Source organism: Flexivirga sp. (genome assembly GCF_051955415.1).
In the GTDB taxonomy this organism is placed as follows: Bacteria; Actinomycetota; Actinomycetes; order Actinomycetales; family Dermatophilaceae; genus Flexivirga.
The window spans coordinates 1-55,198 of the sequence record NZ_JBQCGS010000042.1; the positions used below are offsets into that span (position 1 = coordinate 1).

Annotated in this window: 58 protein-coding genes and 2 pseudogenes (1 of these 60 cut by a window edge); 11 read left to right on the plus strand and 49 right to left on the minus strand. The window is 69.1% G+C overall.

Annotated features, from left to right (window positions below; translation table 11 throughout):
- Positions 1-1,306: TIM-barrel domain-containing protein (locus ACTHL4_RS06595; protein WP_440281947.1), on the plus strand; the 1,306-nt coding region annotated here is incomplete at its 5' end.
- Positions 1,307-1,403: 97 nt separating this feature from the next.
- Here the strand turns inward: ACTHL4_RS06595 and ACTHL4_RS06600 are convergent.
- The 6 genes from ACTHL4_RS06600 to ACTHL4_RS06625 form a co-directional block, all read right to left on the minus strand.
- Complete coding sequence (locus ACTHL4_RS06600) at positions 1,404-2,723, minus strand: exo-beta-N-acetylmuramidase NamZ family protein (protein WP_440281948.1); 1,320 nt, start codon at positions 2,721-2,723, stop codon at positions 1,404-1,406.
- 118 nt (positions 2,724-2,841) lie between these two features.
- Positions 2,842-3,135: a putative quinol monooxygenase gene (locus ACTHL4_RS06605; protein WP_440281949.1), complete on the minus strand. Its 294-nt coding sequence runs from the start codon at positions 3,133-3,135 to the stop codon at positions 2,842-2,844.
- 125 nt (positions 3,136-3,260) lie between these two features.
- Positions 3,261-3,749 carry an SRPBCC family protein gene (locus tag ACTHL4_RS06610; RefSeq protein ID WP_440281950.1) on the minus strand — a complete coding sequence of 163 codons (489 nt, stop codon included), beginning with the start codon at positions 3,747-3,749 and terminating at the stop codon, positions 3,261-3,263.
- 145 nt (positions 3,750-3,894) lie between these two features.
- Positions 3,895-4,314: a cupin domain-containing protein gene (locus ACTHL4_RS06615; protein WP_440281951.1), complete on the minus strand. Its 420-nt coding sequence runs from the start codon at positions 4,312-4,314 to the stop codon at positions 3,895-3,897.
- A gap of 10 nt (positions 4,315-4,324) precedes the next feature.
- Positions 4,325-5,155, minus strand: a complete 831-nt coding sequence (locus ACTHL4_RS06620) for a phosphoenolpyruvate hydrolase family protein (protein WP_440281952.1) — start codon at positions 5,153-5,155, stop codon at positions 4,325-4,327.
- 31 nt (positions 5,156-5,186) lie between these two features.
- Complete coding sequence (locus tag ACTHL4_RS06625) at positions 5,187-6,410, minus strand: Tm-1-like ATP-binding domain-containing protein (RefSeq protein ID WP_440281953.1); 1,224 nt, start codon at positions 6,408-6,410, stop codon at positions 5,187-5,189.
- 94 nt (positions 6,411-6,504) lie between these two features.
- On the opposite strand from ACTHL4_RS06625, the gene ACTHL4_RS06630 reads away from it, so the two are divergent.
- Complete coding sequence (locus tag ACTHL4_RS06630; protein WP_440281954.1) at positions 6,505-7,125, plus strand: class I SAM-dependent methyltransferase; 621 nt, start codon at positions 6,505-6,507, stop codon at positions 7,123-7,125.
- A 5-nt stretch (positions 7,126-7,130) separates the two neighbouring features.
- Here the strand turns inward: ACTHL4_RS06630 and ACTHL4_RS06635 are convergent, their stop codons facing one another.
- From ACTHL4_RS06635 to ACTHL4_RS06650, 4 genes and pseudogenes are all read right to left on the minus strand, one after another.
- Positions 7,131-7,919: a maleylpyruvate isomerase family mycothiol-dependent enzyme gene (locus ACTHL4_RS06635; RefSeq protein WP_440281955.1), complete on the minus strand. Its 789-nt coding sequence runs from the start codon at positions 7,917-7,919 to the stop codon at positions 7,131-7,133.
- 111 nt (positions 7,920-8,030) lie between these two features.
- Positions 8,031-8,745: pseudogene (locus tag ACTHL4_RS06640) on the minus strand (IS3 family transposase); the annotation flags it as partial.
- 176 nt (positions 8,746-8,921) lie between these two features.
- Positions 8,922-9,722, minus strand: a complete 801-nt coding sequence (locus ACTHL4_RS06645) for a phosphotransferase enzyme family protein (RefSeq protein ID WP_440281956.1) — start codon at positions 9,720-9,722, stop codon at positions 8,922-8,924.
- A 75-nt stretch (positions 9,723-9,797) separates the two neighbouring features.
- Positions 9,798-10,121 carry a hypothetical protein gene (locus ACTHL4_RS06650; RefSeq protein WP_440281957.1) on the minus strand — a complete coding sequence of 108 codons (324 nt, stop codon included), beginning with the start codon at positions 10,119-10,121 and terminating at the stop codon, positions 9,798-9,800.
- A gap of 104 nt (positions 10,122-10,225) precedes the next feature.
- Here ACTHL4_RS06650 and ACTHL4_RS06655 point away from each other — a divergent pair, with 104 nt between their 5' ends.
- The gene (locus ACTHL4_RS06655; protein WP_440281958.1) at positions 10,226-10,516 is read left to right on the plus strand and encodes a hypothetical protein; all 291 of its coding nucleotides are present in this window, start codon (positions 10,226-10,228) and stop codon (positions 10,514-10,516) included.
- Between the two features lie 54 nt (positions 10,517-10,570).
- Positions 10,571-10,834 (plus strand): hypothetical protein, encoded by a 264-nt coding sequence (locus ACTHL4_RS06660; RefSeq protein ID WP_440281959.1) that lies wholly within the window; start codon positions 10,571-10,573, stop codon positions 10,832-10,834.
- Between the two features lie 121 nt (positions 10,835-10,955).
- Here ACTHL4_RS06660 and ACTHL4_RS06665 read toward each other — a convergent pair whose 3' ends face one another.
- The 6 genes from ACTHL4_RS06665 to ACTHL4_RS06690 form a co-directional block, all read right to left on the minus strand.
- Positions 10,956-12,161, minus strand: coding sequence for an AAA family ATPase (locus tag ACTHL4_RS06665; protein WP_440281960.1), 1,206 nt, complete (start codon positions 12,159-12,161; stop codon positions 10,956-10,958).
- Positions 12,162-12,253: 92 nt separating this feature from the next.
- A complete protein-coding gene (locus ACTHL4_RS06670; protein ID WP_440281961.1) occupies positions 12,254-12,802 on the minus strand; it encodes a HutD/Ves family protein in 549 nt (182 codons plus the stop codon).
- Positions 12,803-12,978: 176 nt separating this feature from the next.
- On the minus strand, positions 12,979-13,392 hold the full coding sequence (locus ACTHL4_RS06675; RefSeq protein WP_440281962.1) for a (R)-mandelonitrile lyase: 414 nt from the start codon (positions 13,390-13,392) through the stop codon (positions 12,979-12,981).
- Between the two features lie 11 nt (positions 13,393-13,403).
- Positions 13,404-14,426 (minus strand): zinc-dependent alcohol dehydrogenase family protein, encoded by a 1,023-nt coding sequence (locus ACTHL4_RS06680; RefSeq protein WP_440281963.1) that lies wholly within the window; start codon positions 14,424-14,426, stop codon positions 13,404-13,406.
- Between the two features lie 80 nt (positions 14,427-14,506).
- Positions 14,507-15,169 (minus strand): CPBP family intramembrane glutamic endopeptidase, encoded by a 663-nt coding sequence (locus tag ACTHL4_RS06685; protein ID WP_440281964.1) that lies wholly within the window; start codon positions 15,167-15,169, stop codon positions 14,507-14,509.
- Positions 15,157-16,158: an SDR family NAD(P)-dependent oxidoreductase gene (locus tag ACTHL4_RS06690; RefSeq protein ID WP_440281965.1), complete on the minus strand. Its 1,002-nt coding sequence runs from the start codon at positions 16,156-16,158 to the stop codon at positions 15,157-15,159. The genes ACTHL4_RS06685 and ACTHL4_RS06690 overlap by 13 nt, the downstream gene beginning before the upstream one ends.
- A 45-nt stretch (positions 16,159-16,203) precedes the next feature.
- Here ACTHL4_RS06690 and ACTHL4_RS06695 point away from each other — a divergent pair, with 45 nt between their 5' ends.
- A complete protein-coding gene (locus tag ACTHL4_RS06695; protein WP_440281966.1) occupies positions 16,204-17,427 on the plus strand; it encodes an MFS transporter in 1,224 nt (407 codons plus the stop codon).
- A gap of 15 nt (positions 17,428-17,442) precedes the next feature.
- Here the strand turns inward: ACTHL4_RS06695 and pdxY are convergent, their stop codons facing one another.
- The 8 genes from pdxY to ACTHL4_RS06735 form a co-directional block, all read right to left on the minus strand.
- Positions 17,443-18,291 carry a pyridoxal kinase PdxY gene (gene pdxY, locus ACTHL4_RS06700; RefSeq protein WP_440281967.1) on the minus strand — a complete coding sequence of 283 codons (849 nt, stop codon included), beginning with the start codon at positions 18,289-18,291 and terminating at the stop codon, positions 17,443-17,445.
- Between the two features lie 27 nt (positions 18,292-18,318).
- The gene (locus ACTHL4_RS06705; RefSeq protein WP_440281968.1) at positions 18,319-18,648 is read right to left on the minus strand and encodes a rhodanese-like domain-containing protein; all 330 of its coding nucleotides are present in this window, start codon (positions 18,646-18,648) and stop codon (positions 18,319-18,321) included.
- A gap of 443 nt (positions 18,649-19,091) precedes the next feature.
- A complete protein-coding gene (locus tag ACTHL4_RS06710) occupies positions 19,092-20,009 on the minus strand; it encodes an Fpg/Nei family DNA glycosylase (protein ID WP_440281969.1) in 918 nt (305 codons plus the stop codon).
- On the minus strand, positions 20,002-21,060 hold the full coding sequence (locus tag ACTHL4_RS06715) for an App1 family protein (protein ID WP_440281970.1): 1,059 nt from the start codon (positions 21,058-21,060) through the stop codon (positions 20,002-20,004). The genes ACTHL4_RS06710 and ACTHL4_RS06715 overlap by 8 nt, the downstream gene beginning before the upstream one ends.
- Positions 21,061-21,087: 27 nt before the next feature.
- Complete coding sequence (locus tag ACTHL4_RS06720; protein ID WP_440281971.1) at positions 21,088-21,528, minus strand: MarR family winged helix-turn-helix transcriptional regulator; 441 nt, start codon at positions 21,526-21,528, stop codon at positions 21,088-21,090.
- A gap of 47 nt (positions 21,529-21,575) precedes the next feature.
- Positions 21,576-23,060, minus strand: coding sequence for a long-chain-fatty-acid--CoA ligase (locus tag ACTHL4_RS06725; protein ID WP_440281972.1), 1,485 nt, complete (start codon positions 23,058-23,060; stop codon positions 21,576-21,578).
- Between the two features lie 33 nt (positions 23,061-23,093).
- A complete protein-coding gene (gene murQ / locus ACTHL4_RS06730; protein WP_440281973.1) occupies positions 23,094-23,990 on the minus strand; it encodes an N-acetylmuramic acid 6-phosphate etherase in 897 nt (298 codons plus the stop codon).
- A gap of 4 nt (positions 23,991-23,994) precedes the next feature.
- Entirely contained in the window at positions 23,995-24,927 is a 933-nt protein-coding gene (locus ACTHL4_RS06735; RefSeq protein ID WP_440281974.1) for a MurR/RpiR family transcriptional regulator, read from the minus strand.
- A gap of 285 nt (positions 24,928-25,212) precedes the next feature.
- Here ACTHL4_RS06735 and ACTHL4_RS06740 point away from each other — a divergent pair, with 285 nt between their 5' ends.
- From ACTHL4_RS06740 to ACTHL4_RS06750, 3 genes are all read left to right on the plus strand, one after another.
- A complete protein-coding gene (locus ACTHL4_RS06740) occupies positions 25,213-26,385 on the plus strand; it encodes an anhydro-N-acetylmuramic acid kinase (protein ID WP_440281975.1) in 1,173 nt (390 codons plus the stop codon).
- A gap of 4 nt (positions 26,386-26,389) precedes the next feature.
- A complete protein-coding gene (locus ACTHL4_RS06745) occupies positions 26,390-26,986 on the plus strand; it encodes a nitroreductase family protein (protein WP_440281976.1) in 597 nt (198 codons plus the stop codon).
- Between the two features lie 80 nt (positions 26,987-27,066).
- Positions 27,067-27,678 (plus strand): flavodoxin family protein, encoded by a 612-nt coding sequence (locus ACTHL4_RS06750; protein ID WP_440281977.1) that lies wholly within the window; start codon positions 27,067-27,069, stop codon positions 27,676-27,678.
- Between the two features lie 8 nt (positions 27,679-27,686).
- Here ACTHL4_RS06750 and ACTHL4_RS06755 read toward each other — a convergent pair whose 3' ends face one another.
- The 4 genes from ACTHL4_RS06755 to ACTHL4_RS06770 form a co-directional block, all read right to left on the minus strand.
- The gene (locus tag ACTHL4_RS06755) at positions 27,687-29,015 is read right to left on the minus strand and encodes a hypothetical protein (RefSeq protein ID WP_440281978.1); all 1,329 of its coding nucleotides are present in this window, start codon (positions 29,013-29,015) and stop codon (positions 27,687-27,689) included.
- Complete coding sequence (locus tag ACTHL4_RS06760) at positions 29,015-29,674, minus strand: ABC transporter ATP-binding protein (RefSeq protein WP_440281979.1); 660 nt, start codon at positions 29,672-29,674, stop codon at positions 29,015-29,017. The genes ACTHL4_RS06755 and ACTHL4_RS06760 overlap by 1 nt, the downstream gene beginning before the upstream one ends.
- On the minus strand, positions 29,671-30,483 hold the full coding sequence (locus ACTHL4_RS06765; RefSeq protein WP_440281980.1) for a CPBP family intramembrane glutamic endopeptidase: 813 nt from the start codon (positions 30,481-30,483) through the stop codon (positions 29,671-29,673). Before ACTHL4_RS06765 ends, ACTHL4_RS06760 begins: the two co-directional genes overlap by 4 nt.
- 77 nt (positions 30,484-30,560) lie before the next feature.
- Complete coding sequence (locus ACTHL4_RS06770) at positions 30,561-32,024, minus strand: sunset domain-containing protein (RefSeq protein WP_440281981.1); 1,464 nt, start codon at positions 32,022-32,024, stop codon at positions 30,561-30,563.
- Positions 32,025-32,123: 99 nt separating this feature from the next.
- On the opposite strand from ACTHL4_RS06770, the gene ACTHL4_RS06775 reads away from it, so the two are divergent.
- Positions 32,124-33,716: an amidohydrolase gene (locus tag ACTHL4_RS06775; protein WP_440281982.1), complete on the plus strand. Its 1,593-nt coding sequence runs from the start codon at positions 32,124-32,126 to the stop codon at positions 33,714-33,716.
- A gap of 18 nt (positions 33,717-33,734) precedes the next feature.
- Here the strand turns inward: ACTHL4_RS06775 and ACTHL4_RS06780 are convergent, their stop codons facing one another.
- From ACTHL4_RS06780 to ACTHL4_RS06850, 15 genes and pseudogenes are all read right to left on the minus strand, one after another.
- Entirely contained in the window at positions 33,735-35,057 is a 1,323-nt protein-coding gene (locus ACTHL4_RS06780) for a DUF222 domain-containing protein (protein WP_440281983.1), read from the minus strand.
- Between the two features lie 167 nt (positions 35,058-35,224).
- Complete coding sequence (locus tag ACTHL4_RS06785) at positions 35,225-35,350, minus strand: hypothetical protein (protein WP_440281984.1); 126 nt, start codon at positions 35,348-35,350, stop codon at positions 35,225-35,227.
- A gap of 14 nt (positions 35,351-35,364) precedes the next feature.
- Positions 35,365-35,439, minus strand: a pseudogene (locus ACTHL4_RS06790) (hypothetical protein); the annotation flags it as partial.
- A 28-nt stretch (positions 35,440-35,467) separates the two neighbouring features.
- A complete protein-coding gene (locus ACTHL4_RS06795; RefSeq protein WP_440281985.1) occupies positions 35,468-36,889 on the minus strand; it encodes an amidase in 1,422 nt (473 codons plus the stop codon).
- Between the two features lie 199 nt (positions 36,890-37,088).
- Positions 37,089-38,858, minus strand: a complete 1,770-nt coding sequence (locus ACTHL4_RS06800; RefSeq protein WP_440281986.1) for an ABC transporter substrate-binding protein — start codon at positions 38,856-38,858, stop codon at positions 37,089-37,091.
- A gap of 254 nt (positions 38,859-39,112) precedes the next feature.
- Positions 39,113-39,997: a phosphoribosyltransferase family protein gene (locus ACTHL4_RS06805; protein WP_440281987.1), complete on the minus strand. Its 885-nt coding sequence runs from the start codon at positions 39,995-39,997 to the stop codon at positions 39,113-39,115.
- Positions 39,990-40,859, minus strand: a complete 870-nt coding sequence (locus tag ACTHL4_RS06810) for a phosphoribosyltransferase family protein (RefSeq protein ID WP_440281988.1) — start codon at positions 40,857-40,859, stop codon at positions 39,990-39,992. The genes ACTHL4_RS06805 and ACTHL4_RS06810 overlap by 8 nt, the downstream gene beginning before the upstream one ends.
- A complete protein-coding gene (locus ACTHL4_RS06815; protein WP_440281989.1) occupies positions 40,856-41,521 on the minus strand; it encodes an HAD family hydrolase in 666 nt (221 codons plus the stop codon). The genes ACTHL4_RS06810 and ACTHL4_RS06815 overlap by 4 nt, the downstream gene beginning before the upstream one ends.
- 19 nt (positions 41,522-41,540) lie before the next feature.
- On the minus strand, positions 41,541-42,131 hold the full coding sequence (locus ACTHL4_RS06820) for a TerD family protein (protein WP_440281990.1): 591 nt from the start codon (positions 42,129-42,131) through the stop codon (positions 41,541-41,543).
- Positions 42,128-43,264 carry a DUF475 domain-containing protein gene (locus ACTHL4_RS06825; RefSeq protein ID WP_440281991.1) on the minus strand — a complete coding sequence of 379 codons (1,137 nt, stop codon included), beginning with the start codon at positions 43,262-43,264 and terminating at the stop codon, positions 42,128-42,130. The genes ACTHL4_RS06820 and ACTHL4_RS06825 overlap by 4 nt, the downstream gene beginning before the upstream one ends.
- 220 nt (positions 43,265-43,484) lie before the next feature.
- Complete coding sequence (locus tag ACTHL4_RS06830) at positions 43,485-44,072, minus strand: TerD family protein (protein WP_440281992.1); 588 nt, start codon at positions 44,070-44,072, stop codon at positions 43,485-43,487.
- A 43-nt stretch (positions 44,073-44,115) separates the two neighbouring features.
- Positions 44,116-44,970 (minus strand): hypothetical protein, encoded by an 855-nt coding sequence (locus tag ACTHL4_RS06835; protein WP_440281993.1) that lies wholly within the window; start codon positions 44,968-44,970, stop codon positions 44,116-44,118.
- Entirely contained in the window at positions 44,967-45,521 is a 555-nt protein-coding gene (locus tag ACTHL4_RS06840; RefSeq protein ID WP_440281994.1) for a TerD family protein, read from the minus strand. Before ACTHL4_RS06840 ends, ACTHL4_RS06835 begins: the two co-directional genes overlap by 4 nt.
- Positions 45,522-45,632: 111 nt before the next feature.
- Entirely contained in the window at positions 45,633-46,157 is a 525-nt protein-coding gene (locus ACTHL4_RS06845) for a hypothetical protein (protein ID WP_440281995.1), read from the minus strand.
- A 10-nt stretch (positions 46,158-46,167) separates the two neighbouring features.
- Positions 46,168-47,544: a toxic anion resistance protein gene (locus tag ACTHL4_RS06850; protein ID WP_440281996.1), complete on the minus strand. Its 1,377-nt coding sequence runs from the start codon at positions 47,542-47,544 to the stop codon at positions 46,168-46,170.
- Positions 47,545-47,725: 181 nt separating this feature from the next.
- Between ACTHL4_RS06850 and ACTHL4_RS06855 the strand changes: the two genes are divergently transcribed.
- Complete coding sequence (locus ACTHL4_RS06855; protein WP_440281997.1) at positions 47,726-48,304, plus strand: NADPH-dependent FMN reductase; 579 nt, start codon at positions 47,726-47,728, stop codon at positions 48,302-48,304.
- 188 nt (positions 48,305-48,492) lie between these two features.
- Here the strand turns inward: ACTHL4_RS06855 and ACTHL4_RS06860 are convergent, their stop codons facing one another.
- From ACTHL4_RS06860 to ACTHL4_RS06880, 5 genes are all read right to left on the minus strand, one after another.
- Positions 48,493-49,587: a DmpA family aminopeptidase gene (locus tag ACTHL4_RS06860; RefSeq protein ID WP_440281998.1), complete on the minus strand. Its 1,095-nt coding sequence runs from the start codon at positions 49,585-49,587 to the stop codon at positions 48,493-48,495.
- Between the two features lie 159 nt (positions 49,588-49,746).
- Positions 49,747-50,553 (minus strand): TrmH family RNA methyltransferase, encoded by an 807-nt coding sequence (locus tag ACTHL4_RS06865; RefSeq protein WP_440281999.1) that lies wholly within the window; start codon positions 50,551-50,553, stop codon positions 49,747-49,749.
- 40 nt (positions 50,554-50,593) lie between these two features.
- Positions 50,594-52,420, minus strand: coding sequence for an ABC transporter ATP-binding protein/permease (locus ACTHL4_RS06870; RefSeq protein ID WP_440282000.1), 1,827 nt, complete (start codon positions 52,418-52,420; stop codon positions 50,594-50,596).
- Positions 52,420-53,292 carry an extracellular solute-binding protein gene (locus ACTHL4_RS06875; RefSeq protein WP_440282001.1) on the minus strand — a complete coding sequence of 291 codons (873 nt, stop codon included), beginning with the start codon at positions 53,290-53,292 and terminating at the stop codon, positions 52,420-52,422. Before ACTHL4_RS06875 ends, ACTHL4_RS06870 begins: the two co-directional genes overlap by 1 nt.
- Positions 53,293-53,329: 37 nt before the next feature.
- On the minus strand, positions 53,330-53,884 hold the full coding sequence (locus tag ACTHL4_RS06880; RefSeq protein ID WP_440282002.1) for a PadR family transcriptional regulator: 555 nt from the start codon (positions 53,882-53,884) through the stop codon (positions 53,330-53,332).
- Between the two features lie 134 nt (positions 53,885-54,018).
- Here ACTHL4_RS06880 and ACTHL4_RS06885 point away from each other — a divergent pair, with 134 nt between their 5' ends.
- Positions 54,019-54,642 carry a TetR/AcrR family transcriptional regulator gene (locus ACTHL4_RS06885; protein ID WP_440282003.1) on the plus strand — a complete coding sequence of 208 codons (624 nt, stop codon included), beginning with the start codon at positions 54,019-54,021 and terminating at the stop codon, positions 54,640-54,642.
- Between the two features lies 1 nt (position 54,643).
- On the opposite strand, the gene ACTHL4_RS06890 is transcribed toward ACTHL4_RS06885, so the two are convergent.
- Positions 54,644-55,198, minus strand: the end of a protein-coding gene (locus tag ACTHL4_RS06890; protein WP_440282004.1) for an NAD(P)/FAD-dependent oxidoreductase. The gene runs 651 nt beyond the window's last position; 555 of the gene's 1,206 nt are visible here — the last part of the coding sequence; the start codon falls outside the window, past its right edge; its stop codon occupies positions 54,644-54,646.

A 55,198-nucleotide genomic window follows, 5' to 3' on the forward strand; every position in this document is an offset into this window, starting at 1 on the left:
CGACCCCGATCAGTTGAAGGCATACCTGGGGCTGCACCGGTCGATGGAGCAGGCGGGCAACGACCTCTGGTGGCTGGACTGGTGTTGTGACCAGTCCATGTCGAGCCTCAAGGGCGTCACCGGCGACGCATGGATCAACCAGAAGTACGCCGACGACACCGCACCACGCATCGGTGGTCGTGGCTTCGCCTTCTCACGCGCCTACGGGTCGCTGCAGGCCGGCGGCTACAGCAACCCGGTCGCCGTGCCGACCGGGCCGTGGGCCGACAAGCGCACGACGTTACACTTCACCGGGGACACCATCTCGGACTGGGAGACGCTGAAGTTCGAGATCGGTTACACCGGAGGCGAGTCCGTTGCGACCGGCCTGTCGAACATCAGCCACGACATCGGTGGTCACACCGGCGGTCTGCAGCAGCCGGGGTCGGAGCCGGGCTCGACGAAACTCCCGGACGACCTCTACGCCCGCTGGGTGCAGCTGGGCACGTTCCAGCCGATCGACCGGCTGCACTCGAACCACAGCGACCGGCTGCCCTGGCAGTACGGCGCGGCAGCGGACGCGTCCGCGTCGAAATTCCTGAACCTGCGCGAGAACCTGGTGCCGTACACCTACACGCTCGCCCAGCAGGCCACCGCGACAGGAACGCCGATCGTCCGGCCGCTCTACCTGGACTATCCGCAACAACAGGAGGCCTACGCCAACGCCGACAGCGAATACCTCTACGGGCCGGATGTGCTCGTCGCCCCGGTCAGCACTCCCGGGACGACCGCCACCACCCGGGTCTGGTTCCCCGCGGGCGCCGACTGGACGGACTACTTCACCGGCAAGACGTACCCAGGAGGCAGCTTCCAGGACATCACCACCGGACTGGACACCATGCCGGTCTTCCTCAAGTCCGGCGGGATCATGACGACGCGTACCGACAACGTCACCAACGACGTACAGAACCCGCTGGACGACGTGACCGCGACGATCGCGCAGGGATCCGACGGACAGTTCACGCTGTACGAGGACAACGGCACCACCACCCAGGCGTCCCAGCACGCGACCACCCGGATCAGCTACCGCCTGACCGGCAAGACACACCGCGTCACCATCGACCCGGCGCGCGGACGGTATGCCGGTCGTGTCGGACAGCGGACGTGGACGGTGTCGCTGCTCAACGCCCAGGCGCCGAAGGCGGTGTCGATCAACGGCCATCGAGTCGGATCGACTGCTTGGAGCTGGGACGAATCGACCGGGACGCTGACGGTGCACGCCCCGAAGCAGTCCACTGATCGCCCGCTCCGGATCACCTACACGTAGCACGCCGCAGCGAGATGCCCTGGGTGCCGATGGCGCCCAGGGCATCTCGTATGACGGCTGACCACCTCGGCCGCGTCGTCCCGGCGCCGCCGGTGGGTCAGCGACGGTAGAGCAGGTACTGCCGGCGCGTCCGGTCGAATGCCTTCAGCTCGGGCTGCCAGGCCGCCACGATCTGTGCGGCGCTGTCGCCGGCGGTGAACATCTTCAGGAATCGGTCGGAGCCGGTGAGCAGGTTGATCCACCGGCCGGCGTCACCGCGCCAGTCGAAGTCGTCATACAGGTCGCGCAAGGTGGTCATCATCGTGGTCGCGGTGCGGATCGCGTCGACGCGGTGGGGCTCGATGATGTGCACCTGTACCCCGCCGCACACCGTGCCGGCGTTCTTGGAGAAGGTCGGGTTGAAGTAGGCCTCGCGGAACTCCACGCCGGGCAGCCGCTCCTTCGAAAGGCGTTGCGCCCACTTGTAGTCGACGTATGGCGCGCCGATCAGCTCGAACGGCCGGGTGGTGCCGCGGCCCTCGGAGAGGTTCGTCGCCTCGAACATGCACAGTCCCGGATAGAGCAGGGCGGTGTCGGTGGTCGGCATGTTCGGTGACGGCATGATCCAGGGTGCGCCGGTGTCGGCATACAGCTCGTCGGGCGACCAGCCCTCGACCTCGACGACGTGGAAGTCGGTGACCTTGGCGCCGGCGACGGTGGGCATGAACTCGCCGTTGAAGAACCGCGCGAGTTCGCCGACGGTCATGCCGTGCTGCTGGGCGATCTTGTCCAGGCCGACGCCGGAGGTGAAGCCGTCGTGGAGGACCGGGCCCTTGGCCTCTCCGCCGACCGGGTTCGGCCGGTCCAGCACGACGAATCGCTTGCCGAGCTTCGCGGCGGCGGCCATCGCGTTGTACATCGTCCAGATGTAGGTGTAGAACCGGGCGCCGACGTCCTGGATGTCGAAGACGATCGTGTCGACCTTCGCAGTGTCGTAATAGCCGGCGAACTTGTCGATGCTTGCGCCGTAGGCGTCATACACGGTGACGCCGGTGCGTTCGTCGACGTAGGTGTCCTCGGACTCACCGGCCTGGGCGGTGCCGCGGAAGCCGTGCTCCGGTCCGAAGACGCCGCCGATCTCGACCTTGCCCGACTCGACCATGACGTCGACGATGCTGCGCAGTCCGTCTCGGATCACGCCGGTCGGGTTGGTGATGACGCCGATCCGCTGACCGGAGAAGACCTTCCAGCCGTCGGCGGCCGCGACATCGGCGCCGCAACGGAACCGGTGACCGTGCCGTCCGTGGTGTGCGGCCGTGGTTGCGTTCGCCCGCTCGGTGCCGCCGATCGACAGGGCGCCGGCGCCGGTGATCGCCGCCGCGCCGAGGAAGCCGCGGCGGCCCATCCGCTTCTTGGTGAAATCGTTGGTGTTGTCCATCGTCCGAGCCTGCCGCACCGGGAGGCGCCGTGGGCGTGCAGAGGACAATTGTTTTCACACACCGACTGAACGGTGGTAACGAACCACCCTTCGGATGCGGGCGGAGCGGTGGATGAGCTCAGGCGAGCGGGGTCAGTGGATGGATGGCGGGCGGTGCGGCGAGGTGCTCGCCGGCCGCACTGAGTGCCGTCTTGACGTGCTCGGTCTCCAAGTGCGCGTCCAGGTCGGCCGATGCTCGCCACTTCTCGGTGGTGATGAAGACCGTGGGGTCCACCGCAGAGACGGCCAGTTGGTAGTCGACACAACCGGGTTCTGCACGGGTCGGTTCGACGAGCGCGGTGAGTGCGGCCTGCACGGCCGTCTCCGATCCGGGTTTGGCGGTGATGATCGCGGTCACGGCGATGTCTGTCATGGCGCTCCTTCGGTGATCGGCGGCCGAGATCTTCGTCCGGTCGGTGTCCACCGTATGCCGGTCATGACCAGCCGCGCCGGTGAATGCGGACCCGGCACCGCGGTGTTGCGGTGCCATGGCGGCGGTCAGCGACGCGGTAGCAGGCCGAGCCGGACGGTGCGATCGAGGATGCCGAGGGTCGCGCGCAGCCCGACCTCGGGGATCACCGGGAAAACCGAGGATTCGATCCGCCCCGGATCGACCTGCGACCAGTCGTAGAAGCTCGTCACCCGCGTCGCGTCGCCATCCGGCTCGAGCGTGTATCCGTAGATGTGCCGCAGCGGTGGCTGGATGGTGCCGTCGATGGTCCAGGCGATGCGCCGGTCCGGCTCGTAGTCGGTGATCACGACCGTGACGTCATACCGGCCCATCCCGGGTATGTCGTTCAGCGGCTCGCGGTCCATGTGCACCAGGAAGCGGTCGCCGACGGCACTGACCGGATCGCCCTCGACGTCCTGCAGCATGCCGGAGGCGTCGATCGCCAGGTGACCGCGCGGGTCGCGCAGCACGGCGAAGATGTCGCCGGCCAGCGCTGGGATCGTGCGGGTGATGGTGAAGCGCTTGGGTTCGCTCATGGTGCTCAGCGTCGCATGCCGGCGTATGGCGCGGTATGCCGTCCTGGCGGCGGGACCGCGTGTGCGGAATTTCGGTGAGCGCAGGCGCCGCATCGGTTGCTCAGCACGTAGTGCCGCCAGCCCCCGGACAGAGTGCGTCGGGCCGTCAGTCAGCGCGCTCCCACACCGGCGCTGCGCCCGGTTCGAGCACTTTGTAGTCCGGTGCTCCTTGCAGCGCCGCCTCGGCGCCGCCGGGGCTGTAGATCGCGATCAGCCGCAGCTGCCGCCAGCCGGTGTTGAAGGTGGAGTGCTCGGTGCCGCGCGGGATGTAGATGCTGTCGCCGGCTGTGACCGCGAATTCGCCTGAGTCGCCGACGGTTTGCACGCCTTCGCCCTCGATGACGTGCAGCACCTCATCGGATTCGGGGTGCGTGTGTATGTCGTGGCCCTTGGTCGGGTTGATCACGACCTCGCCGACCGTGATCGGCGCGCCGGGGAACCGGTCGGCGGTCACGCCCCACTTGATCGAGCCCCAGGAGAACGTCTCGGTGCTCTGGTCCTGCTGGCTGCTGTGCGTTGTCGTCATACGCCTGCTCCTACTTGTCGCCGAAGGTGACTGCCTTGAACTTCTCGGTCTGTGCTCGTATGGCGACCTCGGTGGGCAGCCGCTCGATGGAGCTGGCGCCGAAGAAGCCGACAACGCCGTCGGTGCGTTCGAGCACGTATTGGGCATCCTCGGGTTCGGCGATGGGACCGCCGTGGCAGAGCACCAGCACGTCGGGGTTCACCTCGACGGCGGCGTCGCGCATGGCCTGGACGCGGTCGACGCATTCGTCGAGGGACAACGCGGTGCTGGCACCGATGGATCCCTTGGTGGTCAGGCCCATGTGCGGCACGAGCACGTCGGCGCCTGCCTCGGTCATCGCGCGCGCCTGGGCTGGATCGAAAACGTATGGCGTCGTGAGTAGTTCGCGCTCGTGGGCCGCGCGGATCATGTCTACCTCGAGGTCGTAGCCCATCCCGGTCTCCTCGAGGTTGTCGCGGAAAGTGCCGTCGATGAGGCCGACCGTCGGGAAGTTCTGCACCCCGGCGAAACCCGCAGCCTTCACCTCGTCGAGGAAGCGGCCCATCACCCGGAACGGGTCCGTGCCGTTGACACCGGCGAGCACCGGTGTGTCCTGCACGACCGGCAGCACCTCGTTCGCCATCTCCATGACAATGGCGTTCGCGTCGCCATACGCCAACAGGCCTGCGAGAGAACCACGTCCGGCCATCCGGTAGCGACCCGAGTTGTAGATGATGATCAGATCGATGCCGCCGGCCTCGGCCGATTTCGCGGAGAGTCCGGTGCCGGCGCCACCGCCGATGATCGGCCTGCCGGATACTGCGGTCTCGCGCAGTCGAGTCAGCGCCGTATTGCGATCCATGTCCAGCTCCTTGGTGCTGCGAGATGCGTGGTCAGTGCGCGTCGGTGATGAGAGCGTGCAGTCGGCGGGCGGCTTCGCGGCCGAACCCTTCGTCGTTGAGGTGCTGGTCGATCTCGGCCACCTCGACGGCGTCGCCTGCTGCGGTGCGAACAGCGTCGAAAAGCGCTGTATCCGCTGCGGAGTCGCGGAATGGCCCGCCCTCGATGTCGATCCCGCTCAGCCCGCGCAGCGGCAGCAACAGCGTGGTCGGTCCCTTGGCAGCCGCGAGCTTGGCGCCGATACGCCGGCCCAGCTCGGCGTTCTCCTCCGGCGTGGTGCGCATCAGCGTCACCGTCGGGTTGTGCACGACGAAGGTGCGGTCGTCGAAGCGCTCCGGGACGAGTTCGCGGGGCCCGAAGTTGACCATGTCGAGTGCACCCAGGGAGACGACCTGCGGGATGCCGGCGGCGCCGGCCGCTTCCAGCCGATGGGGTCCGGCGCTGAGCACGCCGCCGACCAGGTCGTCGGCGAGTTCCGTTGTCGTCAGGTCGAGTACGCCGGCCAGTCGGCCGTCCGTGGCGAGCTTCTCCATCGCCCGGCCGCCGGCGCCGGTGGCGTGGAAGACCAGCGGCTCGTAGCCCAGCTCCACCAGCTCGGCACGAGCCTCGTCGACCGCGGGCGTGGTCAGGCCGAACATCGACAACCCGATCAGCGGCTTGTGGCCACCGCTGTCCGGCGCGTGCCGCCGCTTCTCCTCAGCTGCGGCCATGGCGGCGATGGCTGCCGCCGCGTTGCCGAAGACCTGGGCGGAGACCGAGTTGATCCCGGCGACATCGACGACCGAATACATCATGGTCACATCGGATTCGCCCACGTATGGCGCGACGTCGCCGGCCGCCATGGTGGAGACCAGCAGCTTCGGCACCCCGATCGGGAGGGCGCGCATCGCGCGGGAGGCGACGGATGATCCACCGGACCCGCCGAGCGCGAGCACGCCGTCGACCTTGCCCTCGCCGAAGAGCCGCAGCAGCACACTCGCCGCGCCGTCGGCCATCGCGTCCATCGCCGCACCACGGTCACCACTGTCCCGGAGTTGAGCCAGGTCGTGTCCGGCAGCCTGCGCCACTTCGCCCGGTGTGATGTCGGACTCCGCGTCGGAGAAGGTCCCGACGTCCAGCAGCAGCGCCTGCGCGCCATACCCGCGGACCTGCTCGGCCAGCCACGCGTATTCCGCACCCTTGGTGTCCATCGTGCCGATCAGAGCCACAGTCGCCATGCCACGTTCTCCTTGGAGTTCCGACGTCGTGGCAAGCTCATCATGTTCGGCGACGAACCGGAAGGCCTGCGCACAGACGCCTAAGCTCGAAGCCGTGGACGAACACACACGATTCGACGACGAAGCAGCGACGTGGGATGACGACCCCGGGCACGAGAAGCGTCAGGTGGCCGTCGCACGTGCCATCGAGCGATCCGTGGAGCACGGCTCCGAGATGCGCGCGCTGGACATCGGCGGCGGCACCGGTCGGCTGAGCATCCTGCTCGCGCCCCGTGTCGGCTCGGTGCTGGTGACCGACCCCTCGGCAGGGATGGTGCAGGTCGCCCGGCAACGGATCGAGGCCGCCGGCCTGGGTGACCGGCTCCGCGCCATACGGGCGGATCTCACCAGCGACCGGCTCGACGGGCGGTATGACGTGGCGTGGAGCTCGATGGCGCTGCACCACGTGCACGACGTCGATGCGTTGTTGCGGTCCGTGGCCGGCCTGCTCGTCGCAGGCGGTCGGCTGGCCGTCGCCGATTTGGACGCCGACCCGGATGGCGCGTTCCATGCGGGCAAACCCGATTTCGACGGCCACCACGGCTTCGACCGCGAGGACCTCGCCACGCGGTTGACCCGCGCCGGGTTCACCGACATCGGCTTCGTGGACGCGACGACGATCACCAAGGACGACCGGGAATTCGGCTTGTTCCTGTGCACCGCGACGAAGGCGTAGCGCGCTCAGAACCCGGGAAAGACGTCACGTAGCGCGTCGAGCGTGACGTTGCCGGTGACCATCACGTCGGCCGGTGTGTATGCCGGACCAAGTCGCCCGAAGACCAACCGCAGGGCGGCTTCCGGCGCTCCGGTGAACGTGGCGGTCGCCTCTTCCGCGCCGGGTTCGAGGCGCACGTTGTCGTCGATGCGGACGGCATAACCGGTGTCGCCGATGGTGAGGGCGACGCGCCGATCGATGCGGTCGGCCTTGCCGGCGAACCCGACCAGGACGGCGAGGTCGCCGGAGAGCTGTTCCAGCAGGGCGGAGGTGCTGGCGTCGGAGAGCCGGGCGTTGCCGTCGGTCGCGACCCGGACGTCCCAGCTGTGGTGGGCGACCTCGTTGAGCCGTAGGCCTGCGAAGGTCGCGACGCTCGCCGGTGCCGGCAGGAATCCGATCGGCAGGGTGAGCGACGCGTGCTGCTCGGGTGTCAGGGCCTCCAGCGCTTCGACGAGGCGGCGGTCGTGGTCGATGAATGCGTCACGTTGTTCGGCGGGCGTCGACGCGTCCCAGCGGTCCCACACCGATCGGTTGAAGTCGTTCCCGGGCGCGTCGCCCTCACCGAGCTCGGCCCGCAGGATTGCAAGTGAGATCTCGGCACCGCTGCCGAGGTGTGAAAGCACCTGCGCGACGGACCATTCGCTCGCGCCCGATGGTCCGGACAGTTGGTCGTCGGTGAGGTCCTCCGCGATGCCGACGAGGGTGTCGTGCTCCTCGCGGAGGGCGTTGATGGTGCGGCTGGCAAGAGTGGTCATGGGTGTGCCAACCGCGACTGTCCGCCCGATGTTCCGCGCGCCGCCTGCGCTGAAGAGCGCCGGGTATGGCGCTGGTCCTCTTGTTGAACCGCCCCAGGTTCTGTGCCGCTGTCATACGGGTTGTAGCTCAGCTTTCTGAGCCGCGTAGTACGCCGCCTCGTAATCAGCGGGTGGCACGTAGTCGAGGCTACTGTGCAGTCGCCGGTTGTTGTACCAGTCGACCCAGTCCGAAGTCGCATACTCCACGTCCTCGATCGTCTTGTACGGGCCGGGGTGGAAGACCGTGGTGCGGACGCATTCGTCTTGTACAAGCCGTTGATCGTTTCCATGAGCGCGTTGTCGTAGGCGTCTCCGACGGACCCGATCGAGGGACTGATCCCTTCCAGGCCGAGGTGTCCGTGAGCCGGATCGAGGTGTATTGCGATCCGGCGTCGGAGTGATGAATCAGTTCCTTGTAGCCGACTGGGTGCCCGTCACGGTCGCGTTGCCACAACGCGATCCGTAGCGGCGTCATCACCAGGTCGACTTCCTTGTTGGTCGCGGCGTGCCAGGCCACGATCCGCTGGGAGAACACGTCGACGATGAACGCCACATAGGTCCAGCCGGCCCAGGTGCGCACATAGGTGAAGTCGGTGACCCACACCGTGTTGGGCGCGGCCGCGGTGAAGTCACGGTTGAGCAGGTCACCGGCGCGTACGCCGTCCTTGGAAGGGATCGTGGTCCGGATGCCTTTGGCGCGTCGAACGCCTTGCAAACCGAGGGTTTTCATCGCTCGATCCACACTCCCGGGTGACGCGTCGGGGAGTTCGCGGCGGACTATCGCGGCTGGACCGCCGAGCTGAGATCAGCCCCGAGGCATCGTCGGGTGACCATGGGCGCAGAAACGCAGGCATGCTTCAGTCTCTCAACCTGCTACTCGCACACCCGCTTGAGCTCAGGATCGAATGTCGGTGGACGATCGTCCTATGGCGTAGGGAGCCGTCCGTCTCCGACACCCCGCGTCTAGGCCCATCCGAAGTGGTCGAACACCTGGGCGATACTGCGATGCAGTTCGCTCCGCTGAGCGCCGGTCAGCGGAGCAACTTCGTCGTACGCCGCTACGAACGCATGCCGAGTGCCGGGGCTCGTCGCTTTCCAATCGTGGTAGCGAGTCCCGAGAAGAACGGTGGCCCTCGCCAGATCCGCAACCCTGCTGCCGCTCGTCACTTCCTCGAAGTCGAGCACGGCGGTGATACGCAGCCCATCGTGGAGGATGTTGGCCGATCGAAAATCACCGTGCACAAGTTGCTGGTTCGACGCCGACAGACCGCCACCGAACGAGCGAGGATATGCCGCCAGCGCCTCGTGGAGCTGCGCCAGCATCCGACCGGCCGCCTCCACCTGTCCCTCGTCGCCAACGTCAAGAAGGCCACCCTCGATGAACGGATAGAGACCGAGCGAAAACGTGTCGGCTTCGACGCGTTGTCGACCGTCACGTGCGACGATCGGGGCTGCGACCGGAACGCGCTCAGACTCCAACCACCCGACGAGAGCATCCACTGCGGCCAGCTTCGAAAATCGCGCCGGGTCGACGCAGCACTTGGCGATCACTTCCTGGCCATCGACGGTGAGCCACGCCAACAGATTGCTGGCACTGATGACCAGGCGATCGCATCGATCCAGCCGACGAGCCCACACCGCTGCAATCGTCTCTGCCAACCACGAGACTGCATGATCAGCATCCACGAAGCCGAAACGTGCGGACAGCGCAGTCGAGGAATCGACCGATTCCCACAGCATGCTCAGTTCGGTCTCGCTGGCCACTCGCGACAGTCAATCAGTCACGCTGCAAACCACAGGTCAAGGGCAGGGCCAATCGTCGGCTCGTAAGCCGATCGCCTACTGAGATGCATCGGGCTGTTCGTAGGGAACCGGTCCGAGGTCGGCCAGTCGAAACGCGGCAAAGGTCTCTCGGAGGTCGTCTTCGACCTCGGTGGGCGGTCGCTCTTGCCAGTGCGCCATGGCCTCGAAGAGCTTGTCGTCTTGAGCGGCCTGGTAGAAGTCTTCGCACTGGCCGCAGAAGCTCCATACCGGACGCATCGTGTAGCCCTTTCCCCACTTGCGAAAGCTCTGCCGGGACTTCTCCACTGGGTGTGTCCACCGAGTGGGTGCCTTGCACATGAAGCACTCGCGGTCCGGGCCGAAAACGTGGTCGTCGCTCACCAGGCCACTATCGCGCAAAAAGCATCGGTTCGAGTAGTACAGGACGCGGTTGTGAACGCCGACACGAATTGACACTGGACTGGACGCTTGGACCGGACTCCTCGTTGACTGATTACGCGTCGGCACCCGAAACATCCGGCCGCATTGCTGAGAACGACTTACGGGCAGTGCTTGCCGCCGACGCGGTCGTCATCGTGGCTTCGGAGGCCGGCGGGCGGGGGATGTTCGTAGAACTGGGCGCAGCCCTGTCCCGTGCTGAACACGGCAAGGTCTACCACCTCGTGCTGATCGGTGCTGCTCACGATGACAGCGTGTTCTTCTACCACCCGGCCGAGCAGCACGTAGCGACCGTTAGGGACTGGTTGGCCACCACGAACTCGGAGCGTCTCGGTTAACGATTCTTGACCGGGCACCGTACCCTTCGACGGACACGCATCGGGCGCACAGAAGTGAGCGAGCGCTTCGGAGTGGCGGCCGAGGCGTTCAAGGGAAGCGGAAGCTCGTCGGGCCGGTTTTCAGACCGGCCATCGTGCGAAGCTCTCGGCATGAATGTCTTTGGTGTCCTCGTCGTCGCCGGCATCGTCGTCGGTGGTATGCCGCTGATCCGCCGCCGTATCAATCGCGATGGTGATCGGTCGAAAGATGTCTATGTCATCGGCGCAGGGGTCGCCATGTTTTTGGTGGGCCTGATTGGGCAATTGGTTGGGTTCTGATGCGTGTCCGACCCGCTGGCGGCGCCGGTGTGGCCATCGCGGGTCACCCCGGTCACCGATCCGGATGTCTCACGGGCACTTCGAAAGTCGCATTTCCGCGCCTCGCGGACAGCAGACGCCGTCAGCTCACACTGCGGAGATACCTACCGAAGTGGGGGACCGTGAAGGCGATGCGGCCGCGCTCGCCCGAGTAGATGAGGCCCTTCTTCAGCAGCGCATCACGCGCCGGCGAGAGGGACTGCGGTTTGCGGCCGAGGACGTTCGCAACGGCGGACGTGGGCACGGACTCCACGTCGTCGCGTTCGTCGTCCGGTATGTCGGTCGCGGCATCCGCCATCGCGCGCAAGTATTCGCGTTCGCCGGGAGTGGCTCGTTCGTAACGGGATCCGAAGAATCCGACGGCGAGTTCGGCTTCGGCGGCGGGTGCTGCCACGTCGATGTCGGCCGCACTCACCGGTGAGCCGGGCGCGACGTCCCACGCGACCTTGCCGTAGGCCTGGATGAAGTAGGGATAGCCACCGGTCACGGCATACATCGCATCGAGCGCGGCATCGTCGAACTTCGCGTCCTCCTCCTGCGCCGGCGACTGCAGCGCCTTGTCCGCGGCTTCGCGCGGGAGGCGGTCGATGCGGGCGTAGCGGAAGAGCCTCTCGCTGTAGGACTTCGACGCCGACAACACGGCGGGCAGGTGCGGCAGGCCGGCGCCCACGACGATGATCGGCAGAGAGGCCTGGCTGATCTCGTGGCACGCGGCGCACAACGCCGACACGTCCTCCGGGTCGAGGTCTTGCATCTCGTCGATGAAGATCGCGATCCCGCGCCCCATGTCGGCCGCCAATCCGCCTGCGTCGGACAGCAATTCGACCAGGTCGATCTCGATGTCCCCGGAGTCGGCGCGGCCCGACACCGCCGGCACGTCGATGCCCGGGCTCCACCGGTCACGCAGCTTTGCGTTCGCCGGGGCGTCGCGCTGGGCGAACGACTTGATGACGCCGAGCACCTGGTCGACGTCCTCCTGCTGGGAATGACCCAGCTCGCGGACGGCCTGGTGCAGCGCCGACGACAACGGCCGGCGCAACCGCTGGTCCGGGCGAGCCTCCAGCTTGCCGGTGCCCCACTTGGCCCGAACAGCCGCCGAGCGCAAGGCATTCAGCAGGACCGTCTTGCCGACGCCGCGCAGGCCGGTGAGCACGACGGAACGTTCCGGCCGACCCCGGGCTATGCGCTCGAGCACCACGTCGAACGTGCGCAGTTCGTCGTCGCGGCCGGCCAGCTCGGGTGGCCGCTGCCCGGCACCGGGCGCGTAGGGATTGCGTATCGGGTCCACGCGAGGACTGTATGGGTATATCTAGGTTTGCACTGATACATCGTTAGCGTGTCGCATCGAATGCCGCCGAAAAGACGTCCGGCAGGCGGAACTCAGCCGAGCGGCATGGTCGTGAGGACCACCACGGCCGCGGCACCGTGCGACGCGTCGACCGTGGTGCGCGCGTCCAGCTGCGCCAGATCGAACGTGCCGAGCTCGACGCCACCGGACAGGACCCCGTCCATGCAGAACACGAAGACCTCCGCGTCGGTCGGCACCTCGACCTCGCGACGTGCGCCGACCACGGTCGTGACGTCGGCGACATACACCCCACGCCGGGTCATCACGTTGAAGTCACGAGTCGGGCCGTCCGGCACCGTGCAGTCGATCTGGGTCCCACCGTCGAAGGCGTATGGCGAGAAGCGTTCCAACGGCTGGGGTTCCGGAGTGTGCAGCACCATCCGGCCGGGCGAGCAGAGCACGATGACGCGGTCGACGCCGTCCAGGCGGGAGAATGCTCCGTCCTGCTGGACCTCCGCGACGCTCAACCGCCAGGCGAAGTCGCCCTCCGCCGGGTGGCGCGCGAGCTCGTGCGTGATGCCGCCACCGCCGAGCCACGGCATCGTCGTGGCGTCGGCGAAGCGAATGATGTTGTAGGACATGGGTTCTCCTGGTTTGGGCGCGTGGTCTCGATACACCTCCCCCGCTTCGCTCCTCCGGCACTCGACCAGCGTGCTTCACGGGTCTCGATACGGCCTCGCCCAGCGGCTCGCCCTACTCGACCAGCGTGAGAGGCGCTCGACCAGCGTGGGTGGGCACCGCTCGACCGACGCTGAGCTCACATCATGTGGACGGGGCCGTGGTAGTCGTCGTCGGTCAGGTGCTCCTTCCAGACCGTCGTGTCGGCGGGGTCGTCGCCCGACTCGAGCATCGCGAGGTGCTCCATGAAGCAGTCCGGCGGTGCGGCGTGCCAGTGGTCCTCGCCGGGCGGTGTGTAGATCGTCTGCCCGGCGTGCACCTCGAACACCGTGCCATCGCGCTGGCCGAACCACGCGACACCCTGGGTCACCCGCAGATACTGCCCGCGGGCGTGACAGTGCCAGGCGGTCCGCGCGCCGGGCGCGAAACGCACCAACGCCACGGTCATCCGCTGATCGGCCTCATGCGGCACCGCGATCGGATCCAGCCACACGTCACCCCGGAACTGCTCCGGCGGATTCTTGACCGTCGGCGCCGTCTGCTCGATCCTCATCACCGCTCCTCTCACACCGTCAGCAGCGTCTTGATCGCGCGCCGCTCGTCCATCGCGCGATAGCCCTCGGCCGCCTCCTCGAGCGGCAACGTCAGATCGAACACCTTGCCGGGGTTGATTTTTCGCGACCAGATGAGCTCGATCAGCTCCGGCAGGTAGCGCCGCACCGGCGCCGGCCCACCGTGCAGATGTATGGCGGAATAGAACATCTCCTGCCCCGGCAACTCCACACCGTGCGACACCCCGACGAAACCGACGTGGCCGCCGGGACGCGTCGACCGGATCGCCTGCATCATCGACTCCTGCGTGCCGACCGCCTCGATGACCGAGTGCGCGCCATACCCGCCGGTGAGATCCTTGATCCGCTCGACGCCTGCGTCGCCGCGCTCGACCACGATGTCGGTGGCGCCGAACTCGCGGGCCAGCCGCTGGCGTGACTCGTGCCGGCTCATCGCGATGATCCGCTCGGCACCCAGCTCCCGCGCGGCGAGTATGCCGAGCAGCCCGACCGCGCCATCACCAACAACCGCAACGGTTTTGCCCGGTCCGACGGCCGCAGCGTCGGCGGCGAACCACCCGGTGCCCAGCACGTCGGACGCCGCGAGCAGCGACGGGACGAGGTCGGCGTCCGGCATCCCAGGGGTGGCGACCAGGGTGCCGTCGGCCCACGGGATGCGCGCTCGCTCGGCCTGGGTGCCGATCGCACCGACGGGTTGCACGTGGGCACAACGGGACTGGTAACCGGCCTGGCAGATCTCGCAGGTGCCGTCGGATGCCATGAACGAGCCGACGACGAAATCACCCGGCTTCACCGTCCTGACGTCGGCGCCGACCTCCTCGACCACGCCGACGTACTCGTGACCCATCGGGGACGGCTCGGTGACATCGTTGACCCCACGGTAGGACCACAGGTCGGACCCGCACACGCAGGTCGCCGCCAGACGGATCACCGCATCGGTCGGCAGCTCGATCCGCGGCTCGGGCCGCTCCTCGACCCGCACGTCGCCCGGGCTGTGCAGCACCACTCCACGCATTGCTTCTCCTTCGCCACCATGGCTGATTGACGTCTATCGATGATTATCGCGTCGCCGCTAGAGACCACTAGATCAGCTGATCAAGGCTCCGCGTGGCTCACGATCGGCGGCAGCGCGACCAGCATGCCGCTCGACCACACCACGTGCACCACCACCGGTGCCAGCACTGAACCGGTCCGCGCACGTTCCCAGCCGGCGAGCGTGCTCAGCAGTCCCGAGGCGACGACAAGCACCGGGTTGCCGATCGTCGCGGTCACCGCCACGTGCAGCGCGGTGGTGGCGGCCACTGGGTGCAGCTTCGCCTCCGCCGCCAGGTCGTATGACGCCCCCCGGAAGAACAACTCCTCCGCCGCGCCGGTGAGGAGCGCGAGACCGGCGACCGGCAGGACCGGCCCCTTGCGGGCGTGGTCCATCACATCCGCGATCTGATGTCGCACGAACGGGATTCGTGCCCCGACGAATGCGCCGGTGGCGCAGATGCCGACGGCGGCGCCTGCGGTGAGCGCCGGCCGGACGAGCAGGTCATACGGGCGCGCCGTCCGGGTCCGACCGACATTGGAGGCCGCTTCGACGGCGACGGCGCCGGCCGTCCAGATCGCAGCGAGGCCGACCGTCCGCCGGCGGAAGAGCGAGCCGCCGCGCGCACTGCGCAGAGCGCGCCGTTGCCACATTGCGCCGAGCCCGAGCGTTGCTGCCTCGGCCGCATACGCCGCCGTCCGGCCGGAGACGCTCAGCCGGCCCATGACGCGTCCGCCTTGGTCAACCACGCCGGATCCGCTTGACCCGGCTCGGGAAACGCCATCGAGTCACGCCCCGGACCGCCGAGCGCGGCCGTGAGGGCGTCGTCGAGCGGCAACGGGTCGGGAGCGCCGGGCAGATCCCAGACATCACGTTCGCGGCATACGACGTCATGCACCAGACTCCCCACGAGCGGCTTGGCCACCCCGGTCGGCACCGCCGTCACCGCGCTGAGCCAATGACCGGCCAACCAGGGCGTGAGCACCGGCACGGGGAACATCCGGCGGCGACCGAGACCCGCCGCGTCGGCGAAGCGGTCGACGAGCTCGCGGTAGGTGAGCACCTCGCCGGCGCCGACGTCGAAGGTCCGGTTGCTGTCCGCGGGCAGATCCGCGACCGCCACCAGCAGGTCGAGCACGTCGCGCACCCCGACGGGCTCGATGCGACTGTCCATCCAGGGCGGCGCGATCATGACCGGCAGGCGGTGCGTCAGCTGCCGCAGCAGCTCGAACGACGCCGAGCCGGACCCGATGATCACCGCGGCCTGCAGCACCGTCGCCGGGACCGCACCGTGCAGGAAGACCTCGCCGACCTCCACCCGGGACGCCAGATGAGAGCTGAGGCGTCCGCCCTCCGGGTGCAGCCCCGAGAGGTAGACGATGCGTCGCACACCGGATCGCGCTGCGGCAGAAGCGAATCCCTCCGCCATGACGCGGTCGCGCGACCGGAACCTGCCCTTGCCGTCCATCGAGTGCAACAGGTAGTAGGCGACGTCGACACCGTCCATGGCCCGCTCCAGGTCCGACGCGCGTGTCGCGTCACCCGGCACGATCCGCACGTGCTGCTCCTGCGCCCAGTGCCGCTCGCGGACCAACTCGGGACGGCGTGCGAGCACCGAGACCCGCCGTCCGGACGCCACGAGCCGGGGCGCGAGCCGCGACCCGATGTAGCCGCTCGCGCCGGTCACGAGTACCCGCCCGGCCGTGTCATCCATCGATCCAACCTAACCCCCGGCCGTCGCCAGGACGATCATGGAGGTATGACGACAACGACACCGGACACCGCGCTGCACCGGCCCGGCCGGTCGGGCCACCGGCACGCGTTCTGGCTGATCGCCGCCGGTTTCGCCGCCACCATGGCGTTCACGACCGTGCCGACGCCGATGTACGGCCTCTACCAGGCCCGCGACGGCTTCCCGACGCTGATGATCACGGTCATCTTCGCGGCATACGGCTTCGGCGTGATGGGCGGACTCTTCTTCGGCGGCCACGTGTCGGACTACCTGGGCCGGCGTCCGATCCTGCTCGGGGCGGTCGTCACCGAGCTGGTGTCGTGCCTGATGTTCGTCTTCCTCAAGGACGTCGCCAGCCTGCTCATCGCACGCTTCATCTGCGGGGCGGGCATCGGTGCCGTCACCTCGACCGCCACCGCGCACCTGGCCGAGCTGCGGCGGGTCGGCGCGCCGGAGGAGGACGGTCGTCGCGCCAGCCTGGTCGCGAGCGCCGTCAACACCGGTGGCCTCGCGCTCGGCCCGCTGATCGGCGGCATCCTCACCGAATGGCTGCCGCATCCGCTGACCCTGCCCTACGTGGTGTTTCTGGTCGCGCTCGTCGTCGTCGGGGTCATCGCGCTCCGTGCCCCGGAGACGGTCGAGGTGCCGGCGCAGCGGCCGTCATACCGGCCACAACGCGTGAGCGTCGCACCGGACGTGCGCGCCGAGTTCGTCGCCACCGGGCTGGCTGCGGCAGGGTCGTTCGCGGTGCTCGGGTTCTTCACCTCGCTGACCGGCAGTGTGCTCGGCGAGGTGATGCACCAGCACTCGCGACTGGTGACCGGGCTGGTCGTCTTCGGGACCATGGGCGCCTCGTCGATCTCGCAGGTGGCGTTCTACGCGTTGCGGCCGCGGCCGAAGCTGCAGGCGGGGATCGGGCTCATCGTGGCCGGGCTGGTGATGGTCGGCGCGGGCACGATGGCCGCGTCACTGGCGCTCTTCGCCGCAGGTGGTGTCGTCGCCGGCTCGGGGATCGGGCTGATCTTCGCGTCCTCGATCGCGGCGGCCAACCGGATGGCCGACCCGGCCCGGCGTGGGGAGACGGTGGCGGGGATGTTCCTCGCGGCATACGCGGGCATCACCGTGCCGGTCATCGCCTGCGGCGTGCTGCTGACCTGGGTGCCGACGGTCACGCTCGTGGTGTGTTTCGCGGCGCTGATCGTCGTCGTCGCGACCGCCTCGACGTGGCGAATGTTGAAATACACTCCGTGACGCTGGGCGTCGGTCTCAGCGCAGGCGCACGACCTCGAAGCGGTCCTGCGGGTGCGCGATCGCGTCCTGTGACTGGATCAACTGGATCTCCCGGGTGCCCGCCTGATGGGTGCGCTCCATGATGGAGAAGACCGAATCCGCCGTGTCGGCAAGCGCTCTGGCGGGTTCCTCGGTCAGCCAGCGGGCCAGGAAGATCGCGGCGGTCGCGTCGCCGGCTCCGGAGACGTACATCGGCAACAGCGGGGTGGTGATGAGCCAGGCACCGTCGTCGGTGACCACCGCGAGTTGCACTGAGTCCGCAGGGGTTTCGTCCGTCTGCACCGAGGTGACCAGCACGGTTCGCGGGCCGCGTTCGCGCAACGCGTCCACCGCCTGCAGCAATCCCTCGACGGTGCGCACCTCCGAACCGGTCAGGTAGTCCAGCTCGAACTGGTTGGGTGTGACGATGTCCGCCGCGGGAATCACCTTGTCCCGCATGAATTCCGGGATGCCCGGCCGCACGAAGAAGCCGCGCTCGACATCGCCCATCACCGGGTCGGCGCAGTAGATCGCCTTCGGGTTCGCGGCCTTCACACGGGACACCGCGTCCAGGATGACCGCACCGACCTGCTCACCGCCCTGGTAACCGGACAACACCGCATCGCACTCGCCGAGCACGCCCCGTTCCTCGATGCCGGTGATCACCTCGGCAACGGTGCCGGGCTCGAAGACCGGGCCGCGCCATTCGCCATACCCGGTGTGATTGGAGAAGTGCACCGTGTAGACCGGCCACACCTCGAGACCCAGGCGCTGCAACGGAAAGACCGCCGAGCTGTTGCCCGCGTGACCGTAGGCGACCGAGGACTGGATCGACAGGATGTTCACCGCGGCAGTGTATGGCGACGGCCGGTGTCAGATGACCTGGGCGTCGGCCCCCGAGTCGGCGACGACCGGCTTGCCGGCGGACGCCCACTGCTTCATGCCGCCGTCGACGTTGATCACGTCGAAGCCCTGCTGGCTCAGCCACGCGACCGCACGCCCGGACCGGTTGCCGGACCGGCACATGATCGGCAACGGGTCGCGCTCGTCGGACTCGGGCAGATCGTCCAGTCGTGCGGGTAGGTCGCCGAGCGGGATGTGTATGGCGCCCGGCGCGTGCCCGGCGTCCCATTCGTTCTGCTCGCGCACGTCGATCATGACGGCGTCGTCGGCCAGTTGCTCGGGCGTCGTGGAATCAGTCATGGCTCCATCTTCGCCGTACGGGCGGTTCGGCGGCGACCCTGGGGAGAGCTTGGTACGGGTGCCGGGGCAGATCCGTGCCGAACCCCGCCCTGGGGAGAGTTTGGTACACGCACCCAGCCGACCCCGTACCAAACCTCACCCTGGGGAGACTTCGGTACGGGTGCCGTGGCCAGGTCCGTGCCAAACCCGGCCCTGGGGAGACTTCGGTACGGGTACCGCGCCAGGTCCGTACCAAACCCCACCCCGGGGAGACTTCGGTACGGGTGCCGGGGCCAGGTCCGTGCCAAACCCCGCCCTGGGGAGACTTTGGTACACGCACCCGGCCGACCCCGTACCAAACCCCGCCCTGGGGAGACTTCGGTACACGCACCCAGCCGACCCCGTACCAAACCCCGCCCTGGGGAGACTTCGGTACACGCACCGCCCGACCAGGACACCGGGCGCTACTTCAGCAGCCGCGACATCCGGCGGTCGGCCAGCGGTTTGCCGCCGGTCTGACAGGTCGCGCAATATTGCATCGACCGGTCGGCGAAGGAGACCTCGCGCACCACGTCGCCGCACACCGGGCAGGTCTCGCCGGTGCGGCCGTGCACCCGCATCCCGGCCCGCTTGGCGTCCTTGAGGTCCTTGGCCGGCTTGCCGGATGCCGCCGCGATCGCCTCGGTGAGTATGTCGCGCAGCGCGTCATACAGCCGGTCGATCTGCTCGTCGCTCAGCTTCCCGGCCACGGTGTATGGCGAGAGTTTCGCCGCGTGCAGCACTTCGTCGGAGTAGGCGTTGCCCACCCCGGCGAGCACCGACTGGTCCCGCAGCAGACCCTTGATCTGGCGCGACGACTCGTTCCTCGCCGTCGTGCCAGATCCTGTGTTTGATCCTTTTTCGCTGACCTGTGTCCGCGAGCCGCGCAACAGTCCCGCGAAGTCGGCCCGCGACAGCGACAGCGGGTCCGGACCGAGCGAGGCGATGCCCGGCACCTGCGCCGGGTCGCGCACGACGTGGACCGCCAGCCGCTTCTGGGTGCCGGCCTCGGTCAGGTCGAAGCCGGAGTCGTCGGCGAAACGCACCCGCAACGCGATCGGCGACTTGCCGGGGCGCACCACCGTCTGCGGCAGCGCGTCGGACCAGCGCAACCAGCCGGCGCGCGACAGGTGGAAGATCAGGTGGATGCCGTCGACGTCCAGGTCGATCCACTTCCCGTGCCGGGTCACGCCGGTCACCGACAGGCCACCGAGCGCGTCGACCGGCGGGTCATAGGTCTTCAGCACCGAGAACGAGCCGAGCTCGACGCGCGCGACCGGCAGGTCGAGCACGCGCGAGCGCAGGAAGTCGACCAGTCCTTGCACCTCGGGCAGCTCAGGCATCGGCATCGCTCCGTTTCTCCGCGCCGAAGGTGGCCGCGAGCGCCTTGCGCACCAGCCGGTGCAGGGTGAAACCGTCCGGCCCCTCGCAGACCATCATCCGGATCGGCCGGCCGCGCAACTCCTCCCGGGCCAGCGGGTGACCGTGCGACAGCAACTGCTGGGTGGGGGTCAGTTGCCGGATCGCGATGCAGGCGACGTTGTCGGGATGCTCCACGGCGAAGTCCTCGTAGATCACCGGGTCGTGCTGACCGTCGTCGCCGACCAGCAGCCACTGGATGTGCGGGAACTCCGCGGCCAGCCGGCGCAGCGAACTGCGCTTGTGCGCCTGGCCGCTGCGGAAGATGCTGTCGTCGGTCGGGCCCCAGTCGGTCAGCAGCGCCGGCCCCAGCGGGAAACCGTGCCGGCGCAGGAAGCGGGTCAGGATCGGCTGAGTGTTCCAGGCGCCGGTGGACAGATAGAAGATCGGTGCCTCGGGTTCGGCGGCGAGCAGCGAGCGGTACATCGCCGGCATACCGGGGACCACCTTGCGGGCGGTCTCCTCCAGCACGAAGGAGTTCCAGGCCGCGATCATCGGCCGCGGCAGGGCGGTGACCAGGCAGGTGTCGTCGACGTCGCTGATGATCCCGAAGCGGGTGTCCGGCGAGATGATCTGCACCGGCACCTGCACGTCCAGATCGTCGACGCTGATGGTGGCGGTGTGCCAGCCGGGCTCGAGCCCGTGGTCGGTCAGGTCGACGTCGAGGTAGCCGCCGCGGTCGGTGGTGGCGGCCGCGGTCGCCGTGCCACAGCGCAGCCGCACGTCGACACCGGCCAGCGGGGCGGTGAAGAAGACCTTGAACCCGCGCCGGATCGGCGCTTCCTCCGCATCCGGCGCGGTCGTCGGCTGGCCGTCCCGGGCGAGCACCACCCGGGCCAGCAGCCGGGCGAAGCCCGGTCCGCCATACCCGATGTAGGGCATGACCTGCAGCTTCCACCCGCGCTTGCGCAGCCGCCGCGCGACGACCGCGTTGATCGCGTCCTCGGCGCGCGCTGCGGGGTGGACCTTCGGCATACCGCTCAGGTTACGGGGCGCGGGTGACTACCGGTCACCGTCGGCGGGGTGAACTATCCGCAGGATGATCTCCGTCGCGGCGCGCAGCGACTCGCGTTCGTCTTCGCTCAGCCGCGCGACCTCCGGCGCCAGCGCCGCGGCACGCGAGGCGCGCAGCTGCTCCAGCTGCGCGCGCCCGTCGTCGGTCAGCTCGATGAGCGCGACCCGCGCGTCCGAGGCGTCGGTCGAGCGTGTCGCCCAGCCGGCCGCCTCCAGGCGCTGCACCTGGGTGGTCATCGTGGGCTGGCTGCAGTGGTCGGCATGCGCCAGCTCGCCGATGCGCGCGGGGCCCAGCTCGTCGATCAGCGACAACAACCGGCCCTGCGCGGGTGGGATCCGCACCTCGGCGTGGCGGGTCGCCCAGCGGTTGAGTCGCGCGACGGCGCTGAGCAGCCGGGCGCCTTCGGGGATGGCGGATTCGGACGGCATGGGCGTAGATTACATAGATTTTCTATGTGTCGTCAAGCCGCCCCTGGTCACTGCGCCACCTCACGCAGTTCGCGCTTGAGGATCTTGCCCGTCGCACCCTTGGGCAGCGCCTCGATGAAGGTGATCTGCCGCGGATACTTGTATGGCGCCACGCGCTCCCGCACGAAACCGGTCAACGTCTCGGAGTCGAGGTCTGATCCTGCACGGACCACCACGTATGCCGCCACCTCCTCGCCGTAGTGCTCGTGCGGCACACCGATGACCGCCGCCTCGACGACGTCGGGATGCTCGTAGATCACTTCCTCGACCTCGCGCGGATAGACGTTGTAACCGCCGCGGATGATCATGTCCTTGGCGCGGTCGACGATGAAGAAGTAGCCGTCCTCGTCCATCCTGGCCAGGTCGCCGGAGTAGAACCACCCGTCGCGGACCGCCTCGGCGGTCGCCTCCGGACGCCCCCAGTAGCCCTTCATGATCAGGTCGCCCTTGATGGCGATCTCACCCACTTCACCGGCCGGGGTGTCGGAGCCGTCCGACTCGGCCAGCCGCATCTGCACCCCGTCCAGCGGCACGCCGATGGAGCCGACCTTGCGCTCGCGGTCGGGCAGGTTGAACGACGCGACCGGCGAGGTTTCCGACAGGCCGTAGCCCTCCAGGATCTTGGCCCCGAAGCGCTCCTCGAACTTGCGCATCACCTCACCCGGCAGCGCCGCACCGCCGGAGCAGCAGGTGCGCAGCGACGAGACGTCGACCTCGAGGTCGGCCGCGGCCACCAGCATCGCGTTGTACATCGTCGGCACACCCTGGAAGATCGTCGCCTTGTCGCGCTGCATGATCTCCAGCACCCGCACCGGCTCGAAGCGCGGGATGAGGGTGATCGTGGCGCCGCTGACGACGGCGGCGTTGAGGCCGCAGGTCAGGCCGAAGACGTGGAAGAGCGGCAGACAGCCCATGATCACGTCGCCCGGGCCGATGTGCACCAGCTGGTCGACGACCATCCGCGCGTTGTCGTCCAGGTTGTGATGAGTGAGCTCGGCGCCCTTGGGCCGGCCCGTGGTGCCGGAGGTGTAGAGAATGACCGCGGTGTCGTCGTCGGCGCGCTCCACCGGCTCGGGCAGCGGGTCTGCGTCGCCGAGCAGTCCGGCACGATCGGACGGGTCGACCAGCTCGAAGTCGGTGCCCGCCTCCAGCGCGCCCTGCGGGCCGTCGCCCGGCATACCGAACATCACCGAGGCGCCGGAATCGCTGAGGTAGTAGGCGATCTCGCGCGGTTTGAAGAGCGGATTCATCGGCACGACCGTCGCCCCCGCCCACAGCGTGCCGTAGAAGATGACCGGGAACGTCGGCAGGTTGGGCTGCGACAGCGCGACGCGGTCGCCGGGCCGTATGCCGCGCGCCACCAGCTTGCCGGCGAACTTGGCTGCGGCGTCACGCAATTCGGCATACGTCAGCGTGGCGTCGTCCAGCTTGACCGCGATGGCGTCCGGGTGCTGCTGGGCAGTGCGGGCCAGATTGGCGGCGAGGTTGGTCATGCCGACAACTGTAGAACCGTCCCGTGGTGCGGGTCAGGCTTTGCGCAAACTGGCGGAGACGCTGCCGTCCCCGGTGTCGAGCAGCTGCTCGGCCGCCTCGGCGTCCACGCCCGCCAGCAGCATCACCACGGCGACCTTGGGGCGCCCGTCGGCGGCCTGCCGCGCGTCGGCCGCCGTCGACTCGTCCACCTCGGTCGCGGCGGCGACGATGCGGCGCGCGCGGTCGACCAGCTTGGCGTTGGTCGGTCGCATGTCGACCATGAAGTTGCCGTAGGTCTTCCCGATCCGCACCATCGCCGCGGTCGAGAGCATGTTGCAGACCATCTTCTGCGCGGTGCCGGCCTTCAGCCGGGTCGAGCCGGTGAGCACCTCGGGGCCGGTGGCGACCTCGATCGCGACCTCGGCCTCCCGGCCGATCAACGAGCCCTTGTTGCAGGCGAGGGCGACGGTCCGGGCGCCGCGCTCGGTGGCGCGGCGCAGGCCGCCGATGACGTAGGGCGTCCGCCCGCTCGCCGCGATGCCGACCACCGTGTCGTCGGGGCCGACGTCGAGCCCGTCCACGTCGGCGGCGGCGGTGTCGAGGTCGTCCTCGGCGCCCTCGACCGCCTCCACGAACGCCCATCGGCCACCGGCGAGCAGGGCGGTCACCTGCCCGGCGTCGGTGTCGAAGGTGGGCGGGCACTCGACGGCGTCCAGCAGTCCCAGCCGGCCGCTGGTGCCGGCGCCCAGGTAGATCAGCCTGCCTCCGGCACGCAGCGAGTGGGCCACCAGCTCCACGGCCTCGCTGATCGCGGGCAGCGCCTCGCGCACCGCGAGCGCGACCGTCTGGTCCTCGTCGTTCATCAGCTCCAGCAGCTGGCGTGTGTCCATGGCATCGAGGCCGACGCTGCGCGGGTTGCGCGCCTCGGTGGTGAGGTCACCTAGGTTCATCGATCTACTTTTTCCTCTTCGCCGCGGTCTTGCGACGTTTCATCGGGGTGGCGTCGCGGACTGCTTCGTGGGTGCGGCTGAGGGCCTCCGTGGTGGCTTCGAGGGAGGTGCGGGCCACGCCGACGAAAAGGAAGTCGACGACGGCCAGCTGGGCGGTGCGGCTGGCGAGCGCACCGGACCGGAACGCGGTCTCACGCGCCGCGGTGGTCAGCACGATGTCGGCATACTTCACGATCGGCGACCCGGAGTAGTTGGTGATCGCGATGGTCGTGGCACCGGAGTGCTGGGCGGCGGCGAGTGTCTCCACGACGTCCTGGGTGCTGCCGGAGTGGGAGATGCCGATCGCCACGTCGCCCTCGCCCAGGAGCACGGCCGAGGTCATCGCCGCGTGGAACTCGGTCCAGCAGAACGCGACTCGGCCGGCCCGGATGAGTTTGTACTGCAGGTCTGTGGCGACCAGCCCGCTGGACTGGACACCGAAGATCTCGACGCGCGCGGCCTGGGCGACCGCCGCGACGGCGGCGTCGAGCGCGGCCAGGTCGAGGTGCTCGGCGGTCTCCTGCAGCGCACGCACCTCGTGGTGCACGATCCCGGCGACGATGTCCTCGGTGGTGTGTGCCTCGTTGAGATCCGCGGGAGGTTCGCGGGTCGTCGCTCCGAGCGCCGACTCCCGGGCCGCGGCGCCGGCGAGAGCGAGCCGCAGCTGCGGGTAGCCGCCGAAGCCGACGCTGTGGCTGAAACGGGCCACCGTCGCCACCGAGGTGTCGGCGCGCTGGGCCAGCTCGGTGATCGACAGGTGCGCGGCGGCGGCGGGATCGCGCAGCACGACGTCGGCGACGCGGTGTTCGGCTGGTTGCAGCTGCGGGAGGGCGGACCGCATCCGGACCAGCACGTCGCGCGTCGGGTCCCCTGCCGGGTCCCCCGATTCCTTTGCCATGACGTCCCTTCCGACCTTCGGCGCGGGGCGTCGCAAGGTGCCTGTTGCGGTCAGTCGTGCCCTCGAACCAGCTGATGTTGCTGCCGGTCACTGTAACCATCGTGTGGAAACTAGGTGCCAGGACCGTGCGTTCTGTTGGAAAAGATTGACATATCCTGACCGAGGTCTTGCGTGACACATAGTGCAGCTTTCCTGCGGTTTCCGGCACGCAACACCGGAATTTCCACGTTCGCTGCCAGTTATATGCCAGTTGTCTGAACACCAGCTGCACGCGCAGGAGGATTTGTGATCGTCGTCGGCTGCATCTCGGGCACGTCGGTCGACGGTATCGACGTCGCCGTCGCCGAGCTGGACGGCGCCGCCGACGGCCGGCTGCTGCTGCGCCCGCTCGGGGCACACACCCACTCGTGGTCGCCCGCGACCCGCGAGGCGCTGCTGGCGCTGCTGCCGCCGGCGACCACCACCGCGGCGGAGGTGTGCCGCCTCGACGTCGTCGCCGGCCGGGAGATCGCCGAGGCGGTCGCGTCCGCCATCGACGACTTCGCCGGCGGGTCGGCCGATCTGGTGGTCAGCCACGGCCAGACCGTCCATCACTGGGTGGACGGTACGACGGCGCACGGCGGCCTCCAGCTCGGCCAGCCTGCCGCGATCGTCGAGCGCACCGGACTGCCCGTGGTCAGTGACGTCCGCAGCCGCGACATCGCGGCCGGTGGGCAGGGGGCGCCACTGGCCGGCACGCTCGACCTGCTCCTCCTGCGCGGGCTTTCGCGGGCCGGCGCACTGCTCAACCTGGGCGGCATCGCCAACGTCTCCGTGGCGTCGCCGTCCGGCGTCGCCGCCTTCGACACCGGCCCGGCGAACTGCCTGATCGACGCGGCCGTGTCCGCCGCCACCTCCGGCACTCAGCGGTATGACGCCGACGGGCGCCTGGCCGCTGCCGGAACCATCGACGCGCAGCTGCTGGAGCGCCTGCTGGCCGAGCCGTATTACGCGCTCCCGGCGCCGAAATCGACCGGGCGAGAGCTCTTCACGACGGACTACCTGGCGTCATACGAATGCGACGTCGAACTCGCCGACCTCGTCGCCACACTGACCGAGCTGACCGCGGTCACCGTCGCGGACGCACTGCGTCCCTACGGCGTGACCGACGTCTACGGCTCCGGCGGCGGCGTGCGCAACCCGGTGCTGATGGACCGGCTCGCCATACACCTGGCGCCGGCGCGGCTGACGACCAGCGACGCACTCGGGCTGCCGGTCGACGACAAGGAGGGGTATCTGATGGCGCTCATCGGCTACCTGACCTGGCACGGCATCCCGGGCGTGCTGACCGGGCCGGACGGGCGCGCGCTGACCGGCGCCGCCACTCCGCGGGTGCTTGGCCGGATCAGCCCGGGCGACAAGCCGTTACGGCTACCTGAGCCGGGTGTCACACCGCGCAGCCTGCGCGTGGTGGACTGAGCCGGTGACCGAGCAGGGCCCGCCCCGACCGCTGCACCCACTCCTGCGGCAACGGTGGAGTCCGCAGGACTTCCGCGATGACCACGTGGTCACCGCGAGCGAGGTGGCCACGCTGCTCGAGGCAGCGCGCTGGGCACCGTCGGCCGGCAACTCGCAGCCGTGGGCCTTCGTGGCGGCCCGGCGCGGCGACGAGACGCACCGGCTGCTGGTGCCGCACCTGCGCGGCGGCGCCCGGCGGTGGGCGGCGGGGGCCAGTCTGCTGCTGGTCAATCTGTGTCATCGCTGGGTCGACGAAACAGATTGTGAATACTCGGAGTTCGCAATGTATGACCTCGGTCAGGCGGTCGCCCACCTCACCGTGCAGGCCCAGGCGATGGGGTTGTCGTTGCGGCAGTTCCGCAGCTTCGAGCGCGACGCCGTCGAGACCTCACTCCGGGTGGCCCCGGGCTGGCAGGTCGCCACCATGGCCGCGGTCGGCGTGCCGTCGCCTGCGGCGCCCGCGCCATACGCCGTGCAGTTGCCGGACGGCGGCATCGTGCCCCGTGCGCGCCGCGACCTGGATGACATCGCCACCGACGGCCGGACCCACACCGACCCCTGAGGCCCGCGACGGCGCGTGTCGTCCACCGGCGGCCGGGGTACCGGGCGGTGATTCGCCACCCGACACCTCAGGAGAAGCAGATGACCAACGGAAGACTGCGCGCCGTGGCACTGGTGTGCACGCTCAAGCCCGGACCGACACAGTCCAGCAGCGAGCTGCTCGCCCGCCAGGCGCTGGCGGCGATGGGCGACGTGGACAGCGAGGTGGTGCGCGTGGTCGACCACGACGTGCACCCCGGCGTGGAAGCGGACATGGGAGACGGTGACGCCTGGCCGGCGATCCGGACCAAGGTGCTGGACGCCGACATCCTGGTGCTGGCCACCCCGACGTGGCTCGGCCAGCACAGCAGCGTCTGTCAACGGGTGCTGGAACGGCTGGACGCCGAACTGTCCGACACCGACCCGCAGGGCCGGCCGCGCACGTTCGGCAAGGTCGCCGTCGCCGTCGTCGTCGGCAACGAGGACGGCGCCCACCACATCACCGGCATCCTCTACCAGTCGCTCAGCGATGTCGGCTTCACCGTGCCGGCGCAGGGCGTCACCTACTGGAACGGCGCGGCGATGCAGAGCACCGACTACCAGGACCTGGAGTCGACCCCCGAGAAAACCGCGTCGACCACCAAGGTCGCCGCGGCGAACGCCCGGCATCTGGCCGGGCTGTTGAGCTCACAGCCCTACCCGCCGGCGAACTGACCGGCGGCTCAGTCGATCCGGGCCGGCGCGAAAGCCGCTGAGCTGCGGGCATATCCGATCGCCAGCACGATCGCGCCGGCCAGCACCGCGGTGCCGGACCCCAAGGTGGCCGCGAAGCCGCCGGCCAGCACCACGATGCCCGGGTGCATCGCCCACAGCACGCCGCCGCCGCGGCCCGGGCCGGACATGAAGATCGACGGCGCCGGACCCTTGTGCGCATAGAGCAACTGGCCGCCGGCGACCAGCAGCGCGATCGCCGCACCGTATGCCGGCGCGTCCGGGCCCGACCCGGTGAGCAGTCCGACGACGGTCGCGATGACGAACTGACCCAGCGCCAACGGCGCCAGGTGCAGCACCGATTCGTGGGGCCAGGTCAGCCCGAGCAGCGACTGGTCACCGGCCGCCGCGGCCTGCCCCTGCAGCCCGCGGGTCAGGCCGGAGGCGCCGATGTGTGCCAGCACCACCAGGATCGGCAGCAGCAGCGGTGAGTTGGCGTGCTGTACGGCGTGCAGACCGGCCAGCGCGACGGCGACGACCTCCAGCACGACCCAGCCCATTGACGACCAGCCCGTGCGCAGCAACCCGGTCACGTCGGCCAGGACGACCGTGAGGTTCGGGCCGGCCACCCGGATCCGCTCGGGCTTGTGCCGCAGCTTCAGTGAGAACGCCTGCGCGCGGGCGCGCCGGGTGTCCGACACGATCAGTGCGGAGGTCACCGCTTCGGACAGCAGCGACTGCCGCAACAGGTCCGTGCCCGGGATGGCCTCGACCAGCGGCCAGCTCGCCATACCGCCCAGGGGTGCGTGACCGCGCACCTGGCCGCGCAGCCACGACTGCACGATGAGGACTCCGCCGAGCAGACCGAGCACCACCCCGACCGCGAGCGCCGCCGCCGAGCCGCCGGCCATGGTGTAGCCGATCGGGATCGCAACGCCGAGGCACAGGCACGAGGTGAGCACCATCAGCTGGCTGCCGCGCCAGGCGTCACGCAGGGTGAGCCGCCGCGGCAGGTCCGTGGCGACGACGAATTCGATGTGTCCGGGCTCGGGCAGCACCGGCCCCCTCGCGGCGCCGACCTTGAACCCGACCGCGGCGACCAGCAGCACGACCAGGACCGCGATGCCGGTGGCGGCCAACGGCTGCCGCTCGATCCAGTGCAGGATCTGCGGCCACTCCTGGAAGACGTAGTGGGCCAGCACCGAGCCGTAGACCGTGCCGACCAGCGCCGCCAGGTAGGCGCCGAAGAGAGCGGACGACATCGGGCCGCCCTCGCCGCGGTAGCGCAGTTCGTAGGCGTCCGAGAGTCGTTCGCGTTCCTCCTTGGTGGCCGTGGCCATCAGGCGCCCCGCGGGAAGTGGACGGTCCGGGTCGCGGTCGACGTGGCCAGCTCCTTGTCGTGGCAGACCCACACGACGGACCCGCCGTCGGCGACCCGCTCGCGCAGCACCTCCCCGAGCAGTGCCCGGCGGCCCTCGTCGAGGCGCTGCTCGGGCTCGTCGAGCACCAGCAGCGCGGACGGCCGCAGCAGCACCATCGCCAGCTCGACGAGTTGCCGCTGTCCCGAGGAGAGTTCGGCCAGGAAGCGGTTGCCGAAGCGCAGTATGTCGAGACGGTTGAGCACGGCGGCGATGCGCTCGCCGGCGCCGTCGCGGTCACCGCCCCAGGTCTGGTCGATGAGGATCAGGTGGTCGGCCACGGTCAGGTCCCGGTAGCCGGCGACCGGTCCGATGAGCGGCGCGATGACCCGCCGGGTCGCCGGGTCGCGTTCGTCGATCGGCTGGCCGGTCATAGTGACGGTGCCGGTGGTGGGCTGCAGGTTTCCGGTCAGCACCCGCAGGAAGGTGGTCTTCCCGGCGCCGTTCTCGCCGAGGATGGCGATGTTCTCGCCGGCCTTCACGGTCAGCGAGGTGGGCGGCAGCATGGTCACTTCACCTTGGACACAGCTGACCTTGTCGACCTTGATGCGGTCGAAGGTGGGAGCGCCTGCGGCGGTCACTGCAACCACCCCACGTGGTCGTGCAGCAGGGCGTAGCCGACGAACGCGACCGAGTCCAGGATCGTGTGGGTGAGGATCAACGGAAGAATTCTCCTGGTGCGTAGATAGACGGTGCCGAGGATCAGCCCCATCACGATGTTGCCGGCGAAGCCGCCGAAGCCCTGGTAGAGGTGGTAGCTGCCGCGGATGACCGCCGAGCAGACGATCACCACCGGCAGCGGCCACCGCGCCTGGCTCCAGCGGGTGAAGAGGTAGCCGACCATCACGGTCTCTTCGACGATCGCGTTCTGCAGCGCCGACAGCAGCAGCACGGGCGTCGCCCACCAGTGGCTGCCGAGGTCGGCGGCCACCACGGTGGTGTTGAAGCCGAGGTCGCGCGCCACGACATACAGCACGAGGCCCGGTATGCCGATCAGCGCCGCCAGTCCGGCGCCCCACAGCAGGTCGCGGCCCGGCCGGGTCCGGTCGACACCGAGGTATGCCGCGGGCCGGCGGATCTCCCGGCGGAGCAGGTGGATCGCCAGCAGGGCCGGCACGACGCCGAGCGCGATGCCGACCAGTTGGTAGGTCAGGTCGAGCCACGACTGGGTGGCCTGCGAGCTGTTCAGCGACGAGGTCTGCTGATTGAGCGCCACGTGCGACTGCAGGTCGCGGATGATCGACAGGATCGAGTAGATCGCCGAGGCGCCGAGGCTGAGCAGCAGGACCAGCACCGTCTCGGTGACGAGAGTGCGGGGCGGCAGTCGGGTGTCGGGGACGGTGAGCGGTCCACGCCACAGCGTGCGGAGTTCACGCGTCAGGCCCGTCACCCGGCCATATAACCACCCGACCCTGGGTCGGCGCAGGTCGCGCCGCCCAGGGTCGGGTGGTCAGGAGTGACTGGCTGCTACCGCTTGCGATGGTCCCAGTGCTGGAAACCGGCCGCCTTGGCGGACTCCTCGTCGGCGAACCACACCTCCGCCTCGGTGCGGTCGTAGTGCGGGCTGTCGGAGGTGTGGAAGAGCATCGTGTCGGCGTTGCCCTTGATCGTATGGCGCTCCGAGGGCGCGCTGCCGTCCGCACGCGGCGAGGCCGCGCCCTCGCCGAACTGCTCACGCATCGGGTCGGGCTCGGTGGGCTCGACCGGCTCGGTGGGCTCGACCGGCACGGCCGGCTCGGCGGCCGGCACCTCCGGCTCCGTCGCCGGTTGCGACGTGCCGGTCAGACCGGTCACCGCCACGCCGGTGTCGCTCGTGCCCGTGGTGTAGGAGGTGCCGCCCGCGGGCTCCTCGGGCGCCTGGCCCCGCTTCTCCCGGTCCCAGTGCGCGAAACCGGCGGAGGTCGCGGCGATCTCGTCGGCGAACCAGACGGCGGCAGTCGTGGCGTCATACCGCGGGCTGTCCGGGGTGTGGAACAGCATCGAGTCGGCGTTGCCCTTGATGGTGAAGCCGTCCGGCGCCGCACCGTCGGAGCGCGGCGATGTGGCGCCCTCGCCGAAACGCTCGGTCATCGGGTCGCGTTCGACCGGTGCATCGACGGGTTCGGCCGGTGTGGCAGCCGGCTCGGCAACCGGCTCGCGAGCCTCGCCGGATGCGGCGGCGTCCGGCGCGATCGAGCCCTCGGACGGGTGCTGCACCTCGGTGCCCCGGAACTCCACGTCGTCGTGCCGTGCCGTCGCGGCCGCGCTCTGGATGGGTGCGTCGCCCACCCGAGGTGCTGGGTCGTCGTTCAGCGCGGCGACCTCCTCGTCGGTGCCGCCGCGCCGTGGTGCGCCGTCGACCGCGGCGGTGACCCGCTGCGGATCGGTGGCTGTGGGCAACGGCGGTTGCGCGTCGGTGACGTCCTGCGGTGCGGCGGTCGGCGAGTGCGCCGTGTCGACCGCGTCGTGCACGTCGTCGAACTCGTCGGAGCCGTCGGCCGGCAGCGCCGAGCCGTCGTCCTGACCGTGCCGGTCCTGCCCCACGACCGGGACCGCGGTGCTGGGACCGTCGGCATCGGTGGCGCCGGCCTCGACCGGCTCGCCGGCCGGCATGGCCGACGCCGAGTCGGGTGTCGGGTCGGCGGCCGAGCCGTAGTTGGTCGTGGTGTGCTCGGTGCCGCGGGTGAACTCGTTGGTATCGGCGCCGCCCGCCGGTGCCGTCTCGGCGCTCATGGCGGAGCCGGCGGAGCTGTCGCGGGGTTCGGTGTCCAGGTCGGGGCGTGTCGGGGGCGTCGACGCCATTCCCGGCGGCGGGCCCGACCGGTCCTCACCGGACGCGTGCCGTCCGACCGATGGCTGACCGGCGGCGCTCCTCGCGCTCCTGGCACGCATCAAGAACCAGATGATGAGCGCGATGATGATGATCGCAATGATGATCCAAACCCACACCATTTTGACCGACTCCTTTCCTGGAGAACGTCGACGGATGTCGGCGTCCGGACACGGACACCGATCATCATTCCCTTTCTATCCCTCCTTAAGCTGGCGGCCGTGTCAACACTCTTCCGTCACCCGCGCGTTTTCACCGGAAACGCCAGCCAGCCCTTCGTGTCCGGGATCCTGGTCGAGGACGACCGGATCACCGCAGTCGGCGACGCCGCAGAGCTGACCGCCATACATCCGTCGGCCACCGTCGTGGACCTGCCGGGAGCGTTGGTGTTGCCGGGCATGCACGACGCCCACATCCACACCGCGGGCATTGCGCGGTCGCTGGTGGCGGTGGACCTGCGTGGCGCGCGGTCGCTGCAGGACGCGCTCGAGCGGGTGCGCGAGCACGCCGAGCTGCTGCCGCCGGGCAGCTGGATCTTCGGCGGCCGGTGGGACAGCAACAAGTGGGAGCGTCCGGTGCAGCCGACGGCTGCCGATCTTGACACTGTCAGCGGCGACCACCCGATCGCGCTGTCGACCATCGACGGGCACACCATGTGGGCCAATTCGGAGGCGCTGCGCCGTGCCGGCATCGACGCGCGATGGCCGGACCCGCCCGGCGGTATGGCGGTCCGCGACGCCGACGGCAATCCGACCGGCATCCTGCGCGAGGCCGCGCAGGACCCGATCGGCGAGATCGCGGCCGGCCCGGACGCCGGGGACCTGCGGCAGTTGCTGCTGGCCGCGCAGACCCACCTGCTGTCGGTGGGCCTGACGGCTGTCACCGATCTCAACGGCGAGGAGGCGCGGGCGGCATACCTGGCGATCAAGGACGCCGGCGAACTGGCGATCCGCGTGGTCAAGGCGGTGCCGATGGAGGCCCTGCAGTCGGCGATCGCGGAGGGGCGGCGCACCGGTGACGGCGACGACTGGTTCCGGGTGGGGCCGGTCAAACTGTTCAGCGACGGTGCGCTGGGCTCCCGCACCTGCCACATGAGCCGTGGCTTCGCGGACGACCCGAGCAACCGCGGTATGGAGGTGATGACCCACCAGCAGCTGTATGCCGCCGCGCACGCCGCCGTCACCGCCGGGATCGCCGTCGCCGTGCACGCGATCGGTGACCAGGCCAACCACGTCGTGCTGGACGTCTTCGAGCAGATCCGCCGCGAGACCGGCAGCACCTTGCCGTTGAGCATCGAGCACACGCAGTTCCTGCAGCCCGGCGACGTCGCGCGACTGCGCACGTGGGACGTCACGGCATCCATGCAGCCGACGCACTGCACGAGCGACATCGACCTAGTGCGCGCACTGCTGCCCGAGCACGACCTGGTCGCCTACGGATGGCGCAGCGTGCTGGACTCCGGTGCGGATCTGGCGTTCGGGTCCGATGCTCCGGTGGAGGAGGCCAACCCGTTCCACGGCATCCACGCGGCGGTGACGCGGCAGCGCGGCGACAGCACGCCCGATGGCGGCTTCCAGCCCGCTGAGCGCGTGACGGTGGCCGAGGCCATCGCCGGCTACACGACCGGCCCGGCGAAACTCACCGGTGCCGCGGATCACCGCGGCACGTTGGCCGCCGGCATGCTGGCCGACTTCATCGCCGTCGACACCGACATCACCGACCCGGCGATCCTGGCCGACGAGCCGCTGCGCATCCGCGACACGCAGGTGCTGCAGACGATCGTCGGCGGTGAGACCCGCTGGCAGCGGGACTGATTCGCGCCCGCGACTGATTCAGTCGTTTCCGACTCCGGGTGCTCGGGTCCAATGGGCCCACGTGATGTCGATGAGGGTGCGTTCGATGTGTGATCGGGTCGGCGGCGGCAAACCGGGTGGACTTGGCGGGTGACTCGTTGCCAGGAGGCCGCCCGTCGCGACGGTGGTCTGCGTGGCATCACCGCTCACATGATGATCCGGGTGCTCCTTGACATAGTTACACCGCTCGCAGAACCCTTCGCCGTTGCGCTCGGACGTTTCGCCGCCTTCGGCGTGCGCTTTGATGTGATCGATGTGTCGGATCGGCGCCGAACAGAACGGGGTGCGGCAGGTCTGATCGCGCAGTTTGATGAACTTCGCCAGGAGACCGGTGTAGGTGCGGCCGCGGCGCTCCATCCCGACAAGGTCACCGGAGCCGGGGAAACTGAACAGGCGCCGCACCCGCACGTCCTGCTGCGGATCGATGACCCACTCCCGGGCCAGGTCCGCCGGGATCGGGCCGTAATCCGGGATGTATGCCGGGACATCGCCGGTCAGGCTGTCGAGCGGCATCACGAGGTTGACCTCGACATGAGCGCCGTCTGCCGGAGAGCGGCCGGTGACACGTTCGACGAGCGTGTCGGCCATGACCTGACCACGCGGGTGCTCTGGTGTTGCAGTGGCATTCGCGACTGCGGACAGCGCGGCATAGCAAGCCACGCCGTCCTTGACCGGCAGCAGCGCGGTCAGCCGCGTCATACAGTCCGGTGCCGGCCGCAGGGTGACCCGACGCTCGGACTCGGCTCGCGCGCGGCGTGCGGTGACGGCCTCGGGGTCCAGCCGGTAGGCGTGCTCCCGAGCCGAGGACTCCAAACGCTGGTGACTCACGGAGCCCAACTGGCCGGCGATCGCAGCGTCCACCGCACCACGGTCTTCCCGGCTGAGGCACGCGGTCTCGCGGCACAGAGCCGTGGCATCCCACTCGGAGATGACGCCGGCTGCCAGCGCGTCACGCGTGTGCGGCATCTCTTCGGTGACGGCATGTGCCAGCCCCAGTAGCCGCGAACCCGCCTGTGGGGCACACCGGCGCGCGAGGGCGACGTCGGAGCCGACCTTCCTGGCGGTGTCCGCCGCCTTGATGCCGCGGGGAACGTCACGCGCCTGTTGTTTCTCGTGCACCGCCACCGCAAGGCGCGCCTGCCGGGCGGCCAGGGCGTTCTTCAACTCCTCACATGCCCGCAACTCCGCCAGCAGGTCATTGGTGTCGATCTTCTCGTCCAATCGGTCATGGAACGCGCGCAGCACAGTGGCATCGAGAACGTCTCCGAGGTTCTCGATCACATCCACAAGACTATCGCTCATGTGTTCGAGTATTTCACGAATTACCATCAACCACAACGGGTTTCGGCAACGAACGTTATCCACATCCCCCTATTTCCGCGATCGTTGTGCACAGTCAGCAGGACAGGGATGTGGACACAGAGTCGCTTTCTTCCGATCCGTTACGCCGACTCCCCTCCGGCGTCTGTTCAGTCAGACGCCAACGCCCAGCCACCGACCAGGTACGCGGTCGTGCCAGGCACCCGTACCGACACGGCGGCCACGAAGCGCCCCAGGTCGTATGACGCGAGCCGCCGCTCGGCTTCAGCCGGCACGAAGAATCCAAACCGGTCTCCTCCAACAACTCCCGTTGAGCGCCGGCATGCGGCGCTTCGTTGTGCTCGACAATCCCTCCCGAGCGCAGCCAACCGTCTTTGCAGGCTGAGCGGCCGTCAGTCCTGGATCCTCGCCCACGGCTGCGCCTGCTCGATCTGCAGCGCCAGCCGCAGCAGCATTGACTCGGTGCCGTGGTGGGACGACAGCATCGCGCCGATCGGCAGGCCGGCGTCGGTGAGCCCGGACGGGACGGAGATCGCCGGGCCGCCGGTCGCGTTGTGCAGCGGCGTGAAGCCGGTGTAGTCGACCAGCCGGCGGAAGTGCTCCTCCGCGGGCAGCTCCGCGCCGAGATGACCGAGCTTGGGAGTGGTGTGCGTGAGCACCGGACTGAGTACGACGTCCGGACCCTTGGCGAAGGCGACCCGGGAGGCGACCGACGATGCCAGCAACCGGCTGATGAAGACCGGGGCCTTCCACAGCCGGCGCCTGCCCTGCTCGGCGAGGCCCAGCGTCAGCGGCTCGAGCTTGTCGCGGTCGAAGCCGGGGCCGAACATCCGCTGGCCGCCGGACACCGCCGCCATCGCGAGGAATCGCCAGTAGTCCACGAAGTCGTCCTTGAAGAACCCGGGCACCGGCAGGTCGTACGGCTCGACCCGGTGGCCCAGCGTCTCCAGCAACCTCGCGAGCGCTTCGACGGAGGTGCGGGTGGCGGCGTCGGTGGCCGGCGCGACCGGCGAGTCGAGCAGCAGCCCGATGCGCAGCGGCCGGTCGACGGGCCGGTCGACGCCCTCGATGGGCGGCAGCAGCCGGTTGCGGTGGACGCGCTGTGCGGCGAGATAGAAGTTGGCGACGTCCCGCACGGAACGGGCGAGCACGGAGTCGGTGACGATCCGGACGGGCATGACCTCCCCGCCGTCGGTCACCCGCAGCCGGCCCCGCGTGGGCTTCAGCCCCACGAGTCCGCAGACGGCGGCCGGGATCCTGATCGAGCCACCGCCGTCGTTGCCGTGCGCGATCGGCACCACGCCGGAAGCGACCCAGGCCGCCGACCCACCGGAGCTGCCGCCGCTGGAGTGGTCCAGGTGCCACGGGTTGTGCGTCCGGCCGGTGAGCGTCTCGGTGGTCGCCGTCCAGCCGAATTCCGGCATGCTCGTGGTGCCGATCGGGATGATGCCGGTCTGCCGGAACTGCGCGGCGATGCGGCCGTCCTTCGGCTGCGCCGTGGGCGGTATGGCGGCCGATCCCTCGGTCATCGGCATACCGCCGACCTTGATGTTGTCCTTGAATGCCGCTGGTACGCCAGCGAATTCGGCGGTGCCCGGGTTCTGTGCGCGTTGTCGCGCACGGTCGAAGTCGGGGTGCCGAAGCGCGTGCAGGGCGCCCTCGACCCGGTGGCTGCGCTCGATGGCGGCCTCGACCGCCTCGGCGGCGCTGATCTCGCGGTTGCGGATGCGCTGGGCCACGCCGGTGGCGTCGAGGTCGCCCAGCGCGTCGTCGATGAAGGCGTGGACTCTGGTCGCGGGCTGCAGATCGGTCATCCGGTTAACTTACTCACCGGTCAACTTGCGAGTAGCGCTTCGTGGAAAGAGGGTGCAAGCTGCGGACCCGGCTCGGCGCTGGCTCACCGGATCCGCAGCCGCACCAGGGGTCATCACAAGTGATAACTGGTGACCCGACCGGGTACTGGGAGGGTGTCCTCCCGGTCACCTGGCCTCGAGGTGACGGTGCGTCAGTCGATCACTTGACCCACAGCTGCGACAGGCTGGGCATGCTGATCAACGGGTTCATCTCGACGTTCTCGACGTTCGAGCCGAAGGTGGCCGTGTTCATCGAGTAGTAGTCCGGCAGCGACGGCAGGTACTGGGTCATCAGTTCCTTGTCGAGCGCCGCCCACTTCGGTGCCGCAGCGGCCGGCGACAGCTGCTCGATGGCTGCCATCTGCTTGTTGACCGCGGCGTTCTTGAACTGTCCGACGGACAGACCGTTGGGTATGCCGGCACCGTTGAACAGCACCGGGTAGACCGAGTCGCCGGTCGGCCAGTCGTAGCACCAGCCCGGTGTGCCCTGGCCCATGTTCACCGGAGCGTTCGGGTCGGCGATCTTCTTCTCGAACTCCGCGGTGGACACCGGGATGTCCTTGACCTTGAACCCGGCGGCCGTGAGGGCGGCCTTCAGCGCGTTGTTCGCGGCGACCTTGGTGGGCTTGTCGCTCTGGTAGTAGTACGAGAGCGCGAAGCCCATCTTGCCGGCCTTCTGCAGCATCGACTTGGCCTTGGCCGGGTCGCCGTTGCCCTGCCCGGTGGCGTACGGCAGCGGCGTGTACTTCTTGAAGCCCTGCAGGCTGGGCGCCGCGAAGGTCGTCGCCGGCTGGTAGTTCAGCTGCGAGAGACCCGCGGCCTTGCGCATCTCGTTGTACGGCCAGGCGTAGCCGATGGCCTTACGGATGTTCAGTGGGATCTTGCGGCTGTCCAGTTCGTCGAAGTACTCGCACGAGGAGGAACCGATCGCGAACTGGTTCTTCTGCGCCCCTGTCACCTTGCTGGCCAGCGAGGCGTCGATCGCGTCGATGTTGATGGTGTTGGTGCCGGTGCCGCTGTTGGACAGGATCCGCTGCTGCGACGGCAGGTCGACGACCGAGAAGTTGATCTGGATCGTGTCGGGGTAGGCGTTGCGCACCGGGTCGGTCTTCGGGTCCCAGTTGGTGTTGCGGGTCAGCACCATCTTCTGGCCGATGTTGTAACTGGCCACCTTGTACGGACCGGTGGTCAGCGGCTGCTTCTGGTAGTTGCTCTTGGTGTCCGCGCTCTGCGGGATCGGGCTGAACTCCGGGAAGGACGCGAAGTAGTTGAACGACGGCAGCTTTTTGGTCAGGTGGAAGACCAGCGTGTCGTTGCCCTGGGTGGTCACGCCCGGGAAGTTGGCCTTCGGCTGCTTGAACGGTCCCTTGTAGGTGCTGCCACCCTTCAGGTACTGCATCTGGTAGTTCGTGCCGTTGGCGGCGACGCTCTCGGTGGCGAAGGACCGCTTGATCGCGTAGACGAAGTCCTGGAGCTTGACCGGCTGGCCGTTGGAGTACTTCAGCCCGGGCTTGATCTTGAACGTCCAGGTCAGCCCGTCGGCCGACGGCGTCCCGACGTTGGTCGCCATGTCCGGCACCAGCACGGGCTTGCCGTTCACGATCTTGTACTGCGTCAGCGTGCGGTAGAGATACTGCGTGGCATACGCGTTCGAGTCGATGTAGTAGATGCCGGAGGGGTCCATGGTGGGCGGGTTGGACCCGTCGTCGATGTAGAGCGTGCCGCCCTTCTTGGCACCCTTGACCGCCGGCGCCGGGCCCTGGAGGTTGGGGTTGGTGGCGGCGACGGCCGCCTTGGTCTGAGCTGCGGCGGCCGAGTTGTTGCTGCCGCCGCCACCGCTCTTGCTCGGCGACCCCCCGCTGCCGCAGGCAGCCAGCGACAGAGCTGCGGCACCCGAGGCCGTGAGCGCAACCAATTTTGTCCAGCGCATGGTGTTTCTCCTTGTCGTCACTCCCCGGTTCGTGCCGGGAAGAGCCGGTTCATCACTCCATTTCTGCTGACTGGGCATGGCTGTCCGCCCCCCGGCGCCGATCGTCCAGTCAGGATGTGAAACCGACTAGCGACCATCGTGAGAGCGCTTCATGCAGAGCCGCTGGGAGCTACCTGCAAGGAACGAGTTCGATACCAAGTCGTGACCTGCACGTTCGCGCCGTGGGTGTATGCCGCCCGGCGGCGCCTCTTGGTTCAGCCGACGCCCGAACCGGAGCGTGCGCCGGCCGCCGCGGTCACGGCATCCCATACGCGCACCCGGTCCTGGTATGCCGGGACCTGCGCCAGTCGGTCGTGTGCGACGGCGGCACCGAGCCAGCCGAGCAGCGCGGGTTCGGCACGGTCCACGAAGACACGCAACTCCGGCTCCGGCAGGGCCAGCACCCGCCGGCACAGCCGTGCGTTGGGCACGAAACGGCGCCCGTCGGCGATGTCCAGCAGGTCACCTGCGCCGGCGACGGCCGCTTCGTTGAGCACCGACTCGATCTGCGGGCAGTCGGCGAACCGCGCCGCGTCCACGACATACAGGTGACGGACGTCGCCGACGCCGGCTTCGAGGAGGCAGCGATCCATGGCGCGTTCGTGGTTGCCGGTGACGCGGATGTCGTCCAGTGCGAGCACCAGCGCGCCGGTGACGTCACGCTCCGGGCTCAGGTCGCCGGCCCCGATCGCGGTGCGCCGGTCGGCCGCGGTCATCTGGGAGTAGTCGCCGTTGCTCACGCCCCGCCGGGTGATGCGGAAGGTGCCGATCTGCAGGTCGGGGCGCAGCAGCCGCAGCTGCTGCACGAACGGCAGCAACAGGCTGTATGCCGCCGGCGGCACCCGGTCGAAGGCCGAGGTGGTGGCCAGCACCGGCCGGTCACCCAGGCGTTGCGCGGCCAGTGCCGCGAGGGCTACCGCGAACCGGCGACCGGCTGCCGCGTCGCCGTGCTTGAACCGGGAGTAGCCGCGTGCGTCGACCAGTGCTGCGTCCGGCAGCCCGCGCTCGGACCGTAGCTGTGCCAGGCAAATTCGCTTCTCGCTGGTCGAGTAGGGCGAGGCGCTAGCCGAGCCCGTATCGAGACCCGAGACGTCAGCCATGGCGAACCCCTTCCGGTGTCGCTTGCATCCGCCGCTCGGACTCGGCGCACAGCGCGGCGGTTCCCGCGGGATAGCCGGCCAGGAAGTCGGCGCCGGTCGCCTCGGCGTCGGCGCGGAACTGCTGCACCAGCTCGGTCGGGCAGGCGGCCAGGAAATCCGCCGCGTCGGGATCGGCGAGCAGCCGCTTGAGGAAGCGGATGGTCGGCACGAACTCACCGCGCTGCACCGACGGCAGCATGTCGTGGATCGAGCGAACCTGCGCGTGATTGAGCGCTGCCTCGACGCGCGGGTCCGCCGCCAGTCGCTCGTCACAGGTGGCCACGTATGCCGTGACGATCTGGCCAATGCCGTTGTCCTGCAACAGATCCACCATCACCTGCTCAGCGAGGCCGGTCACCCGGACATCGTCGACCACAATCGCGATCGCGTCGCGGACAGGCTCGACCAGCCGGAAACCAATGGATGCCAGGTCTTTTCGCCGATCCTGCGCGGACGATGCCGCATAGTCGATGTGGGTCACCGAGTCCTTGTGCACGTGGAGGACACGCGCGGGCGTGCGTTGACCGCGCGCCTCGTTGAGGACGTCGCACACCACGGAGGCGAGGTAGAAGCAGGCCGGCTTGGCCTCGAGATAGGCGACCGGCAGCACGATCGGCCGACCGGTGGCCAGCAACCACGGCACGTCCTCGACGAGTGCGTTCGCGAGCTCGGTGCCGAAGCCGCGGATCGACGGCACATCACCGTGTTTCATCAGCGAGTACGCCGCGGTGTCGAAGAACATCCCGGTGTTCATGTCGATCGGATGCGCTGCGGTCCCGGTCAGCGGGTGCGCCGCCACGTCGACGAGGGGGGCGGTGATCACAGCGCCTCCAGCACGGCCAGGGTCGAGACGCCGTCGGGCCGCACGAGCGCTGTCGTCATACCCGCGGCCTCGGCACCGGCGACGTCAGCGGCCGGGTTGTCCCCGATGTGCAGCACCTGCGCGGCCGGCACACCGAGCACGTCGCACGCCGCCTCGAACATCCGCGGGTGCGGCTTTGCGACGCCGAGCTCGTTGGAGAAGACACCCGGCACTGCGCCGAAACCGGCCACCGCCAACAGCTTTCGCATCAGCTCACCCGGCAGCATGCCGGTGTTGCTGGTCAGCACCACCGGGAGCGGCAGCGCCGACACGGCCGCCGGAAGTTCCACGTGCAACGGTCGCGGCGGATGGGCCAGGGCGAGGGTCTCCTGCGCGGCATACAGCTCGGGGACCCGGGCGGCGACAGCGCCGGTGGGCCGGCCGAGTGCGAGCAGCGTCGCCTCGATGCGGCCGCCGAACCCGGTGTCGACGCCATCCCGCACGCAGCGGTCGTCGACGTCCCGGTCGGCCTGCCGCATCGCCGCGTCGAAGACGTCGATCGGCACCTCCGGTGCGACCGCGTCACGCAGCATCGCATTGCGCGCCGGCTTGAACGCCGGGTCGCTGCCGAGCAGCGTGCCCCAGATGTCGAGACTGACACCGCCCGGTCGCGCTGATCGCATGCCTCCCCCTCGCGTGGTGTCAGAGCACGCTGAGCGCCAGCGGCTCGAGGTCGCGCGCGGTGCGGCCGTTGCCGGGCGCGCCGATGGCGGTGAAGTTCCAGCCGGCCGGCGTGCGGGACACCCGCGCCATCACCAGCGCGGTGTGCGTGCCGGAGCCGGTGAGCTGGAAACGGGCCAGCTCGGTGTCCTGGGCCATCGAGTCGACGACACGCACGAAGGCGTTGTCGATCTCGGCGAAGTTCTCGCCGCTGTAGGAGTTGACGACGAAGACGATGTGCTCGACCGAGCCGTGCACCGCACCCAGGTCGACCACGATCGACTCGTCGTCGCCCTCGCCCTCACCGGTCAGGTTGTCGCCGGTGTGCTGGATGGCGCCGTCGCTGGACCGCAACTTGCCGAAGTAGACGGTGTCCAGCACCCGACCGCCGCCGATGACCAGCGCCGAGGCGTCCAGGTCGATGTCGCGCTGGACCTGCTTGCTGCCGCCGAACAGGGTCTTCTTGGTGACGACCTTGACGTCCCAGCCCAGGCCCATGCGGACCCGGCTGAGGTTGCCGCCGTCCTGCTTGCGCAGATCGACGGTCTGACCCTTGGAAAGGGAAATGCTCACAACTTCGCTCCTTCGATCTCTGCGTCGGCCCCCTCGGCCGCTGCGTCGCGTTTGTTGGCCAGGACCGAGCTGGCCCAGGCGGCGAGGATGAAGGCGATGCCGACACCGCCGATCACGAACTCGCCCAGGTCGTAGCGGATGCTGATGACCAGCATCACCGCGAGCGCGCCGATCGCCCAGTGCGCGCCGTTCTCCAGGAATCGGTATTCGGCGAGGGTGCCGTTGCGGACCAGGAAGATGGTCATCGACCGGACGTACATGGCGCCGACACCGAGGCCCATCATGATGATGATCGGGTCGGGGGTGATGGCGAAGGCGCCGATGACGCCGTCGAAGGAGAAGGTCGCGTCCAGCACCTCGAGGAACAGGAACATCGAGAAGGCCGCCTTGCCGGCGAGGAGCACCTTCTGCCCGGTCGAGGAGCGCGCGTCGGCCTCCTCGAACTCGTGGTCCTTGGTCTCCTCGCGCTCCTCCATCATCGTGGAGAGGCCGTTGACGGCCAGGTAGCCGATGATCCCCAGCAGGCCGGAGAAGAGCACGATCGAGCGCATCTGCACCGCGGAGTGGACGTGGGTCTCGTGCACCAGCGTCTCGCTGGCGACCAGCAGGAAGATGCCGGCGATGACCACCGAGAGCACGTCGAGCTTGCCGAGCTTCTGCAGCGGGCGTTCGATCCAGGTCAACCAGCTGATCTCACGGTCCTCGTCGAACATGAAGTCCAGGAAGAGCAGCAGCAGGAACATGCCACCGAACGCCGCGATGGCGGGGTGCGCCTCGGTGAGGATGTAGCCGTAGGTGCCCGGCGTGTGCGGGTCGCCCTTCTCCAGCGCCAGTTGCAGCGCCCGCCAGGGGCTGATCGAGCCGGAGAGGCAGACGATGACGAACGGGAAGACCAGCCGCATGCCGAACACCGCGACGATGACGCCGACGGTCAGGAAGATGTTCTGCCAGAAATGGTTGAGCCGGTCGAGGTATTTGGCGTTGACCGCCGCGTTGTCGAACGAGAAGACGATCTCGACCACGATCAGGATCGCGGTCAGACCGACGCCGGTCCAGTTGTCGTAGAGGAAGGCGACCACCAGGACGGCCGCCGTGATGACGAAGTCGATCCGGAAATGCTTCAGGGCTTGCAACAGGTGCTCTTCTCGAGGTGACGGTGACGGGAACGGTGGTCAGTATGACGACCGACACCGGTGTCCGGTTTCGCCGCCATCGTGGAGGTGGCTCCGCCAGGGCCAACGGCGGGCCGCGGCCGAGGGTTCCCGGCCACGACCCGCCATGGAATCCACTGCTCCCCGATCGGGGCCCCCGCGCAGTATCGGAGGAGCGGAGCGGGGGAGAACTTCGTGGGGATCAGCCGACCTGCAGGCCGAACTGGGTGATGACGCTGGCCAGGCCGCCGGCGAAGCCCTGCGCGATGGCGCGGAACTTCCACTCGCCGCCGTGCCGGTAGAGCTCACCGAAGATCAGCGCGGTCTCGGTCGAGGCGTCCTCACCCAGGTCGAAACGCACGCCCTTGTCGGTGTTGTGCGGGTCGTCGGCGTCATACACCCGGATGTAGGCGTCGGCGACCTGACCGAAGTTCTGGCCGCGGGCGTCGGCCTGGTCGATCGAGGCGACCACGACGATGCGTTGCACGTCCGCGGACACCTGGTTGAGCGAGACGATGATCTGCTCGTCGTCGCCCTCGCCCTCGCCGGTCCGGTTGTCGCCCTGGTGCTGTACGGCGCCGTTGTCACCGGTCAGGTTGTTGTAGAAGACGAAGTCGGCGTCACCGCGCACCTTGCCGGTGTCGGCCAGCAACAGCACCGAGGCGTCCAGGTCGAAGGGCGCACCGTCGGTGGTCCGCGGGTCCCAGCCGAGGCCGACCACGGCGTTGACCATTCCGGGCGCGGCCTTCTCCAACGAGATGTTGCCGCCCTTGCTGAGACTCACTGCCATCGTGAGATTCCTTTCGTGTGGTGACTGTCCGGTTGTCGGCTCGTCAGACGAGCGGGGTGTAGGGGTCGCGCCAGGAGAGCTCCCGGTAACCGTATGCCGCGCACACCTGCTGCAGCGTGCCGGAGTAGGGATCGTGCTCGGCGCGTATGACGAGACGGCCCTCCACGACATACCCCGTCATCAGCGCCTGGGCGCCCAGCGTGGGCCCGGCGACCAAGGGTGCCTCGAGACGCGAGCCGCCGTAGGTGGTGACGGTGACGGTGCCGCCGGGCATCTGCTTGGACGGCCGGGTGGGCACCGCGAAGAGGAGCAGCCGGTGCACCTCGGTGACGCGTCGCAGGTTGACCGCGACGCCGCTGGAGGTGGCCCGGAAGATCGGCCGGCGCGGGTCAGGTCCTTGCTGGGACAGGCCCGGCAGCACCAGGGATTGACGGTCGTCGCCGGTCTCGAAGACGAGGCCGAGCACCACCTCGGAGGGGTTGGGCACCGCGGCCCTCGCCTCCAGTGCGCCGGCCGCCGACTGCATGCGAGTCAGCTCGAGCACCGGCTCCTGCTCGGTCATCAGACGGCGTTCGTCGGCGCGTATGCCGGGCAGTCCCAGGTCGTGCCGCAGCGGCCGGACGTGCCGGCTACCGCCGGTCGAGGTGGCCGGAGCGCCGGCCGAGCCGGTGTCGAGACCAAGATCGAGCGACGTACCGCCACCCGCGCTGGTCGAGTAGGCCGGAGCGCCAGCGGAGGCCGTATCGAGACCCGCGGGCTGATCGAGATCGAGCGACGTACCGCCGCCCGCGCTGGTCGAGTAGGCCGGAGCGCCAGCGGAGGCCGTATCGAGACCCGCGGGCGCAGTGGACCGCAGGCTGCGAGCGCGCAGGTAGGGCAGATCGGTGCGTTGCGTCATAACGGAACGCCGTATTCCTTCGCGACACCGGCCAGCCCGGAGGAGTACCCCATGCCGAGGATCCGCAGCTTCCACTGGCCGCCGTGCCGGTAGAGCTCGGCGAGCTTGAGCGCGGTCTCGGCGGACAGGCCGTCGGCGAGGTCCACCGAGGAGGTGATCGACGCGCCGCCGTCGAGGTTGAGCAGCCGGACGACCAGATGCTTCAGCTGGCCGAGACTGCGACTGCTGCCGCTGCCCTCGGACAGGTAGAGCACGAAGACGACCTTGGCCACTTCGTCCGGCACGCCGGTGAGTTCGACCTCGACCTGTTCGTCGTCGCTGCCGAGAGCCTGTTGCAGTTGGGCGGTCGACAGGTCAGCCGACACCAGTTGATTGAAGTGGACGACGTGCTCGGGCGAGAGCGCCATACCGTTGTCGCCGACCAGCAGGGTGAGCAGGGTGAGGTTGTCGTCGAGCACCCGCTCGCCGCCGGTCTCCCAGTCCACCCCGAACACCACGCCGGTCAGATCGGGCAGCTCCCGTTGCAGCGCGATGTTGGCTCCCTTGGCCATCGGACTCACGGCCTCCACCCCTTCCACGCCTGCATTTCCCACTACTGTCGTCACCTACTCGCCGATGCGCCGGCACAGCGGCGAAAAGGTCGCAACAGTCGTCACCCAGTCTCACAGGTCCAGGTCGGACTCGCCGAACTTGTCCTGCAGGAAGCGGCCGTGGACCTGCAACGCCTGCATGTCCCGCATCCGGCTCGCCTCGGCCAGCTGCTCGACACTGTGCCGCAGGGTGGTCAGCTGCTCCACCAGTGCCTCCGTGGCGCGCGCTTCCGCGTCCGGCTCGGCAGCGCGCACCGCCCCGACATACGCCCGGATCGAGCCGGGCAGGTAGTCGGTCAACGTGCCGTTGATCGCCACCCGCACCCCGATGTCGAGCCGGTCGGCCTCACCGGAGGTCAGCACTTCACGCACCGTGTCGGTGACCGCGCGGGCGAGCACCACACCGAGGGTGGGCAGATCGCCGGCGCTGCTGTTGATCTCCAGGACCAGCGACTGGGTCTTGCGCAACAGTGCGTCCACCGAGTCGCCGGAGGGGTCGGTGACGGCCTCGCTGACCGCGTCGAAGCGAGCCTGTGTCTGCGCACGCAGTCGTCCGGACGCACCGTCCGGGTCGAACAGGCGTGACAGCAATCCCACGGCTCGGAGCCTACTGTTGACCGCCGGGCAGCTGCTGGTTGCCACCGGTCGGCTGGAATGTCGCAGCCGTCGTGGCGCCGATGCCCTGCGAGCGCATCGACCGCTCGAGGTAGGGCTTGGCGCGCTGCACCTGACCCTCCAGGGCGCCGATGGTCTGCGACATCGACTGCGTCGCGTCGGAGCGGAACTTGTCGATCGCGTCCATGGTGGCGAACACGTTGTCGAACGCCGCCTGCAGCTTGTCGATCTCGATCGTGCTGCTGGCCGCCTGCTGGTTGATCTCGGCGCCCTGGGTGCGCAACTGCTGCGACGTCTGCTCGATGAGGTTGGAGGTCGTGCTGTTGAGGGCGGTGATCTGGTCCAGGACGATCTTCTGCTGCGCGAGCGCCTGGCTGACGATCACGGCGGTGCGCAGCGCGGCGACCGTGGTGGTCTGGGCGCGGTCGACACCACGGATGAGCTCCTGGTTGTTCTTGCGGACCAGGTCCAGCGCGAGGTAGCCCTGCACCGAGACGGCCATCTGGGTCATGATGTCCTGCCGCCGCTGGCGGACCGCGAAGAGCACGTCGGACTTCATGATGTCGGCGTCCTCGCTGCGGCCGGCGGCCTGCAGCTCGCCGATCTTGCTCTCGACAGCGGAGTCGAGCGCCGTTGCCAGCTGGTTGTATTCGCCCAGCTTCTGCATGGCCTGCCACATGTTGTTGCGCTCCACCTCGATCGAGGCGTTGTCCTTGCGCAGCTCGTCCTGGCCGGCCGACAGCGAGCGGATGATCGCGTCCAGGTGACTCTGCGCCGACTGGTACTTCATGAAGTAGTTCTCGATCTTGTTGCCGCCGGGCAGCCACTTCAGGATCTTCTTGGGCCCCTTGAGGTCGGCCCGGTTGGGGTCCAGATCGGTGATGGTGCGGCGCAGATCGACCAGCGTGCCGCCGACCTTGGACTGTGCGGAGTCCTTGCCGGCCTGCGCGGCCGGCCGCTGCAGCATGCGGTTGGACACGTCGGAGGACCGGCGGATCTCGTTGTCGCCCATGGTGACGATGGAGTTGACCTTCTCGGTGAAGCCCGGCGCCTTCATGTCCATCGCGGTCAGCTCGGTGACGAACGCCTGCGCCTTCTGCTGCAACTCGGTCTGCGCCTCGGGCGCGACCGGCACGGCCTGGACGGCCTGCTGGTCCTGGATCACCGGGACCGGTGTCGGGGCCTCCAGCACCAGGCCGGTCGAGGTCGGTGCGGCGGTCGGCGGCAGGTTGGGCGCGGGTGCCGGTGCGGTCTGCGCGGGCGCCGGGGGCTGCTGTCCGGCAGGCTGCTGCGGCTGCGCCGGCTGCTGGCCTCCGTTGTTCTGCTGGAACTGGTCACCGAGCCCACCGCTCAGATCGAGGTTGGACATGTTGCGAGCCTCCTAGCTGCCGCGGGCGTTCCGCGGACCCCCGAGTGTTCCTCTTACCTTATGTGCGCCGGCGCGTCGGCGTCACAGCCCCGCGCCCGGCGCATCACGTCATACGACCATGCGCGGCGCGGACGCGTTCCACGGCACGTCCAACGAACGACGCCGTGGGACGATTCCGGACGTGACCTCCTTGCGCATCGCCTTCGTCATCGGCAGCACCCGCCCCGACCGGGTCGGACCCACCATCGCCGAGTGGGCGTTCGAGCACGCGAAGGGCCGCGGGGATGCGGCATACGACCTGATCGACCTGGCGCACGTCGGCCTGCCGCTGCTCGACGAGCCCGAGCCCGCAGCCGCCCACCGCTACCGGCACGAACACACCAAGCGGTGGTCGCGCCTGATCGACTCCTACGACGGCTTCGTCTTCGTCGCACCGGAATACAACCGCGGGGTGTCCGCTGCGCTCAAGAACGCGATCGACTACCTGTATGTCGAATGGAACGACAAGGCGGCCGGGATGATCTGCTACGGCTCCAGCGGCGGGCTGCGCGCCGGCGAACAGCTGAAGTCCACGCTCGGCGAGGTGCAGATCGCCACGGTGCGCGCGCAGGTTTCCCTGTCGATCTACGACGACATGGTGGACTTCGTGCAGCTCGCGCCGCGCGACTACCAGCTCGGCAATCTGGACGCCATGCTCGACTCGCTGCTGCGCTGGTCGGCGGCGATGCGGGCGTTGCGCGGCGGGCTCGTCCGGCCCTGACGTTGCGGGGTCTGTGTGCACAACCGGCAACGGTCGCCGGTTCGGGCGGCAATCACCCAGGTTTCACGTGCACAACCGGCAACAGTCGCCGGTTCGGGCGGCAATCACCCAGGTTTCACGCGCACAACCGGCAACAGTCGCCGGTTTTGGCGGGGACCAGCCGATGACCACCGCGTCGCTGCAGCCCTTTACCGCATCGCCGCGGACCGCAGGACGTCGTTCGGGAAGCCGGGGCTGCGGTGACCGTCGCGGCCGATCATCGTGTCCGAGGCGACTAGCGCGTTGACCACGGCTTCCTCGGTGGCCTGCACGACGGCGTCATACAGCGGGTTGACGGCCGGCCACGGCACGAAGTCCAATCGCTGTATGCCGTCCGGCGCGTCACCGATGCCACTGTCCAGCGCGCCGGCATTGGCGGTGGAGAAGGCGAGGAAGACATCGCCGGAGAAGTGGCTGCCCGTCGTGCCGGTGCGCGCCAGGCCGAGCGACACACGCCGGGCCAGCGCCTTGCACTGCAGCGGCAGCAGCGGCGCGTCGGTGGCCACCACGGTGATGCACGACCCGGAGCCGGGTGGCGCGCTGCGTGCGGCATCCTGCATCGGGTTGTCGTCCAGCAACTGGGGTCCGAGCTGCCGGCCGCGGATCGTCAACTGGTGCCGTGCGCCGAAGTTGGCCTGGGTGAGGACCCCGACGACATACGACTGGGCGCCGACGGTGACCCGCCGGGACGAGGTACCGGTGCCGGCCTTGAAGCCGTAACAGTTCATCCCGGTGCCGCCGACGACACTGCCCTCGGCGAGCGGGCCCGATGCGGCCGCGTCGAGCGCGGCGATCGCCGTCTCCTCCCGCACGTGCCGGCCGTTGATGTCGTTGAGGTAGCCGTCGAACGTCTCGCCGACCACCGGGAGATGCCAGCCCTCCTGCAGTCGCGGATTACGCGCGAGCGACCACTCCAGCACCCCGCGATGCACCGGCCCGACGGCGTGCGTGTTGGTGATCGCGACGGGCAGCGCGAGCGAGCCGGTCTCCTCGATCCAGTGGCTGCCGGTCAGCTCGCCGTTGCCGTTGAAGGAGAACATCCCCGCGGCGACCGACGTGCCCACCCGCTCCCGCCCCAGCGGCAGGATCGCCGTCACGCCGGTGCGCACCGGGCCGATGCCGGGGACCAGCGCCCCGTCGCCCTCGACGAGCGTCGTGTAGCCGACCTCCACGCCGGGCACGTCGGTGAGGGCGTTCCAGGTGCCGGGCGTTCCGTCGAAGTCGACGAGGTCGCGGGCTCTCACTGTGCTTCCTCCAGTCCGGTCAAATGGGACGGCGCCGAGCCCGACTCGCACAGTTGCCGCCGAGGCGCACAGCTGCAACTGTGCCACTCGCCGTTTGCTGTGCGACTCGGCGTCCATGCATCAGCAGCGCGCCGATGATCGCGACGGATCGTGCCCGGGTCAGCCGAGGAGCCGCTGACGCAGCGCTTCGTGCAGGACGATCGATCCCGCGGTCGCGGCGTTGAGCGAGCTGGCCGAACCCACCATCGGGATGCTGATGAGCTGATCACTCGCTTCCCGCCAGGCACGGCTCATGCCGCGGGTTTCGTTGCCGATCACGATCACCGACGGCGCCGCGAGGTCGATGCGCCGCAGCTCCGTCTCACCGCCCTCGTCGGTGCCGAAAACGGTGAGCGACAGGCCGGTGCGGCGTTGTCCATCGATCCAGCGGAGCACCTCGTCCGCGGAAAGAACACGCACCGTCGGCACCGCGAACAGGGATCCGGTCGAGGCACGAACGGCGCGCGGATCATACGGATCGGCGGCGTGTCCGGCGACGACCAGGCCGGTGCCGCCGAAGGCATCCACCGAGCGGATCAGCGTGCCGATGTTGCCCGGGCCGGACGGTCGGTCGAAGACCACGATCAACGGAGTCCGCCCCGGCAGCAGCAACCGGTCCAGCTCGTCCGCCGGCATGCGGACGATCGCGATCAGCTCCGGCGGCTCCTCGGCATCGCGTTCCGCGAGCTCGGCCAGCAACTCCGGCGGCAGCTCGTAGCGCGTGCCCGGCGCCGTGCGCCATACATCGTCCGCCCACCGGCTCGGCCGAGCGCCCACCGGTCGCAGCACCGTGGAGAAATCCCACGTGTGCTCCAGCGCAAGGGTGATCGGCCGCACGCCCTGCACCACGAACTCACCCGCCCGGTGCCGCTTGGTGCGGTTCCTCAGCAGCGCCTGCCACTGCTGGAAGGTCGCGTTGCGGCTCATGACCCGTTGCACCACTTGCCCATCATGCACGACCTACGCGTCAGTCGGGCGCCGGCCAGACGCTGACCGATCCGCGGTCGAGACGCACCCATGCCGTGTCGCCGACGGCCGGGCCACCGCCGTCCGAGATCAGTTGGTGCGCCTGCAGTTGCAGCCCCTGCGGCCACTCGAGCTCGACACGCAACTCACTGCCCAGGTCGGCCACGTCGGTGATCGACACGCGGTGGTCCCCGGTGTCGCCGAGCACCACCCGCTCGGGCCGCACGCACCAGGTGACCGGAGTCCCCGGTGGCAGCGTCGCGCACGTGTCGATCCGCACCCCGCCGGTCACCACCACTCCGCCGGCGCTCATCACACCGCGGCGCACGTTGGTCAGCCCGAGCAGCCGGGCGACCTGCGGACTCGCCGGCGCGTCGAAGACCTCCCGCACGGTGCCGGCCTGGGCCACCCGGCCGTCCGCGATGACGACCAGCTCGTCGGCGAGCATGGCCGCCTCCTGCGGGTCGTGGGTCACCAGCACGGTCGCCAGCGCATCACGGCGCTGCAGCGATCGCAGCAACGCCGTGAGCTCCTGGCGCACCGGATAGTCCAACGCCGAGAACGGCTCGTCCAGCAGCAGCAGCCGTGGCGACCCCGCGAGCGCCGCTGCCAGCACGACCCGCTGCCGCTGACCACCGGACAGTTCCTGCGGCAGCCGGTCCTGCAACCCGTCGAGCTGGAGGCGTTCGAGCCACCAGGCGGCCACGCCCGGGTCGGCGCGGACGCCGAACGTCGCCTGCTGCCACGTGGTCCGGTCCGGGAAGAGCCCGTGCTGCTGCGGCACGTACCCGAGCCGCCGCTGCTCCACGGCGGTCCCGTCGAGTTCCATCCCACCCAGCCGGACGGTGCCGACGCCGGGTCCGAGCAGTCCGGCGAGCGATCGCAGCAGCATCGACTTGCCCGCACCGGACGCACCCAGCACGGCGATACGCGGACTGCGCGCCGCGTGCGCCACCTGGAGGTGGAAGCCCCCGATCCGGGTGTCGATGTCGAAGGAGACCGGCTGGGCGGGAGCAGCGACGGGCCGCGCCGGCGCCACCGACGGGGCCGGCCGGCGCATCCTGTTTCGGACGACCCGCGGCAGCCGAAACGTCGCCAGCAGCAGCACGATCGCCGCCACCGCCAGTGCGATCGCGGTCGGCGCCTGCGTGGTCGGTATGCCGGTCGAGGAGAACTGCACATAGGTGAAGACCGGCAGCGTGTAGGGGTGGTAGGCGAGCAGCACCGTGGCGCCGTACTCGCCGAGCGCGCGCAACCAGGTCAGCAGCAACCCGGCGCGTATGGCGGGGGCGGCGATCCGCAGATCGACCCGGACGAAGCGAGACAGCGGCCGGTGACCCAGGGTCGCGGCCACGTCCTCGAGCTGGGGGTCGATCGCCTCGAAGGCCGACCGCGCCGCGATGATCAGGAACGGAGCCGCGACGAAGGTCTGCGCGATCACGACTCCGGCGACGGACTCGGTCAGGCGACCGCCGAAGCGTTCGCCGAGCCAGGTGTAGGGGCCGACGACGTAGACCAGCACGATGCCGCTCATCACCGGCGGCAGTGCGAGCGGTAACTGGACCAGCACGCCGACGACGCGGCGCACCGGGCCGCGCGAATGCGCCATCCAGTGCGCCAGCGGCACGCCGAGCACGGTGACGATGGTCGCGCTGATGGTGGCGCTGATGGCGGAGGTGCGTGCGGCGTCCAGCAGTCCGGACTCACCGAAGCCGCGCTGGTCCGAACCGGCCAGCCGGATGAGGAAAGCGACGAGGGGGACCGCCAGGTAGAGGGCGAGCAGTGCCCCCAGCACGGCGATCGGGCCGCTGCGTCGCCGGCCGAGCACTAGCTCGACAGCGCCTTGCGGATGGTGTCCGGCACGCCGGTGCCGGTCACCGTGGGGGGAGTGATCAGCCGGAATCCGTCCTGCTGCAGCACCTTCCGGGCCTCGGCACCGAGCAGATGGGCGACGAACGCCTCGGCTCCTGCGCGGTTCGGCGCACCCTTGACCACGGACGCAGTGTAGGTGGCTGCGAGCTGTTGCCCGGTCAGCTGCACGGTCGGTATGCCGGCGATGGTGGCCTCACTGGAGTAGAAGAATCCGGCGTCGAGCTGCCCGGACTGCAGGTCCGCCACCAGCGTCTCCTCGGGGAAGACGATCTTGTCGTTCTTCGCCAGGGCCAGCAGCGCCGGGTGGTCCTGGCCTGCCGCGAGCAACGCCTGGTGGGCCAGCTTGCCCTTCGGGTCGGCCTTCGGGTCGGTGGTTCCAAGCCGGAAACCGTCCCTGGTGATGACGTCGTACCAGGGCCCGGCCTCCAGCTGCGCCGCGAACTTGCTCTTGCGGTGGTAGCCCAGCACGAGCGGCGAGCTGGCGAAGCTGACGTACCACTGCACCCAGTCGCCGCCCGCCGTGCCCATCAGCTCCTCGTCGGCCTTCGGGCTGGCGCTGACGAACACGTCCGCCTTGCGGACCCTGCCCTTGATCTGTGCGGCGAGTGCCGTCGACCCGCCGCCGAAACCGGCGAACCGGTCACCGGTCGCCTTCTCGTATGCCGGGCCGAGCTGCTTCTCCATCAGGGCGACCAGCGAACCCGCGTAGAGGACGTTGACCGTTCCCGACCCGCCGGATCCCCCGCCGGAGGAATCACAGGCGGTGAGTGCCGAGCCGCCGCCGACCAGGGCGAGGGCGAACAGGCCACGGCGCGACAGGGCGGTCATGCCTCCTGAACCTACCAACGATCTAGTCTCAATGTGACTAGCTGGCATCGAGCGCCCGGAGGAAATCGAGCACCGCCTGCGTCGAGCTCACCCGCCACAGCGCGAGGGTGTGGTCGAAGCTGCCGGACTCGGTGGCCCGCACCGCCGCCCGCAACTCCGTCAGCCGCGCGGCGAAGACCGTGCGTTGCGCGGCGATCAGCGTGCCGGCATCGCGGCCCGCGCGATCCAGCAGCGCCAGCTTCAGCAGCAGCTCCGACCGTGCGTCCCGCGGCCGCCGCACCGGCGCATCGAGCCAGCGGTCCAGCGTGCCGCGACCGTGGGCGGTGAGCTGGACGATGGTCCGGTCGGGGCCGGGCCCGTCGGTCTCCACGCCGACCGGCTGCACCAGGCCGGCATCGGCCAGCCGACCCAGCTCCCGGTAGACGACGGCGCGCTGCACCCGCCATACCCGGCCCAATGCGCCGTCGGCGGCAAAGACGGCCGCCACCGCGAAGCCATGGGTCGGCGCCTCGGCCACCACCCCGAGCACACCGAGGCCGGCGGTGCTGATCGCGCCCGCGTCACCGGCGCGGGCGGCAGGTTTGCTCGGCATGTCTCGAGGGTACGTATGCCGACAAAGATGTGTGCCCCACGGCCTCGGCAAGTTACCGATGTATTTCGCCTGCCTCGCGAATTGCCAGGCGCAGCAACGACATACGCGGTCCGATGTGATGAAAGGATGTCCCGGTGACACAACTCGCCCACGCCGGTCAGGCCGCCTCCCGATCCGGTGACGACGTCCAGGACGTGCACCAAGGTCGCCGACACGACCTCGCGGTCGCCGCGCTGCACACGTGGAGCGAATACGGCTACTCCCACGTGTCGGTCCGCAACATCGCACGGCGCACCCGCTTCTCGCACGGCATGGTGCACTACTACTTCCGCAGCAAGGACGCGCTCGTCGCCGAGTGTGTGCGGATCATCCAGGAGTCACACATCTTCGGGGCCGACGTGTCCGCTGCGGGCGATGTCCTGGCCGTCTCGCACATCGTCGCCGACGCCATCTGCGACAGCCTGCGCACCCACCGCCGGTTGCACCGCATCCGCTTCGACCTGCGCAACCAGAGCCAGTTCGAGCGCGAGCTGCGCGGCTACGCCCTCGAGGTCGAGCACGCGCATGACGTTGCCGTGCAAGCGATCCGGCGGCGTTACGAGACGCTGGGCTGGACGTTCGACCCGCCCTTCGAGCTGCTGGCGATCCAGGTCGACGCACTGCGCGAGCGCGCCGTGCGCGCCGACCTGCTGGGTGACGACCTGCCGGTGGCCGTCACCCAGCTGCGCACCGACCTGTTGCGGGTGCTGCCCGGATAGGTCAGCTCGTCGGGATGGCGCCCGGCAACTGGTCGCGGGTCAGCTCGCCGGCGCGTGACCTGGCCATGACGTCGCGCGCCTTGTCGGTGGAGTCCCACACGTTCCACAACAGCACCCCCTGCACCACGCCCTCGTCCAGGTAGAAGACGACCGCGGCACTCGTGTCGTCCTTCCAGTCCTCGACCGTGTCCAGCCTGGAGTCCAGCCGGCCGACCGCTTCGTAGCCGAAGTCGAACAGGTCGGACCAGAAGATCGGCGTGTAGTCGTACGCCTCGTCGGCGCCGGCCATGTTGCGGCCCGCCTGCTTGCCCATCGCCTCGGCGTTGTCGACGTGCTCCACGCGGCGCCGGCCGAGGAGCGGGTCGTCGTAGTTGGCCACGTCGCCGGCGGCATACACGTCGGTGGCGGAGGTGCGCAGGCGGTCGTCGACCACGACGCCGTTGTCGGTGCCGATGCCAGCCGCCTCGGCGAGCTGCACGTTGGGGGTGACGCCGATGCCGACGACGACCGCCCCCGCCTCCACGGAGCTGCCGTCCCCGACCTGGATGGCGACGCT

What these genes read in the sequence shown, in the direction of transcription:
- ACTHL4_RS06600 (WP_440281948.1), bottom strand. Translation starts at nt 2,723, where the DNA reads ATGGACAACACCAACGATTTCACCAAGAAGCGGATGGGCCGCCGCGGC.
- ACTHL4_RS06605 (WP_440281949.1), bottom strand. Translation starts at nt 3,135, where the DNA reads ATGACAGACATCGCCGTGACCGCGATCATCACCGCCAAACCCGGATCG.
- ACTHL4_RS06610 (WP_440281950.1), bottom strand. Translation starts at nt 3,749, where the DNA reads ATGAGCGAACCCAAGCGCTTCACCATCACCCGCACGATCCCAGCGCTG.
- ACTHL4_RS06615 (WP_440281951.1), bottom strand. Translation starts at nt 4,314, where the DNA reads ATGACGACAACGCACAGCAGCCAGCAGGACCAGAGCACCGAGACGTTC.
- ACTHL4_RS06620 (WP_440281952.1), bottom strand. Translation starts at nt 5,155, where the DNA reads ATGGATCGCAATACGGCGCTGACTCGACTGCGCGAGACCGCAGTATCC.
- ACTHL4_RS06625 (WP_440281953.1), bottom strand. Translation starts at nt 6,410, where the DNA reads ATGGCGACTGTGGCTCTGATCGGCACGATGGACACCAAGGGTGCGGAA.
- ACTHL4_RS06635 (WP_440281955.1), bottom strand. Translation starts at nt 7,919, where the DNA reads ATGACCACTCTTGCCAGCCGCACCATCAACGCCCTCCGCGAGGAGCAC.
- ACTHL4_RS06670 (WP_440281961.1), bottom strand. Translation starts at nt 12,802, where the DNA reads ATGTCCTACAACATCATTCGCTTCGCCGACGCCACGACGATGCCGTGG.
- ACTHL4_RS06675 (WP_440281962.1), bottom strand. Translation starts at nt 13,392, where the DNA reads ATGAGGATCGAGCAGACGGCGCCGACGGTCAAGAATCCGCCGGAGCAG.
- ACTHL4_RS06680 (WP_440281963.1), bottom strand. Translation starts at nt 14,426, where the DNA reads ATGCGTGGAGTGGTGCTGCACAGCCCGGGCGACGTGCGGGTCGAGGAG.
- ACTHL4_RS06685 (WP_440281964.1), bottom strand. Translation starts at nt 15,169, where the DNA reads ATGGGCCGGCTGAGCGTCTCCGGCCGGACGGCGGCGTATGCGGCCGAG.
- ACTHL4_RS06690 (WP_440281965.1), bottom strand. Translation starts at nt 16,158, where the DNA reads ATGGATGACACGGCCGGGCGGGTACTCGTGACCGGCGCGAGCGGCTAC.
- ACTHL4_RS06695 (WP_440281966.1), top strand. Translation starts at nt 16,204, where the DNA reads ATGACGACAACGACACCGGACACCGCGCTGCACCGGCCCGGCCGGTCG.
- ACTHL4_RS06705 (WP_440281968.1), bottom strand. Translation starts at nt 18,648, where the DNA reads ATGACTGATTCCACGACGCCCGAGCAACTGGCCGACGACGCCGTCATG.
- ACTHL4_RS06710 (WP_440281969.1), bottom strand. Translation starts at nt 20,009, where the DNA reads ATGCCTGAGCTGCCCGAGGTGCAAGGACTGGTCGACTTCCTGCGCTCG.
- ACTHL4_RS06715 (WP_440281970.1), bottom strand. Translation starts at nt 21,060, where the DNA reads ATGCCGAAGGTCCACCCCGCAGCGCGCGCCGAGGACGCGATCAACGCG.
- ACTHL4_RS06720 (WP_440281971.1), bottom strand. Translation starts at nt 21,528, where the DNA reads ATGCCGTCCGAATCCGCCATCCCCGAAGGCGCCCGGCTGCTCAGCGCC.
- ACTHL4_RS06725 (WP_440281972.1), bottom strand. Translation starts at nt 23,060, where the DNA reads ATGACCAACCTCGCCGCCAATCTGGCCCGCACTGCCCAGCAGCACCCG.
- murQ (WP_440281973.1), bottom strand. Translation starts at nt 23,990, where the DNA reads ATGAACCTAGGTGACCTCACCACCGAGGCGCGCAACCCGCGCAGCGTC.
- ACTHL4_RS06735 (WP_440281974.1), bottom strand. Translation starts at nt 24,927, where the DNA reads ATGGCAAAGGAATCGGGGGACCCGGCAGGGGACCCGACGCGCGACGTG.
- ACTHL4_RS06750 (WP_440281977.1), top strand. Translation starts at nt 27,067, where the DNA reads ATGACCAACGGAAGACTGCGCGCCGTGGCACTGGTGTGCACGCTCAAG.
- ACTHL4_RS06755 (WP_440281978.1), bottom strand. Translation starts at nt 29,015, where the DNA reads ATGGCCACGGCCACCAAGGAGGAACGCGAACGACTCTCGGACGCCTAC.
- ACTHL4_RS06770 (WP_440281981.1), bottom strand. Translation starts at nt 32,024, where the DNA reads ATGGTGTGGGTTTGGATCATCATTGCGATCATCATCATCGCGCTCATC.
- ACTHL4_RS06780 (WP_440281983.1), bottom strand. Translation starts at nt 35,057, where the DNA reads ATGAGCGATAGTCTTGTGGATGTGATCGAGAACCTCGGAGACGTTCTC.
- ACTHL4_RS06795 (WP_440281985.1), bottom strand. Translation starts at nt 36,889, where the DNA reads ATGACCGATCTGCAGCCCGCGACCAGAGTCCACGCCTTCATCGACGAC.
- ACTHL4_RS06800 (WP_440281986.1), bottom strand. Translation starts at nt 38,858, where the DNA reads ATGCGCTGGACAAAATTGGTTGCGCTCACGGCCTCGGGTGCCGCAGCT.
- ACTHL4_RS06805 (WP_440281987.1), bottom strand. Translation starts at nt 39,997, where the DNA reads ATGGCTGACGTCTCGGGTCTCGATACGGGCTCGGCTAGCGCCTCGCCC.
- ACTHL4_RS06815 (WP_440281989.1), bottom strand. Translation starts at nt 41,521, where the DNA reads ATGCGATCAGCGCGACCGGGCGGTGTCAGTCTCGACATCTGGGGCACG.
- ACTHL4_RS06830 (WP_440281992.1), bottom strand. Translation starts at nt 44,072, where the DNA reads ATGGCAGTGAGTCTCAGCAAGGGCGGCAACATCTCGTTGGAGAAGGCC.
- ACTHL4_RS06835 (WP_440281993.1), bottom strand. Translation starts at nt 44,970, where the DNA reads ATGACGCAACGCACCGATCTGCCCTACCTGCGCGCTCGCAGCCTGCGG.
- ACTHL4_RS06840 (WP_440281994.1), bottom strand. Translation starts at nt 45,521, where the DNA reads ATGGCCAAGGGAGCCAACATCGCGCTGCAACGGGAGCTGCCCGATCTG.
- ACTHL4_RS06850 (WP_440281996.1), bottom strand. Translation starts at nt 47,544, where the DNA reads ATGTCCAACCTCGATCTGAGCGGTGGGCTCGGTGACCAGTTCCAGCAG.
- ACTHL4_RS06865 (WP_440281999.1), bottom strand. Translation starts at nt 50,553, where the DNA reads ATGAGCCGCAACGCGACCTTCCAGCAGTGGCAGGCGCTGCTGAGGAAC.
- ACTHL4_RS06875 (WP_440282001.1), bottom strand. Translation starts at nt 53,292, where the DNA reads ATGACCGCCCTGTCGCGCCGTGGCCTGTTCGCCCTCGCCCTGGTCGGC.
- ACTHL4_RS06880 (WP_440282002.1), bottom strand. Translation starts at nt 53,884, where the DNA reads ATGCCGAGCAAACCTGCCGCCCGCGCCGGTGACGCGGGCGCGATCAGC.